The 55,489-nt window shown below is 55.8% G+C and carries 58 protein-coding genes and 1 tRNA gene (1 of these 59 cut by a window edge); 32 read left to right on the forward strand and 27 right to left on the reverse strand.

The window, feature by feature from the left end; genetic code table 11:
• Window positions 1–1,120, forward strand: a 1,120-nt coding sequence (locus tag ACR0MP_RS15670) for a COG4223 family protein (RefSeq protein WP_480562872.1), incomplete at its 5' end; no start/stop codon positions are given.
• 10 nt (window positions 1,121–1,130) lie between these two features.
• Window positions 1,131–2,642, forward strand: coding sequence for a heme biosynthesis HemY N-terminal domain-containing protein (locus ACR0MP_RS15675; protein WP_170407956.1), 1,512 nt, complete (start codon window positions 1,131–1,133; stop codon window positions 2,640–2,642).
• A 127-nt stretch (window positions 2,643–2,769) separates the two neighbouring features.
• Here ACR0MP_RS15675 and ACR0MP_RS15680 read toward each other — a convergent pair whose 3' ends face one another.
• The 3 genes from ACR0MP_RS15680 to ACR0MP_RS15690 are packed head-to-tail and all read right to left on the reverse strand — an operon-like array spanning window position 2,770 to window position 6,520.
• Window positions 2,770–3,519, reverse strand: coding sequence for a PhnD/SsuA/transferrin family substrate-binding protein (locus ACR0MP_RS15680; RefSeq protein ID WP_170407958.1), 750 nt, complete (start codon window positions 3,517–3,519; stop codon window positions 2,770–2,772).
• On the reverse strand, window positions 3,516–4,133 hold the full coding sequence (locus ACR0MP_RS15685; RefSeq protein ID WP_480887336.1) for a response regulator transcription factor: 618 nt from the start codon (window positions 4,131–4,133) through the stop codon (window positions 3,516–3,518). Before ACR0MP_RS15685 ends, ACR0MP_RS15680 begins: the two co-directional genes overlap by 4 nt.
• Window positions 4,130–6,520 carry an ATP-binding protein gene (locus ACR0MP_RS15690; protein ID WP_170513514.1) on the reverse strand — a complete coding sequence of 797 codons (2,391 nt, stop codon included), beginning with the start codon at window positions 6,518–6,520 and terminating at the stop codon, window positions 4,130–4,132. Before ACR0MP_RS15690 ends, ACR0MP_RS15685 begins: the two co-directional genes overlap by 4 nt.
• Before the next feature lie 242 nt (window positions 6,521–6,762).
• Here ACR0MP_RS15690 and ACR0MP_RS15695 point away from each other — a divergent pair, with 242 nt between their 5' ends.
• From ACR0MP_RS15695 to ACR0MP_RS15715, 5 genes are all read left to right on the forward strand, one after another.
• The gene (locus ACR0MP_RS15695; protein WP_170397937.1) at window positions 6,763–7,725 is read left to right on the forward strand and encodes a TAXI family TRAP transporter solute-binding subunit; all 963 of its coding nucleotides are present in this window, start codon (window positions 6,763–6,765) and stop codon (window positions 7,723–7,725) included.
• Window positions 7,726–7,832: 107 nt separating this feature from the next.
• Window positions 7,833–10,442 carry a TRAP transporter permease gene (locus ACR0MP_RS15700; protein ID WP_480887334.1) on the forward strand — a complete coding sequence of 870 codons (2,610 nt, stop codon included), beginning with the start codon at window positions 7,833–7,835 and terminating at the stop codon, window positions 10,440–10,442.
• Window positions 10,439–10,870, forward strand: a complete 432-nt coding sequence (locus ACR0MP_RS15705; protein ID WP_170397943.1) for a universal stress protein — start codon at window positions 10,439–10,441, stop codon at window positions 10,868–10,870. The genes ACR0MP_RS15700 and ACR0MP_RS15705 overlap by 4 nt, the downstream gene beginning before the upstream one ends.
• Window positions 10,871–10,954: 84 nt before the next feature.
• Window positions 10,955–12,706: a gamma-glutamyltransferase gene (ggt, locus tag ACR0MP_RS15710; protein WP_170407964.1), complete on the forward strand. Its 1,752-nt coding sequence runs from the start codon at window positions 10,955–10,957 to the stop codon at window positions 12,704–12,706.
• Between the two features lie 86 nt (window positions 12,707–12,792).
• The gene (locus ACR0MP_RS15715) at window positions 12,793–13,998 is read left to right on the forward strand and encodes an MFS transporter (protein ID WP_170407966.1); all 1,206 of its coding nucleotides are present in this window, start codon (window positions 12,793–12,795) and stop codon (window positions 13,996–13,998) included.
• Between the two features lie 59 nt (window positions 13,999–14,057).
• On the opposite strand, the gene ACR0MP_RS15720 is transcribed toward ACR0MP_RS15715, so the two are convergent.
• Complete coding sequence (locus tag ACR0MP_RS15720; RefSeq protein WP_480588146.1) at window positions 14,058–15,533, reverse strand: NAD-dependent succinate-semialdehyde dehydrogenase; 1,476 nt, start codon at window positions 15,531–15,533, stop codon at window positions 14,058–14,060.
• Window positions 15,534–15,535: 2 nt separating this feature from the next.
• Window positions 15,536–16,813 carry a 4-aminobutyrate--2-oxoglutarate transaminase gene (locus ACR0MP_RS15725; protein ID WP_170397954.1) on the reverse strand — a complete coding sequence of 426 codons (1,278 nt, stop codon included), beginning with the start codon at window positions 16,811–16,813 and terminating at the stop codon, window positions 15,536–15,538.
• Between the two features lie 149 nt (window positions 16,814–16,962).
• Between ACR0MP_RS15725 and ACR0MP_RS15730 the strand changes: the two genes are divergently transcribed.
• The 13 genes from ACR0MP_RS15730 to ACR0MP_RS15790 all read left to right on the forward strand — a co-directional run bounded on the left by ACR0MP_RS15730 (window position 16,963) and on the right by ACR0MP_RS15790 (window position 30,311).
• Window positions 16,963–17,529: a cupin domain-containing protein gene (locus ACR0MP_RS15730; protein WP_170407968.1), complete on the forward strand. Its 567-nt coding sequence runs from the start codon at window positions 16,963–16,965 to the stop codon at window positions 17,527–17,529.
• A gap of 137 nt (window positions 17,530–17,666) precedes the next feature.
• Window positions 17,667–18,140 carry a VOC family protein gene (locus ACR0MP_RS15735; RefSeq protein ID WP_170407970.1) on the forward strand — a complete coding sequence of 158 codons (474 nt, stop codon included), beginning with the start codon at window positions 17,667–17,669 and terminating at the stop codon, window positions 18,138–18,140.
• Window positions 18,137–18,487 carry a hypothetical protein gene (locus ACR0MP_RS15740; RefSeq protein ID WP_170397963.1) on the forward strand — a complete coding sequence of 117 codons (351 nt, stop codon included), beginning with the start codon at window positions 18,137–18,139 and terminating at the stop codon, window positions 18,485–18,487. The genes ACR0MP_RS15735 and ACR0MP_RS15740 overlap by 4 nt, the downstream gene beginning before the upstream one ends.
• On the forward strand, window positions 18,484–18,621 hold the full coding sequence (locus tag ACR0MP_RS15745; RefSeq protein ID WP_170684571.1) for a hypothetical protein: 138 nt from the start codon (window positions 18,484–18,486) through the stop codon (window positions 18,619–18,621). The genes ACR0MP_RS15740 and ACR0MP_RS15745 overlap by 4 nt, the downstream gene beginning before the upstream one ends.
• Complete coding sequence (locus ACR0MP_RS15750; protein ID WP_170407972.1) at window positions 18,618–19,586, forward strand: carbon-nitrogen hydrolase family protein; 969 nt, start codon at window positions 18,618–18,620, stop codon at window positions 19,584–19,586. The genes ACR0MP_RS15745 and ACR0MP_RS15750 overlap by 4 nt, the downstream gene beginning before the upstream one ends.
• A gap of 42 nt (window positions 19,587–19,628) precedes the next feature.
• Window positions 19,629–22,361: an aminotransferase class I/II-fold pyridoxal phosphate-dependent enzyme gene (locus ACR0MP_RS15755; protein WP_170407975.1), complete on the forward strand. Its 2,733-nt coding sequence runs from the start codon at window positions 19,629–19,631 to the stop codon at window positions 22,359–22,361.
• A gap of 22 nt (window positions 22,362–22,383) precedes the next feature.
• A complete protein-coding gene (locus ACR0MP_RS15760) occupies window positions 22,384–23,832 on the forward strand; it encodes a biotin carboxylase (protein WP_170407976.1) in 1,449 nt (482 codons plus the stop codon).
• Window positions 23,833–23,840: 8 nt separating this feature from the next.
• Window positions 23,841–24,830: a C45 family autoproteolytic acyltransferase/hydrolase gene (locus tag ACR0MP_RS15765; RefSeq protein ID WP_170407978.1), complete on the forward strand. Its 990-nt coding sequence runs from the start codon at window positions 23,841–23,843 to the stop codon at window positions 24,828–24,830.
• Window positions 24,831–24,968: 138 nt separating this feature from the next.
• On the forward strand, window positions 24,969–26,453 hold the full coding sequence (locus ACR0MP_RS15770; protein ID WP_480887329.1) for an ArnT family glycosyltransferase: 1,485 nt from the start codon (window positions 24,969–24,971) through the stop codon (window positions 26,451–26,453).
• A gap of 141 nt (window positions 26,454–26,594) precedes the next feature.
• On the forward strand, window positions 26,595–27,356 hold the full coding sequence (locus tag ACR0MP_RS15775) for a glycosyltransferase family 2 protein (protein ID WP_170407982.1): 762 nt from the start codon (window positions 26,595–26,597) through the stop codon (window positions 27,354–27,356).
• Window positions 27,353–27,652, forward strand: coding sequence for a lipid-A-disaccharide synthase N-terminal domain-containing protein (locus ACR0MP_RS15780; protein WP_039542759.1), 300 nt, complete (start codon window positions 27,353–27,355; stop codon window positions 27,650–27,652). The genes ACR0MP_RS15775 and ACR0MP_RS15780 overlap by 4 nt, the downstream gene beginning before the upstream one ends.
• 175 nt (window positions 27,653–27,827) lie before the next feature.
• Window positions 27,828–28,463, forward strand: coding sequence for a GNAT family N-acetyltransferase (locus ACR0MP_RS15785; protein WP_480887326.1), 636 nt, complete (start codon window positions 27,828–27,830; stop codon window positions 28,461–28,463).
• A 78-nt stretch (window positions 28,464–28,541) separates the two neighbouring features.
• Window positions 28,542–30,311 (forward strand): adenylate/guanylate cyclase domain-containing protein, encoded by a 1,770-nt coding sequence (locus ACR0MP_RS15790; RefSeq protein WP_170407986.1) that lies wholly within the window; start codon window positions 28,542–28,544, stop codon window positions 30,309–30,311.
• 27 nt (window positions 30,312–30,338) lie between these two features.
• Here the strand turns inward: ACR0MP_RS15790 and ACR0MP_RS15795 are convergent, their stop codons facing one another.
• Entirely contained in the window at window positions 30,339–30,716 is a 378-nt protein-coding gene (locus tag ACR0MP_RS15795) for a winged helix-turn-helix transcriptional regulator (RefSeq protein WP_170397987.1), read from the reverse strand.
• Between the two features lie 181 nt (window positions 30,717–30,897).
• Here ACR0MP_RS15795 and ACR0MP_RS15800 point away from each other — a divergent pair, with 181 nt between their 5' ends.
• Entirely contained in the window at window positions 30,898–31,662 is a 765-nt protein-coding gene (locus tag ACR0MP_RS15800) for a nuclear transport factor 2 family protein (protein ID WP_170425438.1), read from the forward strand.
• Window positions 31,663–31,763: 101 nt separating this feature from the next.
• Here ACR0MP_RS15800 and ACR0MP_RS15805 read toward each other — a convergent pair whose 3' ends face one another.
• The 4 genes from ACR0MP_RS15805 to ACR0MP_RS15820 all read right to left on the reverse strand — a co-directional run bounded on the left by ACR0MP_RS15805 (window position 31,764) and on the right by ACR0MP_RS15820 (window position 36,705).
• On the reverse strand, window positions 31,764–32,684 hold the full coding sequence (locus ACR0MP_RS15805; protein WP_170397991.1) for a pentapeptide repeat-containing protein: 921 nt from the start codon (window positions 32,682–32,684) through the stop codon (window positions 31,764–31,766).
• Window positions 32,685–32,821: 137 nt separating this feature from the next.
• Window positions 32,822–34,132, reverse strand: a complete 1,311-nt coding sequence (locus tag ACR0MP_RS15810; RefSeq protein ID WP_170397993.1) for a gluzincin family metallopeptidase — start codon at window positions 34,130–34,132, stop codon at window positions 32,822–32,824.
• A 12-nt stretch (window positions 34,133–34,144) separates the two neighbouring features.
• Entirely contained in the window at window positions 34,145–35,482 is a 1,338-nt protein-coding gene (locus ACR0MP_RS15815) for a TfuA-like protein (RefSeq protein ID WP_480887325.1), read from the reverse strand.
• Entirely contained in the window at window positions 35,479–36,705 is a 1,227-nt protein-coding gene (locus ACR0MP_RS15820) for a YcaO-like family protein (protein WP_480887323.1), read from the reverse strand. Before ACR0MP_RS15820 ends, ACR0MP_RS15815 begins: the two co-directional genes overlap by 4 nt.
• Before the next feature lie 127 nt (window positions 36,706–36,832).
• Between ACR0MP_RS15820 and ACR0MP_RS15825 the strand changes: the two genes are divergently transcribed.
• Window positions 36,833–36,908: transfer RNA gene (locus ACR0MP_RS15825), tRNA-Thr, on the forward strand.
• 502 nt (window positions 36,909–37,410) lie between these two features.
• On the opposite strand, the gene ACR0MP_RS15830 is transcribed toward ACR0MP_RS15825, so the two are convergent.
• Window positions 37,411–38,436 carry a Hint domain-containing protein gene (locus ACR0MP_RS15830; protein WP_480887321.1) on the reverse strand — a complete coding sequence of 342 codons (1,026 nt, stop codon included), beginning with the start codon at window positions 38,434–38,436 and terminating at the stop codon, window positions 37,411–37,413.
• A 295-nt stretch (window positions 38,437–38,731) separates the two neighbouring features.
• Here ACR0MP_RS15830 and ACR0MP_RS15835 point away from each other — a divergent pair, with 295 nt between their 5' ends.
• The 5 genes from ACR0MP_RS15835 (at window position 38,732) to ACR0MP_RS15855 (ending at window position 41,408) form a co-directional block, all read left to right on the forward strand.
• Window positions 38,732–38,938 (forward strand): hypothetical protein, encoded by a 207-nt coding sequence (locus ACR0MP_RS15835; RefSeq protein ID WP_480887319.1) that lies wholly within the window; start codon window positions 38,732–38,734, stop codon window positions 38,936–38,938.
• The gene (locus tag ACR0MP_RS15840; RefSeq protein ID WP_480887317.1) at window positions 38,935–39,114 is read left to right on the forward strand and encodes an ArsR/SmtB family transcription factor; all 180 of its coding nucleotides are present in this window, start codon (window positions 38,935–38,937) and stop codon (window positions 39,112–39,114) included. Before ACR0MP_RS15835 ends, ACR0MP_RS15840 begins: the two co-directional genes overlap by 4 nt.
• Window positions 39,115–39,524: 410 nt before the next feature.
• A complete protein-coding gene (locus ACR0MP_RS15845) occupies window positions 39,525–40,052 on the forward strand; it encodes a hypothetical protein (protein ID WP_480887315.1) in 528 nt (175 codons plus the stop codon).
• Between the two features lie 337 nt (window positions 40,053–40,389).
• Complete coding sequence (locus ACR0MP_RS15850; RefSeq protein ID WP_170408022.1) at window positions 40,390–40,629, forward strand: hypothetical protein; 240 nt, start codon at window positions 40,390–40,392, stop codon at window positions 40,627–40,629.
• A gap of 95 nt (window positions 40,630–40,724) precedes the next feature.
• Window positions 40,725–41,408, forward strand: coding sequence for a JAB domain-containing protein (locus ACR0MP_RS15855; RefSeq protein WP_480887312.1), 684 nt, complete (start codon window positions 40,725–40,727; stop codon window positions 41,406–41,408).
• On the opposite strand, the gene ACR0MP_RS15860 is transcribed toward ACR0MP_RS15855, so the two are convergent.
• Entirely contained in the window at window positions 41,409–42,062 is a 654-nt protein-coding gene (locus ACR0MP_RS15860) for a hypothetical protein (protein WP_170408026.1), read from the reverse strand. It abuts the gene before it with no gap.
• A 159-nt stretch (window positions 42,063–42,221) separates the two neighbouring features.
• Here ACR0MP_RS15860 and ACR0MP_RS15865 point away from each other — a divergent pair, with 159 nt between their 5' ends.
• The gene (locus ACR0MP_RS15865; RefSeq protein ID WP_170408028.1) at window positions 42,222–42,596 is read left to right on the forward strand and encodes a thermonuclease family protein; all 375 of its coding nucleotides are present in this window, start codon (window positions 42,222–42,224) and stop codon (window positions 42,594–42,596) included.
• A gap of 99 nt (window positions 42,597–42,695) precedes the next feature.
• Here the strand turns inward: ACR0MP_RS15865 and ACR0MP_RS15870 are convergent, their stop codons facing one another.
• From ACR0MP_RS15870 to ACR0MP_RS15895, 6 genes are all read right to left on the reverse strand, one after another.
• Complete coding sequence (locus ACR0MP_RS15870; protein WP_170408030.1) at window positions 42,696–43,133, reverse strand: hypothetical protein; 438 nt, start codon at window positions 43,131–43,133, stop codon at window positions 42,696–42,698.
• Between the two features lie 63 nt (window positions 43,134–43,196).
• The gene (locus ACR0MP_RS15875) at window positions 43,197–43,799 is read right to left on the reverse strand and encodes a helix-turn-helix domain-containing protein (protein WP_170408032.1); all 603 of its coding nucleotides are present in this window, start codon (window positions 43,797–43,799) and stop codon (window positions 43,197–43,199) included.
• Window positions 43,800–44,261: 462 nt separating this feature from the next.
• A complete protein-coding gene (locus tag ACR0MP_RS15880; RefSeq protein WP_480887308.1) occupies window positions 44,262–44,600 on the reverse strand; it encodes a hypothetical protein in 339 nt (112 codons plus the stop codon).
• Window positions 44,600–45,292: an SOS response-associated peptidase gene (locus ACR0MP_RS15885; RefSeq protein ID WP_170408036.1), complete on the reverse strand. Its 693-nt coding sequence runs from the start codon at window positions 45,290–45,292 to the stop codon at window positions 44,600–44,602. Before ACR0MP_RS15885 ends, ACR0MP_RS15880 begins: the two co-directional genes overlap by 1 nt.
• Window positions 45,293–45,456: 164 nt before the next feature.
• Entirely contained in the window at window positions 45,457–45,699 is a 243-nt protein-coding gene (locus tag ACR0MP_RS15890) for an EF-hand domain-containing protein (protein ID WP_170408038.1), read from the reverse strand.
• Between the two features lie 477 nt (window positions 45,700–46,176).
• Window positions 46,177–46,716 carry a GNAT family N-acetyltransferase gene (locus ACR0MP_RS15895; protein ID WP_170408040.1) on the reverse strand — a complete coding sequence of 180 codons (540 nt, stop codon included), beginning with the start codon at window positions 46,714–46,716 and terminating at the stop codon, window positions 46,177–46,179.
• Window positions 46,717–47,005: 289 nt separating this feature from the next.
• Between ACR0MP_RS15895 and ACR0MP_RS15900 the strand changes: the two genes are divergently transcribed.
• From ACR0MP_RS15900 to ACR0MP_RS15915, 4 genes are all read left to right on the forward strand, one after another.
• Window positions 47,006–47,410, forward strand: coding sequence for a hypothetical protein (locus ACR0MP_RS15900; protein ID WP_480893826.1), 405 nt, complete (start codon window positions 47,006–47,008; stop codon window positions 47,408–47,410).
• Entirely contained in the window at window positions 47,407–48,009 is a 603-nt protein-coding gene (locus tag ACR0MP_RS15905) for a hypothetical protein (protein WP_170408044.1), read from the forward strand. Before ACR0MP_RS15900 ends, ACR0MP_RS15905 begins: the two co-directional genes overlap by 4 nt.
• Window positions 48,010–48,764: 755 nt before the next feature.
• Complete coding sequence (locus ACR0MP_RS15910) at window positions 48,765–49,199, forward strand: CAP domain-containing protein (RefSeq protein ID WP_480887302.1); 435 nt, start codon at window positions 48,765–48,767, stop codon at window positions 49,197–49,199.
• A gap of 129 nt (window positions 49,200–49,328) precedes the next feature.
• Complete coding sequence (locus tag ACR0MP_RS15915; RefSeq protein ID WP_480887300.1) at window positions 49,329–49,856, forward strand: hypothetical protein; 528 nt, start codon at window positions 49,329–49,331, stop codon at window positions 49,854–49,856.
• A 64-nt stretch (window positions 49,857–49,920) separates the two neighbouring features.
• On the opposite strand, the gene ACR0MP_RS15920 is transcribed toward ACR0MP_RS15915, so the two are convergent.
• From ACR0MP_RS15920 to ACR0MP_RS15960, 9 genes are all read right to left on the reverse strand, one after another.
• Entirely contained in the window at window positions 49,921–50,190 is a 270-nt protein-coding gene (locus ACR0MP_RS15920; protein ID WP_480537294.1) for a hypothetical protein, read from the reverse strand.
• A 27-nt stretch (window positions 50,191–50,217) separates the two neighbouring features.
• A complete protein-coding gene (locus ACR0MP_RS15925; RefSeq protein WP_480887298.1) occupies window positions 50,218–50,469 on the reverse strand; it encodes a hypothetical protein in 252 nt (83 codons plus the stop codon).
• Window positions 50,470–50,569: 100 nt separating this feature from the next.
• The gene (locus ACR0MP_RS15930; protein ID WP_480887296.1) at window positions 50,570–50,944 is read right to left on the reverse strand and encodes a hypothetical protein; all 375 of its coding nucleotides are present in this window, start codon (window positions 50,942–50,944) and stop codon (window positions 50,570–50,572) included.
• A gap of 104 nt (window positions 50,945–51,048) precedes the next feature.
• Window positions 51,049–51,222, reverse strand: a complete 174-nt coding sequence (locus ACR0MP_RS15935) for a helix-turn-helix transcriptional regulator (RefSeq protein ID WP_480887294.1) — start codon at window positions 51,220–51,222, stop codon at window positions 51,049–51,051.
• A 112-nt stretch (window positions 51,223–51,334) separates the two neighbouring features.
• On the reverse strand, window positions 51,335–51,946 hold the full coding sequence (locus tag ACR0MP_RS15940; RefSeq protein WP_480887292.1) for a hypothetical protein: 612 nt from the start codon (window positions 51,944–51,946) through the stop codon (window positions 51,335–51,337).
• Window positions 51,943–53,136, reverse strand: coding sequence for a tyrosine-type recombinase/integrase (locus ACR0MP_RS15945; protein WP_480887291.1), 1,194 nt, complete (start codon window positions 53,134–53,136; stop codon window positions 51,943–51,945). Before ACR0MP_RS15945 ends, ACR0MP_RS15940 begins: the two co-directional genes overlap by 4 nt.
• 184 nt (window positions 53,137–53,320) lie before the next feature.
• The gene (locus ACR0MP_RS15950; RefSeq protein WP_480887289.1) at window positions 53,321–54,217 is read right to left on the reverse strand and encodes an FAD:protein FMN transferase; all 897 of its coding nucleotides are present in this window, start codon (window positions 54,215–54,217) and stop codon (window positions 53,321–53,323) included.
• Window positions 54,214–54,729, reverse strand: a complete 516-nt coding sequence (locus ACR0MP_RS15955; protein WP_170408064.1) for a nitrous oxide reductase accessory protein NosL — start codon at window positions 54,727–54,729, stop codon at window positions 54,214–54,216. The genes ACR0MP_RS15950 and ACR0MP_RS15955 overlap by 4 nt, the downstream gene beginning before the upstream one ends.
• Window positions 54,726–55,489, reverse strand: partial view of an ABC transporter permease gene (locus ACR0MP_RS15960; protein WP_170408066.1) — the 3' portion only. Its footprint extends 58 nt past the window's final position; the window shows 764 of its 822 coding nt (coding positions 59–822); the start codon falls outside the window, past its right edge; it ends in the stop codon at window positions 54,726–54,728. The genes ACR0MP_RS15955 and ACR0MP_RS15960 overlap by 4 nt, the downstream gene beginning before the upstream one ends.

Consider the following 55,489-nt stretch of genomic DNA (forward strand, 5'->3'; position numbering starts at 1 on the left):
CGAAGCCGAAGCCGAAGCCGAAGCCGAAGCCGAAGCCGAAGCCGAAGCCGAAGCCGAAGCCGAAGCCGAAGCCGAAGCCGAAGCCGAAGCCGAAGCCCTGAACAGGGCCGAGCCGACCGAAGAAAAGGTGATCGAACGCACAGTCGAAAAACGCGGTGGGTTTGTTCCGGCTTTGTTGGGCGGGGTTATTGCTGCAGGCCTCGGATTTGCTGCAGGCAACAGCGGGTTATTGTCTCAAGGAGCAGATAGCTCGGACGCAATTTCCGCACTCGAGTCGAAGCTGGCGGAACAATCCGATCAGATTGCCCAACTGACAAAAACTCTTGCTGAAGGCCCCGATGTCTCGGGCTTGTCAAATCAGATCAAGGCGTTGTCGGATAAGCTTGCTCCGGTCGAAAGCGATCTTACTGCCGTGAAGAGCAGTGTTGATGGCCTGACCGGTAAGGTCGACCCGCTTGAGGAACGCCTGACCGCGCTTGAGAAGCAGCCGCTTGAAGCAAATGTCTCGCCCGAGGCCACAGCCGCGTTCGAGGCAGAATTGAAGAAACTACAGGATTCTCTGGCCGCTCAGCGTAGCGAAGTGGAAAAGATGGTCTCAGACGCGCAGGCTTTAGAGGCTAAAGCTTCGGCCGAGGCGCGCGCGGCGACCAACGCCGCCATCCTGTCGCGTTTGCATGGTCAATTGGATGCCGGTCAACCCTATGAAGATTTGGTCTCTGAACTGAAAGCCGGTGGTGTCGATGTACCCGATGCCTTGGCTGCATCTTCGAAGGACGGAGTTGAGACCCTTTCGGCGCTGCGCAGCTCATTTGCCCCCGCAGCCCGCGCCGCACTGGCGGATGCCCGTGATGCCGATAAAGGCACCGGCTTGGTTGCTTTCTTGCAGCGCCAGACAGGCGCGCGGTCGGTGACCCCGCAAGAGGGCGAAGATCCGGACGCGGTCTTGTCACGCGCTCAAGCGGCGTTGGCGGATGGTGATGTCACTAAGGCGTTGACCGAACTGAAATCCTTGCCCGAAGCGGCGCAGACTGCATTGGCGGATTGGGAGCAGGCGGCGCAGACACGGGCCTCTGCCGTCGAGGCCGCAAATACGCTTGCTTCAAGCCTGAACTCGAACTGAAGGACCTGCCATGCTGTGGTCATTGTTTAAGATCCTTGTTTTTGTTGCGATTATCGGCCTGCTGGCCATGGGTGCTGGGTTCTTGATGGAATCATCCGGCGGCGTGCAGATCACCGTCGCCGGCACCGAATACACACTGGGCCCGCTGCAATCAGTGATCGCGCTGGGCGTGCTGGTGTTTGCGGTCTGGTTGTTCTTCAAGCTGCTTACGCTGCTGATCGCCACGCTGAAATTCCTAAACGGTGATGAAACCGCCCTTTCACGTTATTTCGATCGCAGTCGGGAAAAGCGGGGATATCAGGCGCTGGCGGACGGGTTGATGGCGCTGGCCTCGGGTGAGGGGCGCGTGGCGATGACCAAGGCCAATAAGGCCGAGAAGCTGCTGAACAATCCGGAACTGACCAATTTGCTGGTGGCGCAGGCAGCCGAGATGACCGGTGATACCAAGAAAGCGTCCGAGACTTACAAGAAGCTGGTCACCAACAACGCCACGCGATTTGTCGGTGTGCGCGGGATCATGAAGCAAAAGCTGGCCGAGGGCGATGATGAAACCGCGCGCAAGCTGGCCGAGAAGGCTCTGGCCCTCAAACCCCGGCATGAAGAAACGCAGGATGTGCTGTTGAACCTGCAGACCAAAGCGCAGGATTGGGCCGGTGCGCGGTCCACGTTGACCTCGAAGCTGAAGGCCGGGTATTTGCCGCGCGACGTGTTCAAACGGCGCGACGCAGTCCTGGCTTTGTCCGAGGCCAAAGTGCTGCTGGACGACACGGCGACGGTCGAACAGCAGGAACATGCGATTGAGGCAAACCGCCTTTCACCCGATCTTGTCCCGGCAGCCGCCATGGCCGCGCGCGCCTATATCGAAAAGGGCAAACCGCGTGCAGCCACCAAGATTCTGAAAAAGGCATGGGAAGTACAACCTCACCCCGATCTGGCCCATGCCTTTGCCGAGATTGTGCCAGACGAAACACCTGAACAGCGGATCAAGCGGTTCACCGCTTTGACCCGCATTCATTCAGATAATATGGAAACACGCCTGATTTTGGCCGAGCTGAACATCGTAGCCGAAGACTTCCCCGAAGCGCGACGCGCGCTGGGTGATGTTGTCGAAAAGCAGGGGGATGCACGGGCCTACACGCTGATGGCTGCGATTGAACGGGGCGAGGGCGCCTCGGACGCGGTGGTTCAGGGTTGGCTGGCCAAGGCGTTGAACGCACCGCGCGGGCCGCAATGGGTCTGCACCAATTGCCACGACATTCAGCCTGAATGGGGACCGGTGTGCCAGAACTGCGGCAGCTTCGATACGCTCAGTTGGCAGACGCCTCAGACGCCCGAGATTGCTAGTGTGACGGGTGTGCACATGCTGCCTCTGATCGTTGGCGCGCTTGAGGATCAATCAGAGGCTGAAGAGGCAGAGGAACCTGAAGAAAGTGCTGAAGAGTCACTTGAAGAGCCGGTCGAAGAGGACATGATCGAGGGAAAGGTCGAGCCGGTCACGGAGGAAGTCGCGCGACAGACCTAACGCGCGGTCTCGGCGTTGAAAGCGTCGTTCCGTAGCTTAAACAGCCCGGCCCACCGATTTTGATCAAGGGCGACCAAAGCCATTATGTGCTATCGGCTGTCGTCGGCGACACCGGCACACAAGACGACTAAACCGATCCCGGCGGGTTTTGCACGTCCAGATAACGTTCGGCCGGAATCCTCACGAGACCTTTGATCCCCAAGGCAGTACGGTCCGCGTCATCCAACTGCGCAGTTGCCCGTTCAACCGCTGTAAAAATCGCTTGCTGATCGTTACCCTCCGCAGTGATCAATGGCAGGCTAGGGGTCGGGTCCGTCCACTCCAACACCCGCAGAGATGCGGCAAACTCTTCATACTCAGCCATCAATCGCCAAGAAACCGCATCAAGGGCGGCGATATCTGCGTGACCCTCCGCAACGGACTGCGCCGACTTCAGGTGACCTTCGGTTTGCACACGGTGCTTGAACCAGAAGCCATGCGGCTCAAGATGCCAATAAGGCGCGGCGTAGCCAGATTGCGAAAATGTCTGGTTGTAAGCGAACACCGCTTCCCGAAACGCCATCAGATTTGTGCGTGGATCATCGGCGCGCACGACCAGAGCACTGCGGTAATAGCCGGGCGGGCACCCGTCGAGACCATAGTCTGGCGTGCCAACCAACGCGACCTTATCGTGTAGCCATGTCCGGTACGGCATGCCGCAAGTCTGGCTCAGCACCAGTTCCGGGTGCTGCCAGACCGAGAATTCCTCGACGTCCTGCGACAGATGCTCAGGGCTCTCGATCCCGGCGCGGTTCAGATTGTCACGGATGAGGCTCCAGTATCGCAGATGTGCCTCATCAAGCTGAGGGCGGGCATACATCATCAGGCTTGCGATCATTGCATCTGCCCGAACAGTTCATACAGCTCTATCGTGGTTTTCACCCCGACCTTCTGCTGGATGCGCCCGCGATGAATTTCTACCGTGCGGGGGCTGATACCCAAGGCAGTTGCGATCTCTTTGCTCGACGTGCGCGCGGGGTGGGTCAGAATATGTTGCAAGACCTGCTCCTCGCGGTCGGTCAAAAGTCTGCGCTTGTCCGCAAGCATCTGACGTCGCGATTTCTCGGCGCGCAGACGGTCGCCTATTTCAAACGCGGCCTGTATCCGTTCGATCAGCACCTGCAGGTCAAAGGGTTTTTCCAGAAAATCAATTGCACCTGCCTTGGTGGCCCGCACGGATTCCGGAATGCCGCCATGACCCGAGATGAAAATGACCGGTATGGTCGACTCGCGCCGGTTCAGATGTTCCTGCAATTCCAGCCCGTCCATGCCGGGCATGCCATAGTCCAGGATCAGGCAACCTTTTGCGTCCTCATGCACTTGATTCAGAAATGTCTGCGCATCGGCAAAATGCTCGACCCGTAGTCCGCGTTTGCTGAGCGACCGAGATAAGGCGATGCGCACATCTTCATCGTCATCGACGATATAGACGACCAGCGGTTCAAAGGTCATGCGTGATCCTCCTTGGGCTGATCGCGGCGCTGCAGGGTGAAACAGAAGCGCGCCCCGGACGTCTCAGTAGGCTCGTACCAAATGGCTCCGTCATTGGCTTTGACGATGGTCCGACAAATGGACAGGCCCAGCCCCATCCCGTCGGTCTTCTGGGTGTCAAACGAGTTGAACAAGGTGACACCATCGCTAATCCCGGGCCCGTTATCCTCAACCCGCACCTCGACCAGTTCATCGCTGGTCTTTGTAGTGATGGTGATTTTACCCTTGCCATCCGGATCCAGGGCCAGGGCGTCGATCGCGTTGCGCAACAGGTTAACCAGAACCTGAGCGATCTGCGTCCGGTTTCCGATGACAAGAGGAAGGTCGGTTTCTTCATAAAGCAGCTTGATCTCGTGTAACTTCGCCTCGGCGTCCATCAGGCTGACGGTTTGCCGGATCAACCCGTTCAGTTCAAACGGAGTCTGACGTCCGCGATCCTTACGCACCACATCACGCAGGGCGCGGATGATGTCGCCCGCACGGCGCGACTGGCGGTCGATATCCGAAAGGATTTCTATCACCTCAGGATCGGGATCGCCGATTTCATCCAGCGTGATCTTCGCGGCGTCGACATTATAGGAAATCGCGCTTAGCGGTTGGTTCAGCTCATGCGCCAGCCCCGAGGCCATTTCTCCCATCAGGTTGACCCGTGCCACATGGGACAGATCGCGGCTGAGGCGGCTTACTTCATCCTCGGCCTGCTTTCGATCGCTGACGTTGTCGATAATGGCAACCGCATGATCAGGGGTACCGCTTTCATCGCGGATCAGAATGGCATTGACCCGCAACCAGATGGGGGATCCGTCTTTTCGGATAAACTGGTTTTCGGCGATGAACTCGGAATCCTGCAGCAGGGTTTCGCGAAACTTGACCGCGATCTGCTGTTCATCTTCCGGCAGGATGTCGGCCAGCGTCATCTTCTCCAATTCATCCGGCTGATATCCCATGATATCGCACAGCTGTTCGTTGGTCCGCAGAAACCGCCCCGTTTCGGGCGAGATCTGCGCCATCCCGCGCGAGGCCAGATCGAAGGTGCGGCCATAGGCGGTTTCGAACCGTTGCCGTTGCCGAACTTCCTGAGTCAGAGCCGCACCGGTATCTTCCAGCTCGCGATAGGGGCTGTGCAGGCCTTCTTCGGTGGTGATCTCTCCGCTGCGCAATTGCTGACTCTGGCTGGCAAAGGTCCGCACAGGGGCATAGATCCGGTCGGCCATGGCCAAACCAATTGCGCCCGTCAGAATGGCAATGGCAAGCGCGATCCAGACGCCTTGCGTCCGGTTCTTCTTGATCTCGCCGATAAAGTTGTCCTCGGCCGCATAAAGCCCGATCAACCAACGCAGCCCCGGCTCGGACACCTCGATCAGCATCGCCACATAGTCCTGACCGTTCAGCTGGAAATCGGTATGAACCGGTCCTTCCGTGTCGCTCAGACCGGTTTGCACGACATCTCCGAACGCCTTTTGCGCGATGGGGTCTGCGATTTGGTCCACACGCGTCAGCTCGGGCGCTTCCATATGTGCTTCCTGCCGGATCAGCACCAGCGTTGGATGCGCCAGCACCGCGCCATTTTCGTTCAGAACCAGCGCGGCACCGCGTCGTTCCGACCAGATGTCCAGCAGGAACCCCGACAGGGCGTCGATCTGGATATCGACACCCAAAATGGCACGGATATCTCCGGTATCGTCCAATATGGGTACACTATAGGTGATCCCCGGCTGGCGCGTGGTGAAGAAGATATAAGGCTCTGTCCAGATCGGTGCTTTGGCTTCGGTCACCATTCTGAACCAAGGCCGGGTGCGCGCTTCATAGGTGTCAGTCTGGGTAGTGGCCGTTTCCAGCAATGTGAACTGATCGTTGCGCCATTGGAAATCGGCGGGATGTTCCGCGGTGCCGGGCAGGAATGGCGGAACGAACTTGGTGCGATAACGTCCGGGCTCTTCCGCGCGCATGACGTAGACAAACCTGCCCGTCGCGTCGGCCAGATACATCCCTGCGAGTTGAGGCGCGACCTGTAGCTGCTGAAAAAAATGGCTTTCCAATACTCCAGGATCGCTGATATCCAGTACGTCATTTTCAGCAAGTCGCCGAGTTGCATCCAAGGCCTGCCGGGCGGGGTTCAGAAAACTTTTGACTTGGCCGATGACATTGACACTGACTTCGTTCAGCGATGTTCGGGATTGCCGCAACAGCGCGTTCTCCGAGCTGACAAAGGTCGACAGGATCACCGAAAGGATGGCGATGAACTGCAGCCCACCCAAACACAGCGCAAGCGTGGCGCGCAGCGATCTTCGCCTGCGGGCTGGCTCAGTGTGGTCCTGGCGTATTTCTTGTTGCCCTGCGTAGTTCAATTCTTGTCCAAACGACCTTCTGCACGGGTCGGTATCACAGTCACAGAATGTGATCAGTTACCCTCTTTCCCCTATATCTGAATCCAAGCCTATACGTAATCTACCGTATAGACACCTGCTGTTTGGTTTCGCTTTCCTCTTTATCATCGGGGGGCCTGATTCCAGTGCGATTTTTTCTGTTGTGTTCTGAAAGGTTTCAGGCACCCCACAGATCAAAAAAGACTGACAACAGGAGTGTCAAAGTGTTCAAGAAAACCTCAATCACCGCATTTGCCGCGGCGGCCCTGATGGCACCAGCGGCATATGCTGAAGAATTTATCACGATCGGAACTGGCGGCGTTACGGGTGTCTATTACCCGACGGGTGGCGCGATCTGCCGTCTTGTCAACAAGGGCCGGAAAGAGCACGGGGTCCGGTGTTCGGTGGAGTCGACTGGGGGGTCGGTTTACAACATCAACACCATTCGCGAAGGCGAGCTTGAGTTTGGGGTGGCACAGTCGGACTGGCAGTACCACGCATTCAACGGCAGCTCGAAATTCGAAGAAGCCGGCCCGTTTGAGAACCTGCGTGCCGTGTTCTCGGTACACCCAGAGCCGTTCACGGTTGTGGCGCGTGCCGACGCGGGTATCTCGAATTTCGAAGACCTGAAGGGTAAGCGCGTCAACATCGGCAACCCCGGTTCCGGTCAGCGCGGCACCATGGAAGTGCTGCTGGGCGAAATGGGTTGGACCACCGATGATTTCGAACTGGCGACCGAGCTGAAAGCGGCTGAACAATCCGCTGCTCTGTGTGACAACCAGATCGATGCGATGGTTTACACCGTGGGTCACCCTTCGGGTTCGATCCAGGAAGCAACCACCGCCTGTGACTCGGTTCTGGTGAACGTCAGCGGCGACGCGGTTGACAAGCTGGTTGGTGACAACTCCTTCTACCGTACCGCAACCATCCCAGGTGGCATGTACCGCGGTTCGGATGGTGACACCTCGACATTTGGTGTTGGTGCAACCTTCGTGACTTCGGCTGACGTGTCGGAAGACGCGGTTTATGCGGTTGTCAGCTCGGTCTTCGAGAACTTCGATGACTTCAAAAAGCTGCACCCGGCATTTGCCAACCTGAAACCAGAAGAGATGATTGCGGACGGCCTGTCGGCACCGCTGCATCCGGGCGCTGAGAAGTACTACAAAGAAAAAGGCTGGATTCAGTAACCAGACCTGACACGGGGCGCCTTTCGGGGCGCCCCGATTCATATCCGGGCTAAACCGGAGACAAGACGGCCGCAAAAACCAAGGCCGAAGGACAGGGAGATACCAACATGAGTTCCGACACACAGGGCAATCGCCCTCTTTCCGAAGAAGAGCTTCAGGAACTGGTTGCCTCATCAGACGCAGGCGCGCGTGATCCGGCGGGTAATGTCGGGCTGTTTCTGGCGATCGTTGCGGTCTTGTGGTCGGTGTTTCAGGTCGTTCTGGCCTCTCCCGTATCGAATTATCTGCTGCCGGGCAGTGTAGTGAACAACTCACGCCAGATTCATCTGGCCTTTGCGATGTTCCTGGCCTTTTCGGCCTATCCGGCGCTGAAATCCAGCCCGCGGAACTACATCCCGATTCAGGATTGGATCATGGGGATCGTGGGCGCATTTCTGGCCCTCTATGGTTATTTCTTCTACCAAAAGATCGTCGATGCGGGCGGTCTCGCAGACGATACGGACAAGTGGTTTGCCCTTGTTGGCCTGCTGCTGTTGTTCGAGGCCGCGCGTCGCGCGCTTGGCCCGGCAATGGCGATCATCGCCACGATCTTTCTGGCCTACGTCTTCTTTGGTTCCTCCGAGTGGGTGCCCGAGGTGATCCGCTGGAAAGGTGCCAGCCTGCAAAAGGCGATGAGCCATATGTGGATCACGTCCGAAGGCGTCTTTGGCATCGCGCTGGGCGTTTCAACCAAGTTCGTCTTCCTCTTCGTGCTGTTCGGCGCGCTTTTGGATAAGGCGGGCGCGGGCAATTACTTCATCAAGATGGCCTTTGGCGCGCTGGGGCACCTGCGCGGTGGCCCGGCCAAAGCGGCTGTAGTTGGTTCTGCGGCGACCGGCCTGATCTCGGGCTCGTCCATTGCGAACGTTGTCACGACCGGCACCTTCACTATCCCACTGATGAAGCGTGTGGGCTTTTCCAGCGAACAAGCGGGCTCGGTTGAGGTCGCCTCATCCGTGAACGGCCAGATCATGCCACCGGTGATGGGCGCTGCTGCCTTCCTGATGGTGGAATATGTGGGCATCTCATACGTTGAGGTGATCACCCACGCCTTCCTGCCCGCTGCGATCTCCTACATCGCGCTGGTCTACATTGTACACCTTGAAGCGGTGAAGCGGAACATGCCGACGCTGGGCGACCGCGTCGTTTCGATGGGGCGCACAATCGGTGGAATGGCGCTGTTCTTCGTGGGCTTTGCCGGGCTGTGCTATGGCATCCAGTACCCGATCAAAGCGATTGTCGCGCTCATGCCCGATGCGTCGGGTCTGGTCCTGTCGGCGCTGATCGTTTTGGCCTATCTGATCCTGCTTTGGCTGGCTTCCGGAGTAGAGGACTTGGTGCCTGACGATCCTAATGCCAAAGAGGTTGAACTGCCGGTAATTGCCGAAATCTACAAGGCCGGTCTGCATTACCTGCTACCGATCATCGTGTTGGTCTATTTCCTGATGATCGAACAGAAATCACCGGGCCTATCAGCCTTCTGGGCGACTTCGCTGTTGTTCGTGATCCTGCTGACGCAGAAACCGCTCAAGTCGATCTTCCGGGGTGAAAGTGACACAGCGAATGCCTTCAAGGCCGGTGTCGTCGACCTGTGGAACGGGCTGATCGACGGCGCGCGCAACATGATTGGTATCGCGCTGGCCACCGCCACTGCGGGTGTGATCGTGGGCACCGTGACGCTGACCGGCGTGGGCCAAGTGATGGCCGATCTGGTCGAGTTCCTGTCAGGCGGTAACCTGATCGCCATGCTGGCGTTGGTGGGTCTGCTCAGCCTGATCCTCGGGATGGGATTGCCGACCACGGCGAACTATATCGTGGTCAGCTCGCTGATGGCGGGTGTGGTCGTGGAATTGGGCGCGCAGGATGGGCTGATCGTGCCGCTGATCGCGGTGCACCTGTTCGTGTTCTACTTCGGTATCATGGCTGATGTGACACCGCCGGTTGGTCTGGCGAGCTTTGCCGCCGCCGCCGTTTCGGGCGGGGACGCGATCAAGACGGGCTTTACCGCCTTCTTCTACAGCTTGCGCACCGTGGCACTGCCTTTCGTGTTCATCTTCAACACTGACCTGTTGCTGATCGATGTGGGCTGGGTACAGGGAATCTTGGTGGCCGTCTCTGCGACCATCGCGATCCTGATCTTCACTGCCGGCACCATGGGCTGGTTCCTGACCAAGAACCGCATCTATGAAAGCGTGGCGCTGATTCTGATCGCCTTTGCGCTGTTCCGTCCGGATTTCTTCATGAACCGCATCGCACCGCCCTTTGCGCAGATCGAACCGGCACAGCTGACGCAGGCCGTGGGTGAGGCCGCACCGGGCAGCACCATGCGGATCGAGGTTGCAGGTCCTGACTTTGACACCGGCAATATGACCGAAACCACCGTGGTTCTGGACATTCCGGAAGGGGCCGACGGCACAGCGCGTGTCGACGCCCTAGGGCTGATGACGCTGGAAGAGGATGGTCTGGTCAAGCTCGACGAGCCGATGTTCGGTACGCCGGTCGCGGATGAGCTGGACATGTTCGACTATTATGCTGACGATGCCGTTCGCATCACCAGCATTCAGGCCCCGCAAAGCCAGCCCGCGAAAGAGTTGATCTTTATCCCGGCGCTGATCCTGTTGGGTCTTGTCGCCTTCCTCCAGCGTGGCCGTGCCGCAAAACAGGGAGAACCCGCATGACCCAAGCAATTCTGTGCGCCGTGGATATCAGCAATGGCGATCTTGATGTTGCTGTCCTTGAACGCGCCGCAGCGCTGGCCGAAATGGATGGCGCGCGGCTGGATGTCGTGACCGTGACACCCGACTATGGCGAAGGTTTCGTCAGCAGTTTTTTTGAGCCCCACCACCACGAAAAGGTGATTGAAGAGGCTCATGAAAAGCTGGTCGCCCTCTGCGCCGCCACGCTGGGGGAAGAGCGCAACGCCAAGGTCCGTCATGTGGTGGCAACTGGCAGCGCCTATCAGGAGATCCTCAAAACCGCGGAAGGCGCGGGCTCGGATTTGATCGTGATCGGCGCGCATAAGCCTGACTTGAAAGACTATTTGCTTGGTCCGAATGCGGCGCGCGTCGTGAGGCATTCGCACACGTCAGTATATGTTGTGCGGTAAATCGATCGGATTTAAGCTGAGAATCTGCCATTTGAAGCTTGTTACTCAGTAGCCAATCTCGCAGATCCTTACCGGGAGATTTCTATGATGAAGACATTCACGAAAACCGGCGCCGTTCTGGCGTTGGGTGTTGTCGCTTGCGCGGCCAATGCGCAGGACCCTGCGCCGGAATATGGCTATGGTTGGGAGGACAAAAACTCGGTGACTGGCACCGAGTTCATGGTCTCGGCCGCCAATCCCATTGCTGCCAAAGCCGGATATGATGTGCTGGCCGCAGGTGGCACAGCCGCAGATGCGATGATTGCCGTGCAGCTGATGCTCAATCTGGTTGAACCGCAATCATCGGGCATCGGCGGTGGTGCGTTCATGCTGTATTGGGACGCGTCGGCCAAGACACTGACCACCTTTGATGCGCGCGAAAAGGCCCCCGCGAAAGCCACGCCTGAACGGTTCCTGTTGCCGGACGGGGAAAAGATGCCGTGGCCCGAAGCTGTTGTAGGCGGACAATCTGTTGGCGTTCCGGGCATTCTGCGCCTGATGGAAGTGACCCATAACCTCTATGGCAAGAAAGACTGGGCCTCGCTGTTCCAGTCTACCATCGATCAGGCCGAGCAGGGGTTTGAGGTTTCGCCCCGCATGGCAAACTCGATCCAAAGCACGATTGAACGTGAGCGCTCAGTCGGTGTGTTCCCGGCGGGCAAAGCGTATTTCTTCAACGAAGATGACACGCCGCTGCAGGCTGGAACCTTACTACGGAACCCCGAGTTTGCCGAAACCCTGCGCATTCTGGCCGATCAGGGCGCAGGCGCCTTCTATAGCGGCCCCATCGCCGAAGATATCGTGGCGGCAGTGGATGCCACATCCAAGGTGGAAAACAATATCACGCTTGAGGATCTGGCCGACTACCGCGTCAAAATCCGCCCCGCCGTCTGCGCCGATTATCGCGGCTACGATGTCTGCGGAATGGGTCCGCCAACCTCCGGCGGCCTGACCGTAGGGCAGATTCTGGGGATACTCAGCAACTTCGACCTCGAAGGCACTGGGTGGAACGCTGAGATGGCGCATCTCTATGCCGAGGCCGCCAAGCTGGCCTATGCCGACCGCGCGCTTTACATGGCCGACGGCGATTTTATCGATGTACCGGTCAAGGGTCTTCTGGACGCGGACTATCTAAAGCTGCGCTCGGAGATGATCGACCCTGCTGCAGCCAGCGAGAAGCGTCAGGCAGGTGAGCCGCCACGTGATCACACCGCCCTGTTTGCGCCCTCGCAAAACCCGGGTCGTCCCGGCACCAGCCATATCGTGATCCGAGATCAGTACGGCAACGCGCTGTCGATGACGACCACTATTGAGACCGCCTTTGGCAGCCGGGTTTTTGTGCGGGGTTTCCTGCTGAACAACGAACTCACCGATTTCGACCGCGCACCAAAGGATGGCGACCGTCTGGTGGCCAACCGCGTTGAGGGTGGCAAACGCCCGCGCAGCTCGATGTCACCAACCATCGTGATGAAGGATGGTGAGCCCTATCTGCTGATCGGCTCACCCGGTGGTAGCCGCATCATCAACTATGTGGCCAAAACGATCATTGCGATCCTGGATTGGGAAATGGACCCGCAGGATGCCATCGAAACCGGGCATTTCGTGCATCGCAACGGGTCTGCGATGGATCTGGAGCAGGGGACATCCGCTGCTGAATTCGCTGATGCTCTGACAGCCAAGGGGCATGAGGTCAAACAGGTCGATCTCAACAGTGGGCTTCACGCCATCCTGATCAAGGATGGCCAGCTGATCGGAGCGGCTGATCCGCGCCGCGAAGGCGTGGCACTAGGCCAATAAAGGCGAACTGCAAAAGGGCTGTTGGACAATTGTACCACGCAGCCCTTTTCTCTTGCTTTAACAGCGTACTCGTCCGATAGGGCGGTATGTTCAAAAGCCGCGCAATAACCTTCATTCTGATCACACTGATGATCGATGCCATCGGTATTGGCATCGTGTTCCCGATCATGCCCGACCTGATGGATCGCGTCGGTGCGGGCAATACCGGACAAGGAGCTTTTTGGGGTGGGCTGCTGATGGCCGCCTATGCCGGGGCGCTGTTCCTGTGCGGACCTATTGTCGGCAGCATTTCAGATGCGGTCGGGCGCAGGCCGATCCTGATCGCGGCACTGACCATGTTGGCGCTGGATTATGTGATCATGGCGCTGGCCGAAACGTTTTGGCTGCTTCTTCTGGGACGGACGCTCGCGGGGCTTGCGGGGGCGACCTATATCACCGCAACGGCTTACATTGCTGACATATCATCACCGACCGAGAAGGCGGCGAATTTCGGTCTGATCGGGGCGGCCTTCGGGATTGGGTTTGTGCTTGGCCCGGCCATCGGCGGCATCGCTGCCGGGATCAGCATTACTGCGCCGTTCTGGATCGCTGCGGTCTTGTCCGCCGCCAACGCCCTGTTCGGAGTCTTCGTCCTGCCCGAGAGCCTGAAACCAGAAAAACGCCGCCCCTTTGGCAAGCGCGACCTGAACCCGTTCAAATCGATCTTTGACGCCTTCCGCTTTCCGGGGCTGGCAGTGCCGCTGCTGTGCATTTTCATCTTTGAATTTGCCAACATGGTCTACCCCACCCTCTGGGCCTTCTGGATACGAGAGGTGTTTGGCTGGTCCACGCTGTATATCGGCCTGTCGCTGGCCGCATACGGCGTGCTGTTGGCCTTCGTCCAAGCCGGACTGATGCCGGTCTTCATTCGCTGGATCGGCGATTACCGAACCCTGCTGCTGGGGATGGTATCGGCATTGGTCGGAATGATCGGCTTTGGGTTTACCGTAACGGTTACGGCCCTTGTCATCTTTATTCTGCTTGCCGCGCTGTCCGACCTCGTGCCTGCCTTGATCACGGCTATGGCCTCGAACCAGGCGGACGAAGACCGGCAGGGCGTGGTGCAGGGAGTCATCGCGTCACTGTCTTCTGTCGCTGCGGTTCTGTCGCCTTTGGTGATGACCGGCATCTTTCAGGCGTCGGTCGATGGCGAAGGCACTTATCTGCCCGGCGCACCGTTCTTTTTCTCGGCGGCTCTGGTCTTGGTGATGATGCCGTTGGTGTTCCGTCTGCGCGGGCACGCATCGGTCTGAAACGAAAAACGCACCCGCAGCGGACTGCGAGTGCGTTGAATTTTCAAGGCACGAGGCGCTTACTGAATTTCACCCATGCAGAGATACTTCATCTCAAGGAAATCCTCGATCCCGTATTTCGAACCCTCACGGCCAAGACCGGATTGTTTGACACCGCCGAACGGGGCGACTTCGGTCGAGATCAGGCCAGTGTTGATGCCCACCATGCCCGATTCCAGCGCCTCGGCCACACGCCAGACGCGCGCCAAATCGCGGCTGTAGAAATACGAGGCCAGGCCGAACTCGCTGTCATTGGCCATGCTGACGACGTCGTCTTCTTCCTCGAATTTGAACAGCGGAGCGACGGGGCCGAAGGTTTCGTCCTTTGCCACAACCATGTCGCGGGTTACGCCAGTCAGAACGGTGGGTTCAAAGAATGTCCCACCCAGATCCGAGCGTTTGCCACCCAGCGTTACAGTCGCCCCTTTGGAAACCGCGTCCGAGATATGTTCTTCAACTTTGTCGACCGCCGCCTGATTGATCAGGGGACCTGTGGTGATGCCTTCGCCAAAGCCGTCGCCGACATTCAAAGATTTTGTCTTCTCGGCCAGCTTGGCAGCAAACTCGTCATAGACGCCCGCCTGCACATAGATGCGGTTGGCACAGACGCAGGTCTGGCCATTGTTGCGGAACTTCGCGATCATCGCGCCATCCACGGCGGCATCCACGTCGGCATCGTCAAAGACAATGAATGGTGCGTTACCGCCCAGTTCCAGCGACATCTTCTTGATGGTGCCCGCCGCCTGACGCATCAGGATCTGTCCTACACGGGTCGAGCCGGTGAAGGTGATCTTGGCGACCTTGTCGTTGGTGCAAAGCTCATTACCGACGCCTGAGCTGTCGGTGCCCGGGATCACGTTGAACACGCCCGCCGGTATACCTGCACGTTCACCCAAAACCGCCATCGCCGTCGCCGACAGCGGCGTCAGCGTCGCTGGGCGCGCCACAAAGGTACAGCCCACGGCCAGCGCCGGGCCAACTTTTCGCGCGATCATCGCGTTTGGGAAATTCCAAGGCGTGATTGATCCCACTACGCCCACGGGCTGCTTCAGCACCACGATACGCTTGTCGCGCTGGTGGCCGGGGATGACGTCGCCGTATACACGCTTGGCCTCTTCCGAGAACCACTCGATAAAGGACGCGCCATATAGGATTTCACCGCGCGCTTCGGGCCAGGGTTTTCCCATCTCGGCGGTCAGGATGGTCGCCAGATCGTCTGCGTTTTCGACCATCAGGTCGAACCATTTGCGCAGAATGGCGGCGCGTTCCTTGCCAGTCTGAGCAGCCCATTCCTTCTTCGCAGCGTAAGCTGCATCGATGGTCTGTGTTGTGCCTTCGATGCTGACATCTGTCACATTGGCGATCAGATCACCGGTTGCAGGGTTGTAGACAGGGAACGTTGCCTCTCCTTCGACCCATTCACCGTTGATATAGGCGCGGGGTTCCAGAAGGCTGGGATCTTTCAGCTCCAGCTTGGTCACTTTGGTATCCAGCATGTTCAGGCTCCTTTGGCAGCGTCGATCGAGGCTTCGAGGATATCCATGGCCTCGGCGAAGATTTCGTCCTGCACCGTCAACGGCGCGAGGAAACGAATTACGTTCCCATATACGCCACATGTCAGCAGGATCAATCCACGCTTCAATGCCTCGACCCGTATGGCGTTTGCCATATCGGGATTCGGGGCGCTGCCGTCGGTCGTGTTGAACTCGGCCGCAACCATAAGGCCCGGACCACGAATATCTACGATCTCGGGCGTGCGGGAACGGATCGATTCCAGACGCTGTTTCAAGCGCGAGCCCAGCTCATTGGCGCGCGTGCACAGGTCTTCTTCCTCGATCACATCCATCACAGCATGGGCGGCGGCGATCCCCAGCGGGTTGCCGCCATAGGTTCCGCCCAAACCACCCGGGTGCGCGGCGTCCATCAGCTCAGCACGACCGGTGACGGCGGCCAGCGGCAGACCACCGGCCAGACCTTTGGCCATAGTGGTGATATCAGCAGAGACGTCATAAGCGTCCATCGCGAACAGGTTGCCAGTGCGGGCAAAGCCGGTCTGTACCTCATCGGCAATCAGAACGATGCCATGTTCGTCGCAAAGCGCGCGCAGACCACGCATCAACTCAGCCGGAGCGGGGTAGAAGCCACCTTCGCCCTGAACCGGTTCGATGATGATCGCGGCCACCCGGCCCGGATCAAGATCGGCCTTGAACAGTTTAGTCAAAGCACCCAGCGAATCTTCGGTCGAGGTGCCATGCAGATCGATCGGGAACGGGACGTGATAGGTATCGGGCATCATCGCGCCGAAGCCCGCTTTATAGGGCTGAACCTTGCCGGTCAGTGACATGCCCATGAAGGTGCGGCCGTGAAAAGCGCCGCCAAAGGCCACTACAGCCGGGCGGCCAGTGGCAGCACGCGCGATCTTGACGGCATTCTCGACCGCCTCGGCACCTGTTGTGACAAAGACGGTTTTCTTAGTGAAGTCGCCGGGCACCTTCTCGTTCAGGCGCTCGGCCAGACGGATGTAATTCTCATAAGGCAGAACTTGATGGCAGGTATGGGTGAAGTTTGCGGCCTGTTTCTGAACAGCCTCCATCACCTTGGGGTGGCAATGCCCGGTGTTCACAACGGCGATGCCTGCGGCGAAATCGATATAGCGTTTGCCTTCGACATCCCAGACCTCGGAATTCACGGCACGGTCCACATAGACTTGCGTTTGCATCCCCACGCCCTGCGCGATCGAGGTATTCCGGCGTTCAGCAATCTGAGCGTTCAGCATCTTGCGTCCTTTCCCGTTTCCGGGCGCAGTGCCCGTATGTTTGACTGCGCGACTGTAGTATCTGCGCCTGCAAGCGAAAGCCTGTTTCTTGTGATTCATAAGCCATTGATTTACCGTCCCGGCAGGATCAAGTGTTGCGGATACTGAACATGAAGAACACCAGCCAAGAGGATTTGACCCTCGGATTGCGCCTGCGAACCTTGCGAGAGCGTGCAGGCTTATCTCAGCGGGCGCTGGCCAAGAAGTCGGATGTGCCGAACTCAACCATCTCGCTGATCGAGTCGGGCAAGATGAATCCATCGGTTGGTGCGTTACGGCGTATTCTGCAAGGCATACCGATTGGCATGTCCGATTTCTTTTCCTTCGAAATCGAATCTGAGCAGACCGTGTTTTACGCCTCAGAAGAACTTACTGAGATCGGAAAGGGTGGGCTGTCTCTGCGGCAGGTAGGATCAAACCTGCATGGTCGCGCGATGATGATCTTGCAGGAAACTTACGAGTTAGGGGCTGACACCGGTCGCGTGATGTACGGGCATGAGGCGGAAGAGGGCGGTATTGTCATCTCGGGTCGGGTGGAGGTGACCGTGGGCGATAAGCGCAAGGTACTGGGACCAGGCGATGCTTATTATTTCGACAGTCGCACCCCGCACCGGTTCAGGCAGGTCGGCCCCGAAGTTTGCCGGGTCATCAGCGCCTGTACTCCGCCTACATTCTAAGCATCACGGCAGAAATTTCAGCACTATGCATCATAGTGTTGCAGTATCTCCTGGTTTGATCCACAGTATGATGCATAGTGCGGGAAATTCCTGCAGATAATCCAGGGTGTCCGCCGCCCAATTCAGAGAGTACCGGAATGAAAAAGAAACCTGCCACTCTGCCACGTGGCTATCGCACCTGCACCGCATCGCTTGCCGTCGCCGACGTCGATGCCGCGCTAACTTTCTACGAAAGTGCCTTTGATGCGAAGATACAGGCCTATGACGCGGATGAGGCCCCCGGCTTTGCCTCGATCAAGATCGGCAACTCGATGCTGTTTGTCACCGCCGGATGGGGTGCGCACGGCCCCGCCATTCCGGGCACAGTCACTCCGATTGGGCATCATATGTATGTCGAAGATGTGGACACTGCCCTTGCAGCCGCGTTGGAAAGCGGTGCCAGCCTGATCGCTGAGGCGGCGGACACCTATTGGGGCGAACGCTGCGCCACGATTGCCGATCCGTTCGGTCATGTCTGGACGTTGGCGACCCGCGTCGAAAACCTGAAGCCAGCGGATATCAGTGAACGGCGCAAAGCGCTGCTGGACGCGGCGCAGATCGAGGCTGCATGAACGACGCCCCCCTTCCCACATTCACGATCCGTCAAAACGATCTGGCCATTCTCGCGGCTGAGGGTCGCATCGGCGACTATCCGGTCGCCGTTCGCACGGCGCGTGAGGTGATCAGCGGCGGCTTTGCCAACCACTCGGCGCATCCCAATACCTGGACTGTATACTTTCTGGTCGATGGCCAATGGGCGCTGGTCGAATCCACGCGCGGGCTGCGGCGGGAGTGGTCCAGCCTTGATCGGCTTGAGAAATGGCTGCGCAGTTGCGGATTCCGGTTCTTCTGGGTTCGCAACGACATCGATTTTGTGGAACCGCAGGCAGAAGATACCGCCGAGGAAGCCGCAGTATGAAGGCAGTCGCCTCGGAAAACCATAGCCTGAGGACAGCAGGCTTGCGTGACCACACGGTTTTATGTTCCGATGAAGAACGCCGGATCAAATCGGCGGTCGCAATCGGCAAGAAAATGAGAAGAAACGAAAAATGACCCCTTTTGCGATAACCGGAATCCAGATGCATGTCGGTGCGTTGCAGTCGAATGTCGACGCGATGCTGCACCGGATCGACATTATGATGGCACGGTTCCCCTGGACCCAGATGGCCCTGTTCAGCGAACTGGCGCCTCATGGTCCGCTCGACCGGTTTGCCCAGCCCTTTCCCAATGACGACCTGTCGCGCTTTCAGGATGCCGCTCGGCGTTATGGGATCTGGCTGATCCCCGGATCGATGTTCGAAAAGCACGAAGATGGACGGATTTTCAACACCTCGGTGGTGATCAACCCCGAAGGTGAGATCGTCTCAAAATACTCCAAGATGTTCCCGTTCAAACCTTATGAACAGAACATCGCCTCGGGTACCGAATTCTGCATCTTTGATGTGCCGGATGTGGGCCGGTTTGGCCTGTCGATCTGCTACGATATCTGGTTCCCCGAAACCACCCGCCACCTGACTAGCCAAGGGGTCGAGGTTCTGCTGCACCCGGTTCTGACCGGCACAACCGACCGCGAGGCCGAGCTGTCGATCGCCAAAGCGACCGCTGCGCAGTTCCAATGCTATGTGTTTGACGTGAACGGGCTGGCCGCCGGGGGCGTGGGCCGCTCACTGGTCGTTGATCCCTCGGCCACCGTGCTGCACCAGTCTGCGGGACAGGAGGATATCTTCCCTATCGAGATCGATCTTGATCAGGTCCGCCGCCAACGCGAGGTCGGACTGAAAGGTCTGGGGCAGGTTCTCAAAAGCTTCCGCGACCGCGAGGCGGAGTTCCCGGTCTATGACCGTACCAGCGGGGCGGATGCCTATCTGCACACGCTAGGCCCGCTGCGCATTCCGCAGAAAGGCGACGTTGCGGGCGTCGCTGCATCCGACCCCAGAACGGCGCTGGGATATACTGAAGACGCCGCGACCAAGCCCGACAATCTGTATCTCTACAAAGGGCGCTCTGGCACAGACTGATACCGGCCCAGCTTTTCGGTATCGGCAGAAAGGAAAAATTTCATGCACGGCATTTCCGATAGCGAAAAGCTCCACACCATCTCGGACTACTACAGCGCCTCGCAACTGAGGGCAGACCGATGGAGCGCGCTGCGGGAAACGGCCGAGTCTCTGGATCAGGGCGGTAACGAAAAAGATCGGGACCGGGCACGGCAGTTGCTGCAGGCGCTGGCCCCGATCGAGGTGTATTTCGCTTTTCCGGGCGGATCGGCGTTCGACTATCTGCGTCGTTTGCTGGACCATGGAAACTTTGGCGATTTCTCAACCGCCGTGCGCCGGGTGTCGCGGGCGCTGACCTCAGGGGCCTATCGTCGCCGCTCGATCCCGCTGATCGCGGATGAGACCGAGGTTGATGAGTTCGAGGACGAGTCCACCCAAAGCCATGAAGCCCGCGCGCTGGGCCGACCTTATTTCGAAGTGATGATCGTTGACAAGGTCAACGAACATCAGGAACGGTTCCTGCAAACCAGCCTGCAACGGATGCGCCGCAGCGAAGATCCGTTTATTTATGAAACCGTTGTCGTTCCCAGTGTCGAGGATGCGCTGATCGGGGTTCTGTTCAACCAGAATGTACAGGCGGTCATTGTTCGCCCGGGCCTTAGCCTGAAGTCCAAGAACGAAACCAATGTTTTGGGCCGCTATATCAGCCTCTATGGCGAGGGCGCCGATCTTGATGCGCTGTCCCCCTCGGAATACGGCCCTGAAACCTGCCGCAGGATCGGCATGCTGCGCCCCGAGCTGGACGCTTATCTAATCACCGACCGTTCGGCGGAAGATATTGCCGGTCTCGATCTGGGCCTGTGCCGGCGGGTCTTCTACAATCAGGAAGACTTTCTGGAATTGCACCTGAACATCCTGCGCGGGGTGCAGCGGCGCTATAAGACACCGTTCTTCACGGCGCTCAAGGAATACTCAAAACAGCCCACGGGCGTGTTCCACGCGATGCCGATCAGCCGGGGTAAATCGATTAGTCGCAGCCACTGGATTCAGGACATGGGGGCGTTCTACGGATCAAATATCTTCATGGCGGAAACTTCGGCCACGTCTGGCGGGCTGGATTCGCTGCTGGAGCCGAAGGGCCCGATAAAAGAGGCGCAAGAGGCTGCCGCACGCGCATTCGGCTCTAAACAGACGTTTTTTGCGACTAACGGCACCTCGACCTGCAACAAAATCGTTGTGCAAGCACTGGTACGGCCCGGAGATATCGTGCTGATCGACCGCGATTGCCACAAATCGCACCACTACGGCATGGTGCTGGCTGGGGCGAGCGTCGTCTATATGGACAGCTATCCGCTGCACGATTACTCGATGTATGGCGCGGTGCCAATCCGAGAGATCAAGCACAAACTGTTGGCCCTACGCGCTGCTGGGAAGCTTGATCGTGTGCGGATGGTGCTGCTGACCAACTGTACATTCGATGGCATCGTCTACAATGTGCAGCGGGTGATGCAGGAATGTCTCGCGATCAAGAAAGACCTGGTTTTCCTGTGGGATGAGGCGTGGTTCGCCTATGCAAGGTTTGCGCCCAATTCTCGTGTGCGCACGGCAATGCGGTCGGCCAATATCCTGCGCGAACAGTTCCGTTCGACGGAACATGCCGAGGCCTACGAGGCCCAACAGGCGGCTCTCGAAGGTGCAGATGACGAAACATTGCTAAACGCCCGCCTGATCGCGCCGCCTGACGCGCGGGTCCGGGTCTATGCGACGCAATCAACCCACAAGACGCTGACCTCATTGCGGCAGGGTTCGATGATCCATGTCAACGACCAGCAGTTCAAAGGCGCGGTGGAAGAGGCCTTTCACGAGGCCTATATGACCCACACCTCGACCTCGCCCAACTATCAGATCATCGCCTCGCTGGATGTGGGCCGCAGGCAGGTCGAGATCGAAGGGTACGAGTTCGTCCAGCGGCAGGTCGAAAGCGCGATGGCGATCCGCCGGGCCGTGACGACCCATCCGCTGCTCAGGAAGTATTTCAAGCTGGTCACAGCGGGTGACATGATCCCCGAGCAATATCGCGAAAGCGGCATGACCAGCTATTTCGATCCCGATCAGGGCTGGGCCGATGTCTGGGATTGCTGGGCGCGGGACGAATTTGTTCTGGATGCCACACGTATCACGCTGCATGTGGGCGCGACCGGTTGGGATGGCGATACCTTCAAGACCAAGATCCTGATGGATAAATACGGCATCCAGATCAACAAAACCTCGCGTAATACCGTGTTGTTCATGACCAATATCGGCACCACGCGCAGTTCGGTCGCCTATCTGATCGAGGTGCTGGTCGAGATCGCCAAGGAACTCGACGATCTGATGGACGATGCGTCCAAGATGGAGAAGCTGGCCTTCGAAAAGCGCGTCAGCAACCTGAGCGAACACGTCCCACCTCTGCCCGATTTTAGTCGGTTCCACGATGCGTTCCGCTGTGAGGCAGGTACCGAAGCCGGTGACATCCGTACGGCGTTTTTCCTGTCCTATGACGAAGACAATTGCGACTATGTCGAACCCGACAAGGAGATGTTGGAACGGCTCGAAGCCGGGGAAGAGATGGTCTCGGCCACCTTCGTGATTCCCTATCCGCCGGGCTTTCCCATTTTGGTACCGGGGCAGGTGATCAGCCCCGAAATCCTCAAATTCATGCAGGAACTGGACGTCTCGGAAATCCATGGATTCCGTGCCGATCTGGGCCTGCGCATTTTTACCGAAGACGCTTTGAAGTCAGTAAAGAACCCCTAAGGGGTCAGGGAGGACAACAATCATGCCAAAGAAGGTGCTGAAAAACATCTCGGAAATCCGCCGGTATTTCCATACCAACAAGGACCCGATCTATTTTGTATCGGCAACCAATTTCAACCTGTTGGGGCTGGATGAATGGGTGATGAACTTCACCTATATCTGCTACATGGATTGCTTTGACGGGCGACATCCGAACGTGTTTGTGCCTTCGGAAATGCCGCATGATGAGTTTCAGTCCATCGAAGACATCAACAATTATCTGCTGCAGCACAAAGAGGTCATCGACCTGGTCAAGCGGCGCGGCGGCAAGCCCAAGTTTGTCTTCCTGATGTTCGACGAGACGACCGAGAAGCTGGTCAAGGAGCTGGGCGGTCAGCTGTGGTTCCCCAAAGCCAAGCTGCGCACCAAATGTGACAACAAGATCGAAACTGTCCGTATCGGCAATAAGGCGGGTGTGCCTTCGGTGCCCAACACGCTGAGCGTTGTCAAAAGCTATGATCACCTGAAAAAGATCTGCGAAAAGGCCGGATTGGGGAATGATCTGGTGCTACAATCCGCCTTCGGCGACAGTGGCCATACGACGTTTTTCATCAAGTCCGAGGCCGATTTCAACAAGCACAAAGACGAGATCATCGGCGAAGGCGAGATCAAGATAATGAAGCGGATCGACTGTCGCGGGGCGGCGATCGAGGCTTGTGCGACCTCGGAGGGTACCATCGTTGGCCCGCTGATGACTGAGCTTGTGGGCTTCAAGGAACTTACCCCCTATCGCGGCGGCTGGTGCGGGAATGAGATTTTCTCAACCGCCTTTCCACCGAAAGCACGTGAACAGGCGCGGCAATTGACCTTCCAATTCGGGGAAGAGCTGCGCAAATCAGGCTATCGCGGCTATTTCGAACTCGACTTCCTGATCGATAAGAAAACCGACGAACTGTGGTTGGGCGAATTGAACCCCCGTATCACTGGCGCCAGCTCGATGACCAACCACGCGGCCTTTGCGCACGCAGATGCGCCACTGTTTCTGTTCCATCTACTTGAGTTTTCAAAGAAGCCCTTCGAGCTGGATGTCGAGGAACTGAATGCCCGCTGGGCGGATCCGGACATGATCGACAGCTGGTCGCAAATGGTAATCAAACACACCGATGACAGTGTCGACCGGATCACGCAGGCCCCACAATCGGGCATCTACAAGATGCTGGAAGATGGCCGCGTCGTGTTCGACCGGTTCGACTATCACCGCCGCGCGGTGGGCGAGAACGAAGCGTTCTTCCTGCGTATCTCGAATGTCGGTGATTACCGCTATGAGGGCGCTGATTTGGGTATCCTCGTGACTCGCGGGCGGTCAATGACCAAGGGCTTTAAACTGACGGACAAATCGAAGAAGTGGATTCATGGGATCACTTCGGCTTATACGGCTGAACCGCTGCCCGCGGCACAGCCGATGGAAGACCCCGCGTTCAAAATTATGTAGAAAGCCCTATGGCGCTTGTTTTTCGCTCAATTGACGAGGAACAGCCCGGTCCCAAGCTGGCCGGGCTGTTTGCCGAATACTGGCCCGCCTACCGCAAATGGTGGGCGCAAGAGGGGTATTCGGCCCGCCCCACCTATCGCGAATGCCTCCGCGCGTTGCAAAAACACATGCCCGAGATTCTGCCGCTGTACGAAGAGATCGTCGAACTGGTCGGCGGCAGCGATAGCCAGGCACGGTTTCTCAGCTTTTACTGCCCGCCGAAATATCTTTCGGGCTGCAGCCAGGCGATTTGGCGTGGCAAGACACCGTTTCTGGTGCGCAATTACGACTACCATCCAAAAACCTTTGACGCTGCTCTGCTGAAAACCCAATGGGGCGGGCGCGGGATCATCGGGATGAGCGACGGCGTTCTGGGTCTGCTTGATGGCATCAACGATGCCGGTCTGACGGTCTCGCTCACCTTTGGCGGGCGGCGCGAGGTCGGCGACGGCTTTGGCGTGCCGCTGATCCTGCGCTATGTCCTTCAAACCTGCGAGACCACTGCGCAAGCGGTTGACTGCCTGTGCCGCATCCCTTGTCATATGAGCTATAACGTCACCGTTCTGGATGCGAAACACAATCACAGCACGGTGTACCTTGCCCCGGACCGGCACCCGCAAATCTCGGACCAACCAGTGGCGACAAACCATCAGGGCCATGTCGAATGGTCCACCCATGCGCGCTTTACGGCCACCGTGGAACGCGAAAGGTTCTTGCTCAACCGTCTCAACCAGCACCCGGAAAGCGAGAAGCGGTTTATCGATGCGTTCCTGCGTCCGCCGCTTTATTCAACGGCTTTCAGATCAGGTTTCGGCACGCTCTATACTGCGGTCTATCGGCCTGCGAAGAAGCAGTTGCAACTGCTTTGGCCCGGTGCCAGCTGGGACTTGTCCTTCGATGGCTTCAAAGAGGGTGAGCTGAGCCTGATGTTGCCCGACGAGGCCGAGCCTGCAGTCTGACAAGCGCGGTCGCCCTTCTAAACTTCTTGCTCTTGGACGGGCGACGCAATAATGGGAGCGCGACGCGCGGCAGTTTCAAACAAGGCCCGGCGGGATCAACACCACATATTTCTATGACGCGATAGGACCACGGAAAGCATGACCGGTACCTCCCCAAATTGGCTAAGATTGCTTCCTTACTTCGCCACCGCATTGGTGATGGTCCTGGTCTGGTCCTGGTATCTGACTGATCTGGGTGTTGGGAACATCTATCACTACGATGAATTCTACACTTATGACCGCAGTACAGGCTTTGCGCGCAATGGGGACTGGCTGGCGGTTTATTCCAACAACGAACCCAGCCTGAAAAAACCGCCCATGCAGTATTGGATGTCTGCACTGCTGATGGAGTTTGGCGTATCTGATATTCTGGCCTTGCGCCTGCCGTCGATGATCTTTGCGCTGGGCGCGCTGATGGCAACGGCCGTACTGGCGCGGGTGATGATCCCGGACAGCCCCTGGGCTATGCTGCCTTCGGTCCTGCTGGTGGCCACGTCGCTTCAGTTCTGGCAACACGCCACATCCGCGATGCTTGATACCGGTGCGGTTTTCTTTTCGACCCTTGGAATTGCAGCCCTGTTGGCAGCGTTGGAAAAGCCGAAATACTGGCCTTATTTCGGCGCAACTCTGGTGTTGGCCGCCTTGCAGAAAAGCCCAACCCCGCTGGCCTTTCTAGCGCTGGCACTACTGACGCTGAAGTTGACCAACAGATGGCAGACGGAACCGTTCAGCGAGATCTGGCAGAACAGAACGTTTCGCCGGACGCTCAAAATTGCGATCCCGCTGGCCTTCGCCTGGCCGATCCTGCAAGAGCTTCGGTTCCTCTTTGGCGACTCGCTTGATGGCAACATCAAAGGCGAGATGCTGGATCGTTTTCGCCCATCGCTCAGCGATCGCGGCTTCGGGAAGCTCTATGATCTGATCATCGCGGGCGAGCCGTGGTTGCGGCTGCTGGGTTTTGTCGGCATCTGCGCTCTGCCATTTCTGCAAAAGCGGCCCAGACTTCTTGCTGCAACAGGTATAGCCGCGTTCTTCATTATCATGATGTGGGCCGCAGCCGGCAAGGTTTATGCACGCTACACCCTGCTGATCCTGCCGATGCTGATGGTCGCCGCAACCGGTTTGTTGTTTTCGGTCGAGCGCCTGCGCTGGGCCGGGATGGTGGCCGCGCTGGGTCTGGTCTTTGTTGCAGGCGGCCTGTTCTATGACCGCGATGCCACCGATCTGGGCAAGGGCCGCGTACGCTTGGGCGTGCCCGAGGCCGAGATTTTGACCCCTTTGGGTGCAATGCTGCAGCCGGATGAAACCCTGCTGCTCTGCGCCTATGACCGCAAGTTGCGCGTACCGCCCGGGGCCGCATCGGTCTTTGCTTCCAACGGTAGGCGCTTTGTCTACCTCAGACGGCTGGAGCTGCACAAATACCTCGACAGGTTCGGCTATACCACCGGCCCTCTGCGAGGGCTCTGTTCGGAGGGTGAGTTGTCTGAGCTGGCACCTGACCTGATCGGGCTCGAGACGCAGCCAACTGCGGTTGACGGTTTGGTCTATTGGTCAGCAACCGGTGTCACGCCCGCCCCTGAATAGGAGACACGGTGCAATCCGCCCCATCGCTGAACAATGCCCCAACAAGTTGCGCTGATGTTGGCCTGCCATGCGGTGACCACTTGAATTTTCGCCGTTGATCCCGCAAAAGCCCTGAGACTGAAACAAGTAAAGCTATCCACTATGCATGCTGATCATGATGCCAACGCTGACAATCGACCCACTGTGTCGATCGTGATTCCCATGCATAACGAACAGGGGGCTGTTCCTGGTCTTATCCAGGGCATCTGCACTGCTGCGACCGAATTGCCCGCGTTCGAGATTGTCGCGGTTGATGACGGATCGACCGATGGCACTTTTGCGGCGCTGCAACAGATGCAGAAAGACTGTCCGCAACTGCGCATCCTGCAGCACAAAACGGCCGGTGGCCAAAGTGCTGCCGTGCATTCCGGCGTCAAGGAAGCACGCGCGGATATCTGCTGTACGCTGGATGGCGACGGACAGAACCCGCCGGAAGAGTTGCCAAAGATTTGGGCGCCGCTGGTGTCGGGTGGTGATGCCTCGATTGGCCTGGTGGCGGGGCAACGGGTTGGCCGGCAAGACACTGCGTCAAAGAAGCTTGCCTCGCGCTTTGCCAATGCACTGCGGGGCTGGATGCTGAAAGACGGCACCCGCGACACCGGCTGCGGTTTCAAGGCGTTCCGACGGCAGGCTTTCCTCGATCTGCCCTTTTTCAATCATATGCACCGTTATCTGCCCGCCCTGTTTAAGGCCTATGGCTGGAATATCGCGCTGGTGGATGTGGCGCATCAGCAGCGTTTGTCGGGCGAATCCAAATACACCAATTTCGGGCGGGCCATGGTCGGCATCTGGGATCTGTTCGGCGTCGTCTGGCTGACCCGCCGCGCCAAATCCGTTTCCGCAACCGAGGCGTCCCGGTCATGAAAGAAACCATTCTGGAAATCCTGCACGTCGACAGCCCGACCGAGGCGCTCTGGGTCTTTATCGGTCTGGCCGGTCAGCTGATGTTCAGCGCCCGGTTTATCGTGCAATGGATCACGTCCGAGCGCGCCAAGAAATCCGTCATCCCGATGGCGTTCTGGTACCTGTCGATCGGCGGCGGGCTTATCCTGCTGAGCTATGCGATCTATCGCCGTGACCCGGTCTTTATTCTGGGTCAGTCGATGGGCCTGTCCATCTACCTGCGCAACATCTTCCTTATTCGCGCTGAAAACCGCTGATTGATCGTAACGCTTCTTTACGACCTGCCACCCATTACAAGTTTGTCGGTTGCACCCGTTCAGCGGGTAGCGGCCTACGGCTGCGTTGTGTGAACAACCTCTTATTGTTTCTGAAATTTTCGTGCTAGTATCCCGCGAATAGATTTTCAGAATTGTACTCGGAGGATATTTTCTCTTGCCCGATAGCTCACCCCGGTTGTTCAGATTGCGCCCTTTGGAAAAGGCGGATCTGGGAACAGTTGCGCGCTGGTTTCAGGATATCCATGACCTGGCCCTGTTCGACCGTACGTCGCGCATTCCGCAGAACCTGGTACAGACCGAGCAATATTGGGAAGACGCGATAAACGCCTCAAAGGACTGCTGCAAATGCTGGTTCGCAATCGAATCTGACAGTGGTGATCTGGTGGGGATGACCGGGCTTGAAGCAATTTCCAGCGTCAACAGGGATGCGGTGGTTCCGGTTTTTGTCGACAAATCCATCCGTCGACATGGCGTGGCGGTGCGTTCGGTTGCGCTGATGCTGGATTTCGCATTCCGGCAATTGGGGCTGAACCGTATCACCTCGTATTACCGGGCCGACAATCACAGCAGCCGCGATCTGATCCAGCGAATCGGCTGCGAGATCGAGGGCACGATGCGTCAGGCCTGGTTCGCGGATGGGCAGTTCCATGACATGGTTGTCGTCGGCATGTTGCAGCAGGACTGGATCGCGCGTCGAGAGGTGCTCGCGCAGGAGTTAGGCGCCCAAACAGTGGTCAGTTTTGTTGCCTCTGGGTGGTCTTGGCCCCCCGATTCCGGTGCAGATACCTAAAATGTTACGTATTCTGAGTCATTTTTTGCTAAAACAGTCCTGTCGGATTCGACATGACAACACAATTGAGTATTGCCAGTGAACACGACCGGTTCGGACGCATCAATAAAACAGAAACTAGGCGCGGTGCTTTTTGCCGACGTTGTCGGCTATTCCCGCCTGATGAGCGAGAACGAGATGGATACGTATAACGCGTTGAAGTCTTTGCTTTCGCAGCTTGAATCGGCTTGCTCAAAGTATCAGGGCAAAATCATCGAAGTGCGCGGTGACGGCATCCTTGCCTTATTCGACACGGCGACCAGTGCGGTAGAGTTCAGCATCGAACTGCATCGGATCGCTGCGGAACATAATCAGGCGCGCGATGATGAGCACAACATCAAATTCCGCGCTGGCGTTCACATGGGCGAAGTTCTGATGGACGAACGCGGTATCCATGGTGACAACGTCAATATCGCTGCCCGCCTGCAGGAGATTGCTGAGCCAGAACGGGTTTATGTCAGCGCAGCCGTCTATGAACAGATCCGTAACCGCCTGCGCTATGGCTATGAATTCCTCGGTCCCAAGCAGCTCAAGAACATTATGTCTCCGGTCGCGACCTACTGTGTCCGAACCGAGGTCGAGGGTGCAACAATGGCCGCAACCCTACGTCCAGAAATGCAGCTGGAAGTGCTTGAAAGGCCCGATAACCCGTCGGTTGCGGTGCTGCCCTTTACTAGCCAAGGCGGGGATGAAGATGACAGCTGGGTCGCCGAAGGGCTGACCGACGACATCATCATGAACCTGTCCAAGTTCCGGAACCTGTTCATCATTGCCCGGAATTCCTCGTTCTTCTTCAAGACCCAGTCGATGTCGCCGCAAGAGGCCGCTCGGCGTCTGAACGTGCGCTATATCGCGCGCGGCAGTGTGCGCCGCTCGTCCAGTCGTATCCGGATCACGGCCGAGCTAATCGACGCCAACACCGAACGCACCATCTGGGGTGAACGGTTCGACCGTAAGCTCGATGATATCTTCGACATCCTGGATGAGGTGACCGAGTGCATCGTTGCCGCCACCGCAGTCATGATCGAGTCGCATGAAAAGCTGCGCATGGTGCAGGCAATCCCGTCAGACCTGCGGGCTTATGGTTCGGTTCTGCAGGGGCAGCACCATATTTTCAAGTACACCCGCAACGACAACCGCAAGGCGCAGCATTGCTACGAATCCGCGCTTGAGCGCGACGGCGGCTATGCTCGGGCTGCAGCAGCCCTGTCACGCACGCTCAACATCGATTGGCGCTATTCCTGGACCGAAGACCCAAACAGCGCGCTGGACAAGGCGCTGTCGCTGGCTCAGCGTGCGGTGGAGCTTGACCCCACAGACGCGCGCGGGTTTGGAGAGCTGGGCTATGTGCAGCTTTATCGTAAAGAGCATGACTCGGCGATCGAATCCTACAAACGCGCCCTGCAGCTTAACCCCAACGATGCGGACATGCATTCGGACTACGCCGATGCGCTGGCCCATTGGGGCGACAACGAAACCGCCATCAAACATCTGCAGCAGGCGATGCGCCTGAACCCCTATTTCCCCGATCAGTACCTGTGGCATCTGGGCGGGGCCTATTACAATCTCAAACGCTATGACGACGTGATCTCATGCGTGAACAAGATGAACAACCCGACCGAGGGGCAGCGCGTGCTGGCTGCCAGCTATGCCCATAAGGGCGAGCTGGAAATGGCCCGCCAGATCGCCGACAAACACCGCGCAGCGCATCCCAATTTCTCATTGTCGCGCTGGGCCAAGGTTCAGCCAGACCGCCTGTCCGACGACACGCAGCATTTTGTCGAGGGGCTCAAAAAGGCCGGGTTCTGAGCTGCTGCCCGATCTCGCCTATAAAAATCAACTCGCCTGTTCGCGGTCGAACTGCATGCGTAGTCGCCTGACTTCATCCATCTGCTCATGCGACCAGAAGACAAGCGGTTTCAGCATTTCAAGCAGGCTTCGGCCCAAAGGTGTCAATTCATAAGACACTGCCACTGGCGGTCCGGGATCGACGGTGCGGGTCAAATAGCCATCACGTTGCAATCCGCGCAGGTTTTCGGTCAACACACTTTGTGTGATGTCTCCGATACAGCGCTTGAGATCGCCAAAGCGTTTCGGCTCATCCTCCAGCGCAAGGATGATGATCATCCGCCATTTGCCCGTCACATTGGACAGTACGGAACGGATTGAGCAGTTGGAAGCTTCTGCCTTGTTGGCAACACCAATTGGTAGCATATCAATCTCTGGTATTGTTTCAAAACTTAATCGCACAATAGCGTCACGTTGGCCTCGGTACAACTCCCTGAAAATTCGGGCAGTAGCCTCAAGCATACCAGGTCATTTTAAAGTACGTAATTGAAATGTAGTATGAGTTTGCTACCACGTATCCAGTAGATACGAATCACAGGAAATCAACATGTCCCCCAAAGAACTTGTAATCGCACTTTTTACGGCTGCCTTTGCTGAACATGACCCGCAAGCAGCGCTACAGCTCGTTACCCCGGACTATATTCAGCACAACCCGCAAGTCCCGACCGGAGCCGAAGGCCTGGCCGGCCTGATCCCTTTGGTCGAACAATCCGGGATGACTGCAACTACCCACCGGGTCATCGCCGAGGGCGATATGGTTGTATTGCACAGCACGTTCGACAACGCGGACGCTTTTGGTGCACCGACCCTCGCCGCCTTTGACATATTCCGCGTCGAGAATGGCAAAGTTGCTGAACATTGGGACAATTTGCAGCCCGTTCCCGAAACAACAGTGTCGGGCCGTGGCATGACAGATGGGCCGACCGAGATCACCGATCTTGAGAAAACAGAAGAAAACAAGGCGCTGGTTCTGGGGTTTGTGCGTGACGTTCTGGGCGGTGCCGCGCCTGAGAAAGCTCCGATGTATTCCGAGGTCTATATGCAGCACAATCCAATGCTTGCCGATGGGATCGATGGCCTGATCGAGGGCACCAAAGCCTGGGCAGAGCAGGGGAATGTGATCACCAAATTCGAGCCGCAGATTGTGGTGGCCGAAGGCAACTTTGTCTTTGTCGCCTCAGATGCCACCGTCAGCGGGAACCCTTGGGCCTTCTTCGACCTATGGCGCGTCGAAGATGGAAAGATCGTTGAACATTGGGACGTCGTTTCGCCTACGCCAGCCGAAATGGCGCACGAAAACGGCAAGTTCTGATCTTCGAAAGGGATGGCGGGTCAGGCATAAATGGCCCGCCAACCCAAAGCAGACGTTGGAATAAAACCAAACGTCAATCGGTCAGGATCATTTCAGCCTTCCTATTCACCACGTGCCTTTGCGCCGCTGACTTTGGCACCTGACACCTTAGCACCGGACACCTTGGCCCCGCTGACCTTCGCGCCCGAGACCTTGGCCCCGCTCACCTTGGCGCCCGAGACCTTGGCTCCGGACATCATCGGTGCGTCATACTCAAAGTAGACGTCCAGCAGCACGTCTTCGATCTGACCGGCTGCGATATCCATGCGGATGGTGTAATCGGCCTGATCGTAGTTCCAGACGCGGATGTCATTGGCCATCTGGTAATCCGCTGCCGCGACGCCCGAAACCGAGGGGTTCATCGGCGCGCGTGCGGCCTGTTGTGTGGTGTCCGGCGCGTTAGCGTCATTGCTGGTCTGCAGCTTGAAGCCATGGGGCAGGTTGCCACCCGTCGCGCTCTCGCCTTCGCCATGCACCAGAAAGATCGTGGGTTCTGGCATCTCGTAATAGGTGCCGTCATAGGCGAAGCCGTAAATCCGGGCCAGTCGTGCATCGCCTCCGAACTGGTCCCCGATGAAATTATTGACGCCGCGACCCCTCCGGCGGCCATCCTGCTCGATGAACAGCTGCTCCGAGTGACGGTTCGCGATCTGCTGCCAGTGGGTATGTTTGAACTGACGTCCGCGGCGTATATAGACAAACGAGTCGTGCGGAACCTTCTTCCGCTTGTCGAACTTGAACTTGTCGCCGTCCTTGATGACCTTGTAGATGCCGGACTTTTCGTTTGCCGCATCCCCGACCTGGACCAGAACACGATCGTCTTCCCGGACATGTACGCCGTCGATTTTGGTGAATTTCTTACTGAAGTCGTAGTCTTCCTCAACCTCTTCGGCCAACCGGACCGAGCGTTGTTTCAGTTTTAAATCACTTAACTCTCGCCCAAACAGTAATACCTCGGAAAAACTGAGTAAGGACTCAGACATATCACTTTCTCCCTATCGGGGGTCGACGCTGCCGATTGCCTCGCCTGTCCCGGTTTGCGCATTCAGTGCGCGTTGAATGTCACTATTATCACCCCGTGCGCGTAACCTGCCACAATAGCGGGGGAAAAACAAAGACTTTAAGGTTCATTCACCTCGGGTGACAGCGTACGAACCGACGCGGCATGGCTCGTCCCGTCGGGCTTGGTCAAACGGGGGCCGGGCGCTGTCAATCCGATGTGGCGCATGCGGAAATTGCCTTCGATAATCTGCCGGAATGCGCCGCCGGTGACCTCGTGATCGACCATGACCAAGGCGCGTTCAACGCCGAAGTAGCTCAGCATATCGGGGTCCAATTTCTCCCACGCATCTGCAAGATAGGACCCCAGCAAATCACGCGCTTCGATCAGGGCAACCCGAAAGCCTTCGGGGTCGGCTGCGTAATGTTCGTCGAACAGGTCCTGCATGATCGCATTGTATTCGTCGGTCCCTTCCAACTCGTCCGAGAGCTCCTCCATCTCCGGGTCGATCACGTCATGTGCTACCAGTCGTTCGTGGTAGATATCGACCAGAATATCGAACATCGCCCCGGTCAATGGTTCCGACAGGGCGTGTTCGCTGGACCATCCATGCGAGAATTCAGAAAGCGTCCGGTCATTGGCGGCGATCCGAATTTGCGAGTTCTGCGACAGCTCGGCAAAGCGGCTCAGCCGGTTATAGGTATAAAGGTTGCCGCGCGTGTTTTTCAGCAATTCATCCACGACCGAGCCGAAATGCAGCGACGCCAACAGCGCCACCATATCGGCCGCCGATTCATGGAACCCATAATATTCGCCGGTCGCATCCTCTTCGGATGGCATGCCGACCACGCTGTAGATGATGGCATGGCCGATCTCATGCGCGACCACATCGAAGTTCAGGCTATAGGGGCGGTATTCGTCACCGATATCGCGAGTGCCACCGGTTTCCAGAAATCCCCAACCGATATGCGCGTTATCTAGACTTGGCAGCAACGATAGCTCAAGCCGCTCGAAATCACGCGCGAAATGCCAGGGGATCGGGCGATTAAAATAGCCCTCCCACACATCCATGGTGAAATGGGCCGCTCCGAACAGATGGGCGGCTTCAAAGGCCGGGTCCTCGGGATCGATATGGATGAAATTGCCAAACTCATCGGGCTCGGGCGGCGGCAGGATATAGCCGTCCCATGCGGGCAGATACATCTCGGGGCCGTCTTCACCCTCGATCATCGCGCCATAGGGGGTCGTTTTGTCGACCGGGTACATCGCATACATGCGGGGGCCCGATGGGCCTGGGCCTATGGTCCCTTGCGGGGCCGATATTTCGACCAGTTCGGGCTTAGAATTCGGCTCTAAAAAGGGCGATTGCGGATATAGTAAGAACCGTGTGCCGGGGGGGTCATTCTCTGAATAGTCGGGCCAGATTGCCATTTTTCCCTCCCGTTATCCGCCTGCGCGCAGACCTGTTGCCAAGCCTGGCTCTTGATCAACCTGATCGCCGCTGGTGTGGCAAAACAGGAACTCGGCTTCAATCAGATCGACCAAGGCATCGCGCCCCTCAAGGCCATGCCCGATCGCGTAGGAGTCAAGATCATCCGGCACCCTCTGGTCAAGACGTGTTTCAAAATACCAGACCAAGGCACGCGTTCGAATTGCGGCGTTGCTCGGGTCCAGCGGCAGCGCCGCTTTGCGCTGGGCCCGGTCGCGCAACGCGCTGTAGTCGCCCGAGCGTCGAAGCTCGGCTAGCAAAGCGGCATCCATTGTCTCGGCCAGCGTTTGGATTGCGATATCGACACGGGATTTGTCGGCCAGCATCGCCTCGTACTGCACAAGGGTCAGGTCATTTTCTTCCAGCCATTCGAGCAAATCCGCATGGCGGGGTAGCCGGGCCTCCAGCCGATGTTCGGTCATCTGCTTGACCACGGCGTCTTTATCCGGGTCCAACCCCTGTCGGCGGGTCTCGTCCTTAGACAGCAAGCCTAACGCTGCGCGATCACGCAGATGCGCGTAGAGAACCGGATCAAGCCGCAGCTCATCCACTAGCGCCCGCGCCTCGCTATCCTGTTGTGCGGCTTCCCGATCCACACGAGCGCAGAGGTCACGCCAGACCAGCGTCCGTTCGGTGCGATGTGAGTCTGACACATTCGTTCCAGCATTCAGAAAGCGGGCCATCTCAGCCAGCATCGCGCGGGCGTCATCCCCTTTCGCATCCACCTGTCCCTCGGGCAACCATCGTTGAAAGGGTTGCGGGTCCGAAACGCCCTCAAGGATGCGATCCCAAACCCGGTCACGGTAGTGCAGGTCTTTCGCCTTTTGCTGCAACGCGTCGCCCGTCTCAGACGACAACACACTCGCTGTCTTGGCTTGCGCAATGGTGGCGCGGATCGAGACCATAGGCTCGCTCAGCGGTGGAAAGCCAAGCTCGGCAGGGCCGTGCAGCACCGCTACCTCGTCATCATCTTCGATGGCACCATTCAGGTAACCCTCAAAAATCTGGCCGATCCCGATCATCCCGAAATCCGCCAGCTCTGCCGCGCGCAGCGCACCCATGCTGGCACTACCAAAGACCGGTATACCTTGCTCCAAGGCCCACAGGATTTCCTTGTGCCAGACCGAGGGCACCCCGTCGAAATACCCGTCTATAATCCCGATCGCACGCGGCTTTTCCCGCACTGCCCGATACACATCGCCCTGCTGAACCGGGGGTAGAATAGTGGCGTTCAGATGTTCGCGTACGGCTTCGGCCCGTAGCGTCGGCCCGACAAAAACAACCACACTCATGACATCACCGCTCGCGCACGGGGGCCTGCGACAAAGTCGGGATCGTCATGGGGCGCTTCCAAGCCCGGTATCACCGCGCGCACCACTGCGATGTCAATTTCGGGTCGCGACAGATCAACAGTGACCACCTGATCTATGCCTGCCTCGGACAGGCGCGCCAGCAACAAAGACAGGTCATCCGTGAAAGATCCGGTCACGTAGGTTGGGCATTCGGTGAAATCACCGATGGGCGCCGAGCCATCGATCAGTTCGCGGATGTATCCGCTGCGCCAGTTCCGGGCAGTGTCTGAAAACTCTTCCGGGTCCAGATCATCGCGCGCCCCTGAGATATAGGTCAGCCGTGTTTGCGCCGCTTCGGTCAGCGCCCGCAGTAGGGCAATGGCGCGATCCGGGTGGCAGCCGTCGCCGATGCCGATATGGCCCGTCGTGCCTCCGCCCTCACAGATCGCGCAGCGAAAGCTGGCGATGCCGATGTCCGAGGTCGTGTCCCAGATTCCCAAATCAAGCCCCGCCGCAGAAATCTGTTCCATCGCCTGAAGGCAACGCGGGTCGTCCACTGTACGGGGATTAACACGCGGGGTTGCGCCCTGATGGTGCCACAGCGTTGTGGCGTCACGCTCGATCAACTCGCAGATCGCGTGGCAACTGGCTTCGGTCACGTTGTTACCGGACGCCAGCCCGTTTGTCGTTCGCGGAAACGCCCGCTGCCCAGCCACGGGCGAGGTGGTATAATCGGTGTCCACCATCTCATACGGCACCCAGCAGGGCTGGCCCGAGGGCAGATCGCGCCCCAGCACCCACAGTATCGCCTGATGAGGGTCGAACTGCCCGCCGGTGACGCTGGGCAGACGGTCGGCATCGACCACATACTCCACCGCCAGATCAGCAAAGCTGGACAGCCGTAGCGGCAGTTCGATCCGCTCTGCGTGCCAGGATTCAATCGCTTCCATCACGCCCGAAGCCCGGGCTGCGCTCAGCGACAGCCCCTTGCCCAGCGACACCGCGACCGAGCGCGAGTTTGGCCGCGTCACCATCACTGTCGGCAATCCAACCCGGTCCAGTCCCGTCAGGTTGGCGATCCGGGTTATGCCCATCTGCTTGAGGAATGGTTTGACGATGGCCAGGGTCTCTTCCGGGTCGCGCAGCCGGTGGGTGTCTAGCACATAAGACTTCTGCGAATTCCCGGACATCCAAATGACCTTGCCAAATATCTGATAAACCATCGTAACCCGCCGGGCGGATCATGTTGGCGTCAGGATGCGGGATGAATGCGTAGTGGTCAACCGCGCACCGGCCCGGCAATCCACGCTTGCATGACCCGCGCGCTGCCGTTAAACGAGCTTCCGCATCGCCTCAATAGCTCAGCTGGTAGAGCAGGTCCTTCGTAAGGACAAGGTCGGGGGTTCGAGTCCCTCTTGAGGCACCATATAATCTATGAAAAATTAATCTTATCAATTATTTGCATGTTCATGTAGCTCTTTGATCCACCCTTTCATCCACCTTGTTCACCTTGTAACGGTCAATGTTGCTGGGGGACAAATCTCATAGTTCGATAGCATCACTTACAAGATATATGCCGAAACGTTGAGCGCTACCTAGCGCTGAATCCTGTGGCAAGTCTAAGGCCCACATCACACGGCGTTCACGAACCGAAGCACAGACGCCTCAAAGCGTGCGTGGACCAAATGCCGCGACAATTGCTGCGGTTAAAGCATGGTACGAAGCCCAAGGCATTCAATTCCTGGATGCAGGTGATACGGCCAATGGGGTTGGAGTGGTTTTGGTCAATAAAGGTGACTGATGAAAAGAACACCTGGAGTTCTTTGACGACGTCCCGGCTTGGTTGGATAAACCAATTTCAAAGGAAGTACTAAACAACCAGAATTCTAACTTGCACATGTTGTTCAGAAACATTTTTTTCCTGGTATTCATAGATTAAACTGGTGACCCCTGTTCTCAGGTCTGACAGTGCATGGCATCTCATTGGGCGAATAGAGACCTTCGCGCAGTAAAATTGCCTCAAATGGTTTCAGTGTGGGCAGGATGGTTTCGGCAAATCGTCCTCTTCTCTGACGCAGCTCGGGAAATAACTCGAAAACCTCGCGCAGTGTTGCGCGATCCATCGCGTCTAGAGAAGTATCGCCGGGGAAAAAGGACTCGGACCACACGCCTTCAACACAAATTAGCTCATGTTGGTCAAAGAGTACGTGGATGTAATGAACTTCTTGGTCGGGTGGGAGTTGGAAAACCATTTCACCATCCAGTAAGCCCTTGGCAGGCGCTAGCATTAAGCTTTCGCCGAAACACAGCTGCATGTCTGGCGAGGTAACAGCAATCCGATGTTGTGGCGAAACCGTCAGATCCCGTGTCGGGCATTTGCGTGAGAAACTACCTGCACGAAAACGAACCGGACAGAGATGCGGACTTTGCTGTAAGTCGCCAACGGTGAGGCGTCGTTTTCCGATCCAGCGAACAGGCTTTGCTGTTCCATCGAAAACTGTCACTAGGTCGCCGGGTTGCAAGGTCTCAATTGGTTGTGAGCCCAGAGGTGTCAAAACCTTCGACCCCAGTGTGAAGCATACAAAGGATGGCAAAGTGTCGTAATCTGAAGGAGGTGCAGTAACGATGCTGTTGTTTGTTTTTTCTATCGTGTCACCGACATCCACATCGCCAGATGTAACAATGATGTACTGGGGGTTGGAAAACTGAACCAGTGTGAATGTTACAGGCTGCCCGCCTATGTCACCGCTATAGGTTTCAAACGTTTGAAAGTTGGTAGAGTCACCTAAGAAATTAGGTACCCCCGAAACGTCGAGCTGCTGGCTTCCATCTGCATCAGGATCTTCAAGCGTATCATCATTATCAACAATCTCTACCTGATAAGAGTTAAGCACGGTGACGTCTGTGAAGCTTAACGGATCATTGTCAATTTCAAGAATCGTAATGAAAGCCAAAGCGCTATCCCTCGATGTACAACCCAATCAATAGCTCAATTGGAAGAATGCAACCTAATGGAGAAAAGATAAAGCTCTGTTACGGTACCGAGGCTGCTTTGGAACGTGCCGTAGGGAAAGGTCAACTAAAAACTCAGATTTGGACCTGACTTCTACTATAACCGCTAAACCTGCTAAACGGCGTAAGCAGAATTTAGGTTTCTGCCCCAACAACGTCTCCTGAGTGACAAAATTCACTGTGATTCAACGACTAAGTTGGTTGAGTGCAGTGAATGAGTAGCAAGGCAAGTTCCAGATGAAGTTTATCCCCGCAACCGCCCAATCAGTCGTCGTCCACGCGTACGAGCTGGCTGCCAACGAATGGGAAAAGAGCATGGCAATGTGGGCGGGTAGTCAACTCATGGCGCTTTACGATACGCGCTCGGTGCTTTTGCAGGAACATGCCGACATGTGGGCCGAAAAGCTCAAGACACGAGATCCTCTTTCCACGGCAAAGAGATGAAAACACGCACCTCAGATAGCATGAGCGAGGCCTCTGATTATCTGAAAGCCTTCGCACACGATGGGCGATTGCACATTCTTTACCACCTTTCCGAAGGTGAAAAATCTGTTGGTGAATTGGTTGACGCTTTGTCGGTTCGCCAAGTGCCGGTTTCACAAAACATCGCTCGTTTGTGACTTTGCGCCTGGACATCTCCTTGACCAGTTGCATGGCCTATCTGGCATCAACATTGGGGTCTGTGATGGTCCAGCGAACGTTGGATAGGTTCTGCTCTGTGCTTTCCCTTAAGTACTGGGTCAAACATCGCCTTTTGTCCGTCCTTGGTTGCTTGCAATAGAGGTACCATATTACCTCTCAGAAAGTAAGAACAGGAAAGGAACATCCACGCAAACGTGAGGTAAAATAGCACTTAACGACTTTTAGAAATTTACCTTTGTTTTCAACGAGAAGTTTAATTAGGTTTCGGGGAAACAGGATGTGGCCGGTACGAACCAAATTTGAGGCAGGATTCCGTTGAGCCTGCTGTTGAATAAATCCAAGTTGGGGCATCGGCCAAACCTTAAGAAGCTGACTAGGTGCGAACACTATGGATTCACTTAAGTTAAATGAAATTCTGAGGTACTTGGCCACGGGCGCTATTCCTCCAATCTATTTGGTGATTGGATTCAAAGAACCTCTAAATTACTTGCTACTAGAGAATGCCCCAAGCATAGCTCTGGCGGGTATGTTTTTGATTTCCTTCTTAATCGGCTCTGCTTCATATTCCATGTATCGCGCATTAATTTACCCCGTCTTACTTTATTGTGCCGTGCGCATTGTGGGGAGCGACTCGACGCCACTCGATATGGATATTACTCGATGGAAAAACCTCGCCAAAAATGGAAACTTGCAGAAATACTTATCTGAATGGGCATCGCAAATTCACTTCATGTATGTTTCATCCGTCCTAGGTCTCTTAACAATTGGGGTAGCCAGATTGGAGAACCTTTCCGCAACAGAATCAAACAGCTACCTGGTTGCGTTTTCACTGCTCTTATTCGTAGCGGCCTTCATAAGCCATTGCCGCTATCTCAAAAGAGAAGCCGCGACTTTTGAGAGAGACGCTCACATCTGATTGCATTGGCCTGGTGAGGAGCCCATGAACGGGACTGCTTCGGGTAAGTTGACGGAGTGGCCAGGTTGTCGTCATCCGTGCTGATTACTTTGTTTAGCGCCCCTCGCTGTGAGAAACGACCTGACCTTCGCTGTCGGACCCACGAAACGCAACAACAACCTGTGGAAGGTCAAACTTGTTTCCTGCATTGTGGAAAGGAAGGGCGGCGCAAACCTTAGGGTAATCTTAGGGTGGTATTCCGAATAGCGACAAAATTAGCGCATTGGTTTTGCCGACTAAGGGCTTGGTATTGCTTTTTTCTTTGGGAGTTGCGTAGCATTCCCACGCGATACTGCGCATGAAATGGTGCAGGATCGAAGCAACGGGGGCTACTGTGGCGGCGTACTCTGAAGCAAGGTCAACGCTCAAAGGGATCGAGGTTCCATTCGACCTCGTTGGTAAGCCTGCCGGTGTCTTCTTTCTGTTAAACGAGATTGAGCGCCGGAAATCGCATGCAAAAAAGGCGACGGATAGCGGGCCGTTCGAACTGAAGCCATTCATGCTGGTGGATGAGTTTATCTTTAATCAGCGTGCTTGAGACATGGGTTCCATTTCAGACCACATCTGACGTTTTTACCACTCGTTAACCAACTTTTGGGCATGGTCCTAGGATTGGTACATGGAGCGGTAGCCATGAAAAAGTCGGCGATACTGGACAATCTCAAAGAGGTCATAGGCCGCGATAAGCAGAGGTTCGGTAAGCTAGTTAAGCACGATGGGCAAGGTGGCTTTTCAGAGGAAGAATTGAAGGGACTAGAAGAGCTGAATGCGCGCTCCGCTCCGCCCGACGCTATCACTGAACCAGCACACTCTCCATCGTATGTGTATCGAGACCGACTTTCACGAAAGAATGCTGCTGGTGGTGGCCTGATTAAAGACGAGGATGGGGTTAACCGGCCTCACTATTGGGGGCATCGTGAGCGACTGCGGCAACGCTTTCTCAAAGGCGGTCACGATCCAATGCCGGAATATGAGCTTTTGGAGCTGCTGTTGTTCAATGCAATTCCGAGGATCGACGTCAAACCTTTAGCAAAACGTCTACTGGCTGAGTTCGGTGACCTGAATGGGATCATTGCAGCCTCAAAGCACCGAATTCTCAAGGTGGATGGTGCTAACGACTGGGTTTTCTACCACCTGCGCGTTGTAGAAGCCTTCGGGCACAGAATGGCGCAGGCACAGATAATGAAACGGGATGTTGTGTCGTCGTGGGAAGACTTGGTGACTTACTGCCGTACCGCAATGGCGCACCGTGAAGTGGAACAATTCCGGGTTGGGGATGATAGACAACGCCGCTATTGGGAAAGCGATATGCTCTGACTAGTAGTCAACGAAAACTGCAGCAAGGTAGGTAGCGCCGTAAAGCTCTTGAGCAGTAAGCAGTCGTTTATTTTGTCGGTAGGGCCAAGGATCTCGAACGACAATCTCCGTGAGTCTTTGTTGCCCGAAGTTGTCCTCAAGCCAGGTCATACTTGTTAAAAGCGTAGCGTGCCCGAGAGAACCGATTATTACTGGAATATCATCTGCTAGATAGCGTGATGCGTTCTGAAGGGCAAAGGGGTCATGGATCCCAAACTGAACGTCGGTGTGCGTTTCAAGTTCAGCGTAAAACTCATCACCGCGCTCGTCAGTCCAGTATCCCTCTACAGCTTTAGCGATGTTTGGGCCAACACTCGGAAGACAGGGAACATTTGGCCCGTAGACCTTCTGCACAATATCTTCTTGGGAAACTCTAAAGCCGTAAAGTTCGAATGCGGATTCGATGCAGGCAGCCCAGCACCACTGGTCACATTCTTGTAGAGCAGTAACGCGATTGATTCGGAACCCGACACTACATTGTCGCACCATCCCTCCATTATACGGGAATGCGTTACCACAAATGTACTCTGCGTGGGCCTCGTTTGCTCCAATTGAATTTGAAAGTCCGAATGCAGAAAAAGCTGCTAATTGTTTTATTGTGCTTCGCCGGTCCATTGTATGTCTCCAGCTTGACTAGAATGTTTGACTACAAAGATTTTAGGAAGTTCATAGGTTCTAAATTCGGTCGTTCTATCGGATCATCTTATCAGAAAAGTCAGTGATTTGCAGTAGCAAGGGTATACGGATATTTTGATAAGAACATTTTTCGCATTCATGGCCATCTCGCTCGCCACCTCAGCAATCGCAGGTGGGCTGCATGTCCGAGATGCTGATACCATTGTTGTAGATGGCACACCTGTTCGATTGAACGGCGTTGATGCGCCCGAACTCGGCACACAGTCGGGTCAGAAAGCCAAGCGCTGGATGGTCAACTATCTTCGCGGCAAATCCATAGAATGCAAACTGAACGGCGAACGCACCCATGACCGCTGGGTTGGGGTTTGCTTCGCCGACGGACAAGACATAGGTGCCGCTGTAATCGCCGCAGGACATGCGCTCGATTGTAAGCGCTATTCTGGTGGAAGGTATCGCCACCTGGAGACACCAGCGGCTAAATCACGGCTCAGACGAGCCAAGTATTGTAGGTAGCGTTGAGGGGGTTAATAAATCTGCAAACGTTCAACGATGAAAGAAATGGCCCCACAATTTGAAGTCTAGGGCGTTTTAGTGTTGATTCAAAGTGATGAGTTAACACTCGTTAGTCGTAGTTTCGGATTGGCAAGTTTTCAAGCTACGTTCCACGACTATCACGTCTATCCAGAATAATCCTAGCGACATCATTATCAGGACAACTCCTGTCAGGTTGAATTTCCATTCGCGTCCCAGGTCGTCGAACACCTTTTTATCGACCTCGCCCTGCATGTTAGCAAGAACGCTCGCAAAGTCTCCCGGATCGCTTCTTGAAATTGTCAGCAAGCACAACTCTTCTCTTGTCTTGATCGATGACCATGTTGCTGAAAGTAAAAGAAAAGCGCCTAAAGCAGATGAAAGCATTGAACCTATTGCAAGGATACCGGGCCAACTACTTGAAGCGGCCAAAAGCACGCTGAAGACAAATAGTGCGATAACTATGAGACCAATAAACCACGAGACGCTTGGCCGCTGAATTTTTTTATACTGGGCCATGTACGCATTTCGCTGTTTTAAGCCGATAATTTGACAAGATTTCTTTTGTCATCGAAGAGAATTTCAAAGCTTTTTCACCGCTAATACAGACGTCATTGCACTCGTAGTGCCTCGAAGACTTCTTTTAAGTAATGGTCCTTCTTGCAACTGCGGTTTGCGCGCACTGTATCCCAGCTTCCTCCTTAGCTTTGTTACTAGATTGGTAAGCTGTACCACCTGTCTCTTAAGTCGCAGTATCATCATGTTTTTTTCTGATAACAGGGCTGTTAGCTCTGCATTTTTTTCCTCGAGCTCGCGCTGCTTCTCAATTCCAACCGCCACGGTAGCTTCAGCCGTCGCAAGCTCTTCAGCGCTGGTATCAAGCGCAAAATTATGCTTCAAAACATGAGTAATTGTTGCAAAGTTCTTTATGTTTGGCGCGTTCCGAAGTGTACCACTTTCAAGCTGAGCAACACGTTGTTCAGATACCCCAATCAACCTACCCAGCTCCGCGCGTGTAATACCTCTTGAAGCTCGCATCTCTTTGATCCGATATGAAAAAAGCTTTACGGCATCCAATACTGCCTGCGCTTCAGCCAGTTCATCCTTCGTGGAGCCTAGAACTTCCGCTAGCTCATCCAAGTTCAAGGAAAACAAGTCGGTTTCAGTGTGGTTCGTGTTGGTCATGATATGATCCATTATCTCGACGCTCTAGTGTCTGTCGCAATGCACTATCCAACTCGACTTGAGAGGAAGTAAACGCAGGCAACACATGCAGTACTCCGTCAAAAGTAGTTTTGTACTTAATCGTCATAAAGATAGATGCTGAAGATCCTCCATTCCGATAGCTATCACTAAGAAAAGTAAAAACGTCCTCTTCGCCGACGACCCGCTCAAAACAGTCTATTGCCCCGGCTTCTTGCTTTGAGACCTCTTTCAAGAGGTTATACGCCTCCAACTTATCTATTACCGGGATTTCTTTTTTTCCCAACATTTCAATAGCTTCACATAGTGAACAGTGATGTCTAAGGCGAACATGACGCATTTTCTCTAATTCCAAACTAAAGCTATAGCTTTAAAAGTCAACAGGTCGCCTTCAAGCGACTCATCCTCAAATTATTTATTGTTGCGAAAAAATAACAAGTTTGATTAAAGGCAAGTATCGTCACGGAGGCAAGCAGTGAGCTTGAATGACTCGTCGCCGCACAGGTCCGCTTCACCTTGCGCAAGCTCTAGGTCAAATGCCTCAATGAACGGCGCAATCAATTGCTCGTCCAGCATATAGAATGACGTCGCATCCCGAGATCCGCGCGATAGCACACTATCCGCATTCCAGCCCCAACGTCCCCGACCTGCATGGGCATCAAGCCAATTGTGGATCTCATGAAGCCGATATCCGAACCCCTCCTCGGGAACGAGCACACGCACCTTGATAGGGAAATACTTCTCATCTGCTGCTTTCTTCGGGGATCTGCTGCGAGTTGCCATTAAGCCTCGATAACGTCGATTAACTCGGGCCCGTCATCATCGCGGCCAATCGGCGCGACCTTGTGATAGCGCATCCGTCCATCCCATTCCGTGCCCAAGTTCTGCGCTTCGTCGTGGTCAATCTCGCCTGACATCCACGGCACCAGGTTCTCGTTCGTTAGAATTACCGGTGACCGTGCATGTATGTGTTCGATTTGATGCAACGCAGGGCGGGTGAGAATTGTGCAGGTGTTCAGACCAGGCGAGAGGCGCGAATAGAGGCCTGCGAAATACATGCAGGGGTCATTGGTATCTGTCTTGATAACCCATGGCTGTTTGGCCCCCTTGGGGCCTGTCCATTCATAGTAGAAACTGGCGGGGATAATGCACCGGCTGCTCTTCCAAGCGACTCGGAACGAACCCAGTTTATGCGCCGTTTCTATCTTTGCGTTGAAAGTGGTGGGCTTCCATTGTTTCACGTCTTCCTTAAACCAGTGCGGTACAAGCCACCAGCGCGCCGTAGAGCTTATCAGCCGGTCGTCGTGGATGAACGCCATATCCAACATCTGAGTTGGCTTGACGTTCCAGCTCATGGACAGGTCTTTGGCGTTTGGATCGCGCTCAGTTGGGATAGGAACGCCGTTCACGATCCAGTTCTGCAGATCATAAAGCTCTGCCCATGTCATTTCGGGTCTGCCGAGTCGTCCGCACATTCGGTGAGCATAGCGGAGCGGAGAAACGTTTAGTGAACATTTTTTGTTTGTTCAAGCCAAGAAACTAGTTTGACGGGTTCTCACGCCATTCCACCAAGCTTTGCATGAAAATCAACCAGAATGACGACCCCGGGAGGATTGGGCCGCCATTCTCACTCTGTAGGTTAGCCGTTGCTGGGGGGTAAGACCCCTGCCTCTTCTGCAACCTGAATCTCGTTTTGATCCAATGTGCCATCGCCATTGGCGTCCATGGCAGAAAAGGTCTCTGCATCAACGTTCGGGGCGACAGCCTGCACCTCTTCGATGGTCAGTACACCATCTCCGTTGGCGTCTGCAGATTGTGCGGCGACCAATGTGGGTAATGCAAAGGCGACCGCTGCAAGAACTGCGACTTGTTTGGTTTTCATTGTATTCGCTCCTAAGCGAGAATTGGGTGTTTCTGTCCAGACACGAACTAGAAATACACTTGTGCACGCAGCGTCACCCGCCATACGTGAATCGATAGATTATGCGCCAATCTCCGCGTGTTTTCATGAGTCGCTCGCGCAAAGGTCTGCTGGGCAAAAATCCCCTAATATAGCTAGGCAATTAATGCCCGAGCTGAACCGTGTAATATGGCAATGCTCCGCTCAAAGCCTCTGACATGTTTGGTTTCGCGGGTGGTGGTCTTTAATAATGCGGAAACCCATCAGGAGTTTTGAGATTGAATGTCATTTAGCAGACAAACCACCGTTGCGCTGCGCGTGCTCAAAGGCCCACTTTTGGAAATGTTCCAGCGCGAAACCTTCGTTTCCGCCAGTGAATGAAACCTACGGGTTTTCAATTGCTTCAAAGAGAAGGCACCCCAGCTCTTAAGCAGGAGCCTTCATTTACCGACTGACGCACTACCAGTGGTTTGCATCATCAAGTGGACCAACGCATCGAGAAGGGCCTTTGAGTGGTTTGAATTGCTCTGCAGACAGGGATTGACCAAGCCATCCCTCCGGATACTGGAGTGGCAAAGGCGGCTGAGCATCGGCTTCTGTGATGTGAGCGAAGCCCACCTTCGAATAGAAGTTGATGTCACCGTAGGTCAAAGCAACATCCACCCCACTGTCTCTTAGAGCTTGAAGCGCGTGACCAATCAGGCGTTGCCCAAGTCCTTTACCCTGCTGACCGGTTGAGACCCCGACAGGTGCGAGAACGAAAACCGTTCGATCATCTTCCGGATATGTCATCCGTGTGAAGATGATGCAGGCCAAGATGTCCCCATTCTCGACCACTGAGAACACGCGCATGTCGTTAATGGTCAGCGAAGATAGCATTTCGGCGACCAACGCCTCTATCACCCCGCCAGCTTCGGGTCCTTCCGATGCAGAGAATGCGTCCAAAAACATCGCGATGATGTCATCAGTTATATCATGGTATTCAGTTGTGATTTCCATGGTCGGTTCCTGTGGATCAGTTTATCTTGGGTTTGGCCTCCGTCCAGGCTAACAAAGGAAAGAGTGTCCGCTACGTAGGATATTGCTGCCATTTAACCGCAACCCAAAAAAAGACTGAAGACGGCCCAATGCGGCCGTCGGTGAATCATATTCGTAAAGCGGCGCGTGAGCGAAATGCCAAATTTTTGCCCCAGTTCGAAACTACCCGTTTCGAATGAAAAAGCTGACTTTGATTTTTTTGCTCGCAGTTGGTCAAATGGCGTGCGACAGTCGAACACCCCGAGAAAGAATGTTTGATGAGTTGAGAGCACAGCGCGATGTCATCACGCCTTTTCCAAAGCCAGGTTTCACATATGCCAGCTTCGACACCGGCCACGGTTATCAGGTCGAATATCTCAGCCCCGACGGACGTGCTTATCTTTGGTATCCAAGTAATCGGAAATCAGTAATTGGTGAGTGGAAGACCCTGTTAGATGAAGTCTGCTATCGCTACGGATCGAACACCTTCAATCCACAAACACTACAACGCGGCGGGTCGTGGAACTGCGAGTATGCCGGAATTCTGGGGTATCGCGTCACCGCGTATCAGCAGGGCGATATTTTTAACCTAAAGTCTGGAAGCCTTCCCTACGTAAGAGAGCGCTGCGACCTGCCGAAGGGATTGGCGCACGCAAAAAAAGTGAGTTGTAAATGAGAATTGTCCTATCTGCGTTGGCGCTTGTTCTTATGAGCCATTCGGCAGCTACTGCATGTACCAACATGAAGCGTCTACCCGTCTTTAATTACAAAAAGCATGCGACCGGTGAGCCGAATTTTTCGGGACCGAGCTCGAATAACGGACGCTATATCGTTGTTCGTCATAGCGGCGGCATCTCCAAAGTTAAGATATACGCAAAACGCGGGGCAAAGGGCTTGTTTACACGCACTGGAACAGGTGACCCGCTTCCTGTGACTGTTGCCGTTACAGAGAACTTGTGCACGCAAGGCAGTAAAAACCTCTTTACTAAAAAGTTCCATGCACGCTTGAAAGATACCTATACTACGCAGTTTTATGCACCTTTCGCGGCGGCGCAGAATAAGTCTCAAGCAATTTCACTGGCCCAGTCCGTACTGCGGGCAACCTATTGTCCCAAGGGTGAAATCAAGCTGAACCACAAATTTCAGTATGTGGACAAACAAGGCAAAAAACCTGTTGTCAAAACCGCTCCCGCAGCGGCCCCATGGGATAGTCCGCCGTTCGATTCACAGTGGACAATTCAACTGACCTGCTCGGAATGGCGCAAGCTTCAATAAGTCCCGGCCAAGTGTTTGGACCAAACTGCATGCGGTAACTTCGGCTTGTTCCGTCGATGAATGCTGGTTCAGGGGATGATTTGCTGCGGCAACGTCTATCGCGATGATGGTCCATTGTTAGGCCGTCAAATAACTGCGCACATCCGCCATTCAAGCCCTACGCAGCATTATGTACTTTGGGCTCAAAGCCGACATCCGACTATACCGGAGTGATAGCGCAGATATCGATGCGTTCTGACAATTGGCGTGCCGAATACCCCCCATTTATAGCGGGCTGAATATGGCGGGGATTTTGAGCTATACTGTGCAGGCCTCCCGGTTCGGGAGAAGGGGAAGAACCCACCATCTCACAAATGATTGAGAGTGAAGGTGGTGAGGGGCTGGATGAGGGGGTCTTAGCCAGCCCCTCTCTCTTGAGGGGGTATCCGGAGTGGTAGTGTTGTTCCGTTAAACCCAATCTACCCCGTTGGCGCCTTGTCCGAAATTGGGGGATTCCCGTAGCCGAAATAGTTCATAAAGCCGCCACACATTATTCATGAATTCAATATACATGATTTGTGCGGCGCGCCATCATGGGGATTAACGATTTCAATGAGGGGGTACGAGTTCGGCGCGTCGTATCTCCAGCCAGCAAAGCTATTTTCTATGCAAATAGAATCCTTGGTGCGATATTGTTGTTTCATCAAGACCGGTGGGAAATCAACATGCTATCTATGGATCCGTGTGAACCATTATAGGAAAAACCTGGTGGAAAAATGCTGACGCGTTTGTTGTTAATACTGGCGTTTCTTTTGCCCGCGCGACTCGCTGCAAACCCCACGGCGACTGACGAACTGAACACGTTTCGAAAAAGCCAAGGTCTTCAAGGGTTAGTCTATAGTCGGAAGTTGGAGAAAGCCGCCAAGTCTCATGCTGAAGACATGGTGAAGAAGGGCTTCTTTTCGCATACCGGCTCTAACGGCTCTAACGGCTCTGACGTGGGTAAGCGAGTGCGCAATGAAGGCTACGAATGGTGTTTTGTGGCGGAAAACATTGCCAAAGGTCAAATTGGTCTGGAAGCTGTGATGTCGGCTTGGGCGCAGTCACGGGGGCATCGTGCCAATATGCTGTCATCCAAGGCCCAGGAGTTTGCGCTGTACGAGGCGGCGGATAGTACCTGGGTGATGGTTCTAGCCGCCCCGTGTCGGTAGTCTTGTGCTGAGAATCGGCCAACCAGCAATTTAGCGCTCCGCTATGACGCGCTGTCAGCAATTCACACCCTAGTGTAATCTAAGCTTTAGTGTGATTGTACCTGAGTTTGGCCTTTTGAAGGATTGATAATGGCTGATGAACAGTCCCTATTCAGAACCACATTGGAGAACGCCGGGATTAGTGTCGATGACGCTTCGATACTCATTGCGTGTCTCGCGCTGATAGTGTCGTTCAGTGCGATAGTTCAAACAGCAGGCGTTCGGCGCAAAGAATGGCGATTGGAGGCGGTGGCGTTGGCGGCAGAGGCATCTGCGCGGGCCAGAAGGTGCCAGCAATTGGTTTGTGAACTTAGGCCAACAGTAGACGCAGTTTTCTCACTTGCGGGAATGGCTGGATCAGATTTGCGAGATTCATACCATCGAGAATTAGACAGGTACGAGAAGCATGGAAAAGAAGTCAAGAAATTCACGGAAGAACAACTGCAAGCTCTAGGGTCGATGATTGGTGCAAGGTTCAATCTGCAACACAGAATTCAGGAGTCGACCAAGACGCTGCACGACATTCGCGGCACGGAAGAAACTCTTGTTGCAATGACAAGCAGGTTCACAGACGAACTTATGGATGCCCGGAATAGAAAAAACCCGACACGAAGTTAGTGTGCCGGGATCTTCGGATACCCGTTCCCGTTTTTAGCCTTCAAGACGCGTCGTAGACCCAGGGTCACCTATCCACACCAATCCGTTTGCTGTTGGCCGCGATGTACGCAAGCAATTCATCCAGATCCCCGAACCACGCAAGTCTTGGTTCTTTGGTGTTTAGCTCGTTAATGACCATCTCCTCGAAAGGTTCGGTGATGTGGGAAGTAAGACGCTCGACCCATTCGCGTACATCATCCTCATCCTTCATGTTTCGCGGCAAGTAAATCATAGCCGTTTTTTTCTTCGTGCCTTTTTTGGCTTCCAGTTTGGAAATTCTGCTTTTTACGCTCATGAGTCCTGCTCCAGTTTGCTGATGTGTTTACTTATCGTCACGACTGCTTCCTTCCATTTCGATGTCCGCCGCAGCGAATGCTGCTTCCCGCTCTTCCTTGGTCATGTCTTCGATTAGCTTTCCACCTGCTTTGATGGCAAAAACACGCAGCTCGAATTCGCTTTGGCTTTCACCATCGTGCGGATATATCCGACCAATGAGGTCATGTCCCTGGAAGTCATCCCGACTGACACGAAATTCCTCGCGGCTGTTCTTTGGGATCTGGGTGATGAGGGCCATTAGCGGCCCTCCCCATAGTATAGGGTTGCGACAAGGCGAGCAGCGGCTTCTGAGAGGCCGTGCTTGCGGCGAATGGTGCGGACTTGGAGGTCTACGGTTCTCATGCCGCCACCTCGTTCACCTGGATCAGTTCCACCTTGCTGACGAGGAAATAGATGCCGAACTTCTGGCGTCCGGTGTCTGCATCGCCCCGATACATCTTGCATTCGATGTTCACGCCATCATCGCGCCGCAGCGGCAGCACTTGGTCCGAGAGGCGGCAGTAGCTGGCCGCATAGAGAGGCGACCGCATCAGGCCTTCAAGGACTTGGCGCTTATGCTTGGACGCATAGATTTCGCGCGGTTCCTGACCCGGATCATTGATCCTGTAGAGCGCCGGGGCTGTCAAGTTGGGAAGGTCTGCCCAGCGATACACGCGCAATGCGTTTGCTGGAGGGAGCTCGGCTTCTATTGTTTGGTCCTGTTTGAAAACCATCTTTTATTGTCCTTCTGTTGTTGAAAGACATCGGGCTTTCGGCTATTCTCTCAGTACCACCTAAAAGAATTCGCCTCTGCCCGTGCCTCGGGTGGGGGTTTCTTTTAGGCAGCAACCTGTTTCTCGATTGCAGCGTCGATATCGGCTTCGTTCCAATAAACGCGCAGACCGAATTTTATTGGCTTAGGAAGGCGGCCTAGTTCTACATCGCGGTAGACGCTGGACCGGCTGCGACCACCTAGTTTGACTTGCAGGTCTGGGAAGGAAAGCAGTTTCATAGCTGTGCACCGTGTTGCTTCGTGGTGCACCGAGAATTAAGCGATTGAAAATAAATTGAAATATGTCCAGAAAGGCCAGAATGGTTTCAGCTTTTTGGATAGGGGTTTTGGACTATTTTTTTGCGCCAACTCCCCTCTTGAGAGTGCTCAAGGAAACTGCCTTGCCGAGTTTCTCGTTGACGGCCCTGTTTGCTTCCTTCCAACTTTTGCCTGCTGAAGAATGGCCCTGAGGATAGAGCAACCAATAGGCGTCCGCAGCACTACTGGAAACATCTGGGCGACCGACACGTGTTGGTTCAGAGGATTGTGATGTCAGCCACGAAACTGCCTCTGGGTGGGGTACGAAAGGAAGTTCGCCAACATAGCCACGACAGTCCTGGTCGTACCTGATGTCACTAATCCAGTAACTGGAGCTTACGTCGCTGTACTTATCATCGCTCTCTGTAGGCCATGAGATACGAGGTATTATCGGGCATGCTCGTGGCTCGGCACCTTCGCGATAGACCCGTGCGATCAACGCGCCCTCTCGAAGTGCAGATAGGACCGTCATTTGTGATGTGTTGTCGATGCCGTATTGCAATTCTTCATCAGTGTATGACCACAAGATTTCCAGCGCATGAATAACTTCTCTCAACAACACGAACTCAGATGTCACTAGTGGTTCATCAGGTCTTCGAACGAAGAACCCTTTGGCTCTATCAATGGCATCTGATGTGCTTTTCATGACGTCAACTGAACCACTTTTTCTCTACTGGACATGATGAGGATTAAAGACCATCGCTCCATCAGATGCTTCCGCTGTTCTAAGAAATCCGTCCTTTTGTACGCACGCTCCACTGACCCACCGACGACATGCCCGAGACAAGTTTCGGCAACCTCAAATGGCACGTTCTGCGTCTCTGCCACCCAATCCCGAAACGATGACCTGAACCCATGTGGACGCTCAACCAGTTCACTCCGTTTCATGTACGACCCCATCGTCATGTCCGATATCACGCCGCGCCGGACACCTGGGAACAGTATACCATCTCGCGCCATCGGTTTGGCTTGCTCGATAACCGCAAGGGCCTCTGCTGATAGTGGCACTCGGAAATCCTGTGTCGCATCTCTGCGGCCCTTCATCGCTGCTGCCGGGATGGTCCAAACATCGCCGTCAATCTGATCCAGATGCAGGTTACGAAGCGGATAGGATCTAACTGCGGTGAGTATCAGCAAACGCAGAGCAAGCTCCGTTGTCGTTCCGCCATCGAGACTTTGATAGAACGCAGGAACATCCTTCCAAGGCATAGCAGGGATGTTCTTAGATTTGTGGCGCTGCTTACCCAATAGGGCCTTGGCTTTATCCGTCGCTTGTAGATCCACATCCAAACCAAGTGCTGCTGCGTGGCGCATCACGATAGACAACCGGTTCATGGCCTTTCGTGCCGTGTCCGCTTTGTCGTGCCAGATAGGAGCAAGCGTGTCCCGAATATCTTTCTGGTCTATTTCCACGACAGGGACTTTGCCAAGTTTTGGCAACACATGAAGTTCCAAAGGTGAAAACCAGCGCCCTGCTTTACCGTCGCCTTTCAACTCCGCCTTTCGGCTTTCGAAGGCGTCTAGGGCAACATCCTTCAGAAGATGTAGTTTGCTAGCCTCCTCACGCTTGTGGCGCTCGCGCTCTTTGATTGGGTCAGTGCCTTTTCGCGCAACAGCCCGCCAGTTCTCGGCTTCCTGACGCACCTCTTTGAGCGAGACGTCTGGGAAGGAGCCAAGACCCATTTCACGTCTGCGACCATGTACTGTGATTCTTAGAAACCATTGAGCCCCGCCATCCTCACGCCGATGGAACCACAGCCCGCCGCCGTCGGAGTATTTCCCCGGCGGTACCGCTTTTAGCGTCGATGCGCTGAGCTTGTTCAAAGGGTGTGACACTCATCCACCTCTCTATCCACCCTCTATATATAGTATACGGTGGGGCATAGTGGAACACAGTGGTACAGTTAAATCACTGAAAAACAATCACTCAGTGAAATTCTGGGGCATGGTGAAACACCCTGAAACAAGGATTAGATGCCCTCTTGAGGCACCATCCTCTTGCGAAAAGTCTTACCCGCGCTCAGATACTCAGCTCGATACGCGCGCCCAGAAACCGCGATACCATCGCGTTTGTTTTGGCACGTGGGGTCAGGCATAGGGCGGTTGAGAGCCCGTCTGCCAATGCTGCCTGCGGGGCTGAGATTGATACAGCCTGATAGGTCGCACCCAACCCTTTCGGGTTCAGGATATGCCCCTGATCGCCCTGCAGCATGGTGCCTTCGGGGGCCGAGGTTGCGACGGCGCGGTCCTGCAGTGTGATCCGTTTGGCGACAGCACCGTCGGGCTTGGCCAGCCCGACGCGCCACGGCTCGCCATTGCTCCGCTGGCCAAGGGCGGCGACCTCGCCCATATCCACCAGCACATCGCGCAGATCGAAGGATCGCATCAAAGCGGCAATCCGGTCAGTGATCGCACCTTGAGCAATCCCGTTCAGGGTAATCGCCGAGCGTCCGGGTTGCGGCAGGCGGATCTCACCGGCGCTTACGTGAACCTTGTCCCAACCAATCGTCTGGCGCGCGTGTTCCACTTGCGACCCCGCCGCGCCACTGGCGAGCGCTAGCCACAGAGGCTGGATCGTCGGATCAAACACCCCGCCCGAAGCGTCGTGAAGCGTGGAACACAGGCTCAGCACCTCCAGCAGCTCAGGCGCCGGGGTGACCAGGTGGCCGATCCGGTTAAGCTGACTGATCTGCGAGTGCGTCCGGTAGAGGCTGAATATATCCTCCAGCCGATTCAGCTCTGCCTCGACCGCAGCAAAGATCGGCGCGGCCTGTGCGCCCGTCGAGCCTTCCAGCCTCAGGCTGGTGGGTGCGCCCAGCGCGATACCGCGCCATTGGGCGACGTTGCCAGCAGCAGCGGGTACGGCGGCGCAGGCGGCTGAGATGGCCAGGAAACGGCGGCGGGTCAGAATGGTCATGCGGGCGTCTCCAGCGCGAGGTTCAAATCGACGGGGCCCAGCACTTCGGCATCGGGAATATCAGACAGTGGCAGGGCGACGCCGCCATATTCGGCAATGAACGCCTCTGCCGCGGCGGGGTCGCCAAAGGGCACGATTTCGCGCGCACCCATGCCGCCGGCCACATCGGCGCCGACGACAAAGGTCGCACCATCGGCGGCGATCCAGTTGGAAATCCCCGGTTGCCGCCAGCTGGGCGCGACGCTCATGTCACTGACATAAACAGCGGTAATCTTCGCATCGCGTTCGGGGCTTTTCAGATAGGCCAGCATGTCGCGCACCTGCGCAAAAAACAAAGGCGCGGGATAGCCTTCCAGATGGATCTGCCCTTTGGGCCCGCCATGTTCCGCGATGTTCATCTGGCAGAAATAACTCAGCGCATCCGGGGTGAGATCAACCGGGTCGGGGGCCTCGGCCACCTCTTCTTTGCAGGCCGTCAACGCGACCAGAGCGATCAGGGCAAGGTATCTCATGGCTCAACTCTCCGAAATGCGAGACGCGCGAGGGCAAAGCCCAGCACCGGCCAGATCAGCAGCGAGGCAGGCGCGGCCCAGACCGGCAGGGCCTGCGCCGCCCCGGTCATGCCCGAGGCTATCGCGACGCCCTCGGTTGCGGCGATGTTCCACAAACGGAATGCGTCGGCCGGGTTGGCCACCATCACCCACGGAAAGACGGATTGGGTGAAGGTGCCGCCCTTGTCCATGACGACGGCCCCCAACAGGCCCAGATCATAGAGGACGACAAAAACCAGCCAGAGCCCGGCCGACAAACCTGCCGCCGCCGTGGCCCCCTTTGCCAGGGCGGACAGCAAGTATCCAAGCGCCAGAAAGACAGCGCCCAGCAGGATAGATGTGAGGATCAGGCGGACCAGAGCCATCAGGCTTTCCGGACCCGCGCCGCCAAAGAAGGCGGCCACTGCGCCAGCGGTGCCGAAACCGATGGTCATGGCAAAGGCCAGCGCGGCCAGATGGGCGGTGAACTTGCCCAACAGGATTTCTCCGCGCCCGGCCGGGTAAGACAGCAGCAGTGACAGGCTGCCGCGATCCACGTCGCCCGCGATGGCGTCAAAGGCGATCATCAGCGCCAAGAGCGGTGCAAGATAGACCGAAAGCGTGGTCATCGAGGCCACCGAGACGGTCAGCATGTCGACTCCCAACGTGCCGGTTGGTGCGCTGCCCGCAAAGGTCAGCGCCAAGGCGAACAGAACCATGATCAGCGTGGCGACCAGCAGCC

This window comes from Ruegeria sp. K3, assembly GCF_056531845.1.

Excerpts from the sequence above, each read along its gene's own strand:
- ACR0MP_RS15920 (WP_480537294.1), bottom strand. The coding sequence starts at position 50,190 with ATGAGCGTAAAAAGCAGAATTTCCAAACTGGAAGCCAAAAAAGGCACG.
- ACR0MP_RS15735 (WP_170407970.1), top strand. The coding sequence starts at position 17,667 with ATGAAAAAGAAACCTGCCACTCTGCCACGTGGCTATCGCACCTGCACC.
- ACR0MP_RS15940 (WP_480887292.1), bottom strand. The coding sequence starts at position 51,946 with ATGAAAAGCACATCAGATGCCATTGATAGAGCCAAAGGGTTCTTCGTT.
- ACR0MP_RS15895 (WP_170408040.1), bottom strand. The coding sequence starts at position 46,716 with ATGGAAATCACAACTGAATACCATGATATAACTGATGACATCATCGCG.
- ACR0MP_RS15900 (WP_480893826.1), top strand. The coding sequence starts at position 47,006 with ATGTTTGATGAGTTGAGAGCACAGCGCGATGTCATCACGCCTTTTCCA.
- ACR0MP_RS15935 (WP_480887294.1), bottom strand. The coding sequence starts at position 51,222 with ATGAAACTGCTTTCCTTCCCAGACCTGCAAGTCAAACTAGGTGGTCGC.
- ACR0MP_RS15725 (WP_170397954.1), bottom strand. The coding sequence starts at position 16,813 with ATGCTGAACGCTCAGATTGCTGAACGCCGGAATACCTCGATCGCGCAG.
- ACR0MP_RS15730 (WP_170407968.1), top strand. The coding sequence starts at position 16,963 with ATGAAGAACACCAGCCAAGAGGATTTGACCCTCGGATTGCGCCTGCGA.
- ACR0MP_RS15780 (WP_039542759.1), top strand. The coding sequence starts at position 27,353 with ATGAAAGAAACCATTCTGGAAATCCTGCACGTCGACAGCCCGACCGAG.
- ACR0MP_RS15890 (WP_170408038.1), bottom strand. The coding sequence starts at position 45,699 with ATGAAAACCAAACAAGTCGCAGTTCTTGCAGCGGTCGCCTTTGCATTA.
- ACR0MP_RS15680 (WP_170407958.1), bottom strand. The coding sequence starts at position 3,519 with ATGATCGCAAGCCTGATGATGTATGCCCGCCCTCAGCTTGATGAGGCA.
- ACR0MP_RS15705 (WP_170397943.1), top strand. The coding sequence starts at position 10,439 with ATGACCCAAGCAATTCTGTGCGCCGTGGATATCAGCAATGGCGATCTT.
- ACR0MP_RS15835 (WP_480887319.1), top strand. The coding sequence starts at position 38,732 with ATGAAGTTTATCCCCGCAACCGCCCAATCAGTCGTCGTCCACGCGTAC.
- ACR0MP_RS15765 (WP_170407978.1), top strand. The coding sequence starts at position 23,841 with ATGGCGCTTGTTTTTCGCTCAATTGACGAGGAACAGCCCGGTCCCAAG.
- ACR0MP_RS15675 (WP_170407956.1), top strand. The coding sequence starts at position 1,131 with ATGCTGTGGTCATTGTTTAAGATCCTTGTTTTTGTTGCGATTATCGGC.
- ACR0MP_RS15760 (WP_170407976.1), top strand. The coding sequence starts at position 22,384 with ATGCCAAAGAAGGTGCTGAAAAACATCTCGGAAATCCGCCGGTATTTC.
- ACR0MP_RS15880 (WP_480887308.1), bottom strand. The coding sequence starts at position 44,600 with ATGGCAACTCGCAGCAGATCCCCGAAGAAAGCAGCAGATGAGAAGTAT.
- ACR0MP_RS15795 (WP_170397987.1), bottom strand. The coding sequence starts at position 30,716 with ATGCTACCAATTGGTGTTGCCAACAAGGCAGAAGCTTCCAACTGCTCA.
- ACR0MP_RS15800 (WP_170425438.1), top strand. The coding sequence starts at position 30,898 with ATGTCCCCCAAAGAACTTGTAATCGCACTTTTTACGGCTGCCTTTGCT.
- ACR0MP_RS15910 (WP_480887302.1), top strand. The coding sequence starts at position 48,765 with ATGCTGACGCGTTTGTTGTTAATACTGGCGTTTCTTTTGCCCGCGCGA.
- ACR0MP_RS15775 (WP_170407982.1), top strand. The coding sequence starts at position 26,595 with ATGCATGCTGATCATGATGCCAACGCTGACAATCGACCCACTGTGTCG.
- ACR0MP_RS15855 (WP_480887312.1), top strand. The coding sequence starts at position 40,725 with ATGAAAAAGTCGGCGATACTGGACAATCTCAAAGAGGTCATAGGCCGC.
- ACR0MP_RS15685 (WP_480887336.1), bottom strand. The coding sequence starts at position 4,133 with ATGACCTTTGAACCGCTGGTCGTCTATATCGTCGATGACGATGAAGAT.
- ACR0MP_RS15805 (WP_170397991.1), bottom strand. The coding sequence starts at position 32,684 with ATGTCTGAGTCCTTACTCAGTTTTTCCGAGGTATTACTGTTTGGGCGA.
- ACR0MP_RS15840 (WP_480887317.1), top strand. The coding sequence starts at position 38,935 with ATGAAAACACGCACCTCAGATAGCATGAGCGAGGCCTCTGATTATCTG.
- ACR0MP_RS15770 (WP_480887329.1), top strand. The coding sequence starts at position 24,969 with ATGACCGGTACCTCCCCAAATTGGCTAAGATTGCTTCCTTACTTCGCC.
- ACR0MP_RS15875 (WP_170408032.1), bottom strand. The coding sequence starts at position 43,799 with ATGACCAACACGAACCACACTGAAACCGACTTGTTTTCCTTGAACTTG.
- ACR0MP_RS15845 (WP_480887315.1), top strand. The coding sequence starts at position 39,525 with ATGGATTCACTTAAGTTAAATGAAATTCTGAGGTACTTGGCCACGGGC.
- ACR0MP_RS15815 (WP_480887325.1), bottom strand. The coding sequence starts at position 35,482 with ATGAGTGTGGTTGTTTTTGTCGGGCCGACGCTACGGGCCGAAGCCGTA.
- ACR0MP_RS15720 (WP_480588146.1), bottom strand. The coding sequence starts at position 15,533 with ATGCTGGATACCAAAGTGACCAAGCTGGAGCTGAAAGATCCCAGCCTT.
- ACR0MP_RS15925 (WP_480887298.1), bottom strand. The coding sequence starts at position 50,469 with ATGGCCCTCATCACCCAGATCCCAAAGAACAGCCGCGAGGAATTTCGT.
- ACR0MP_RS15950 (WP_480887289.1), bottom strand. The coding sequence starts at position 54,217 with ATGACCATTCTGACCCGCCGCCGTTTCCTGGCCATCTCAGCCGCCTGC.
- ggt (WP_170407964.1), top strand. The coding sequence starts at position 10,955 with ATGATGAAGACATTCACGAAAACCGGCGCCGTTCTGGCGTTGGGTGTT.
- ACR0MP_RS15715 (WP_170407966.1), top strand. The coding sequence starts at position 12,793 with ATGTTCAAAAGCCGCGCAATAACCTTCATTCTGATCACACTGATGATC.
- ACR0MP_RS15810 (WP_170397993.1), bottom strand. The coding sequence starts at position 34,132 with ATGGCAATCTGGCCCGACTATTCAGAGAATGACCCCCCCGGCACACGG.
- ACR0MP_RS15930 (WP_480887296.1), bottom strand. The coding sequence starts at position 50,944 with ATGGTTTTCAAACAGGACCAAACAATAGAAGCCGAGCTCCCTCCAGCA.
- ACR0MP_RS15955 (WP_170408064.1), bottom strand. The coding sequence starts at position 54,729 with ATGAGATACCTTGCCCTGATCGCTCTGGTCGCGTTGACGGCCTGCAAA.
- ACR0MP_RS15905 (WP_170408044.1), top strand. The coding sequence starts at position 47,407 with ATGAGAATTGTCCTATCTGCGTTGGCGCTTGTTCTTATGAGCCATTCG.
- ACR0MP_RS15740 (WP_170397963.1), top strand. The coding sequence starts at position 18,137 with ATGAACGACGCCCCCCTTCCCACATTCACGATCCGTCAAAACGATCTG.
- ACR0MP_RS15750 (WP_170407972.1), top strand. The coding sequence starts at position 18,618 with ATGACCCCTTTTGCGATAACCGGAATCCAGATGCATGTCGGTGCGTTG.
- ACR0MP_RS15885 (WP_170408036.1), bottom strand. The coding sequence starts at position 45,292 with ATGTGCGGACGACTCGGCAGACCCGAAATGACATGGGCAGAGCTTTAT.
- ACR0MP_RS15860 (WP_170408026.1), bottom strand. The coding sequence starts at position 42,062 with ATGGACCGGCGAAGCACAATAAAACAATTAGCAGCTTTTTCTGCATTC.
- ACR0MP_RS15820 (WP_480887323.1), bottom strand. The coding sequence starts at position 36,705 with ATGGTTTATCAGATATTTGGCAAGGTCATTTGGATGTCCGGGAATTCG.
- ACR0MP_RS15850 (WP_170408022.1), top strand. The coding sequence starts at position 40,390 with ATGAAATGGTGCAGGATCGAAGCAACGGGGGCTACTGTGGCGGCGTAC.
- ACR0MP_RS15755 (WP_170407975.1), top strand. The coding sequence starts at position 19,629 with ATGCACGGCATTTCCGATAGCGAAAAGCTCCACACCATCTCGGACTAC.
- ACR0MP_RS15865 (WP_170408028.1), top strand. The coding sequence starts at position 42,222 with ATGGCCATCTCGCTCGCCACCTCAGCAATCGCAGGTGGGCTGCATGTC.
- ACR0MP_RS15745 (WP_170684571.1), top strand. The coding sequence starts at position 18,484 with ATGAAGGCAGTCGCCTCGGAAAACCATAGCCTGAGGACAGCAGGCTTG.
- ACR0MP_RS15870 (WP_170408030.1), bottom strand. The coding sequence starts at position 43,133 with ATGGCCCAGTATAAAAAAATTCAGCGGCCAAGCGTCTCGTGGTTTATT.
- ACR0MP_RS15700 (WP_480887334.1), top strand. The coding sequence starts at position 7,833 with ATGAGTTCCGACACACAGGGCAATCGCCCTCTTTCCGAAGAAGAGCTT.
- ACR0MP_RS15915 (WP_480887300.1), top strand. The coding sequence starts at position 49,329 with ATGGCTGATGAACAGTCCCTATTCAGAACCACATTGGAGAACGCCGGG.